We start from the raw sequence: 56451 nt of genomic DNA on the forward strand, positions 1-56451 counted from the left end.
TTGCTTGGTCGCGAACAGGCTGACCAGCGACTTCACCAGGCCTTTGAACAGGCTGGGCTCTGGCGCGGCGACCGGTGGGGCAACGGGGGCGGCAGCGACGACTTCGACAGGAACCGGAGCGTTGGCGCGGGCCGGTGCAGTCTTCACCGCGGCTTCCTGGCGGACCAGGGTGCGGGTCGCGGCGGCTGGCTGGACTTCTTCGACTTCGGCAGCGGCAGCAGCGATCTCGTAGCTGGACTGGCCGACCGCGGCTTCCGGGCTGTCATCGCGCAGACGCTGAACTTCGAAGTGCGGCGTTTCGAGGTGATCGTTCGGCAGAATGACGATGCGGGCACGGGTGCGCAGTTCGATCTTGGTGATCGAGTTGCGTTTCTCGTTGAGCAGGAACGCAGCGACCGGAATCGGCACCTGGGCGCGGACTTCGGCAGTGCGGTCTTTCAGGGCTTCTTCTTCGATCAGGCGCAGGATCGCCAGCGACAGCGATTCGACGTCACGGATGATGCCGGTGCCGTTGCAACGCGGGCAAACGATGCCGCTGCTTTCGCCCAGGGATGGACGCAGGCGCTGACGGGACATTTCCAGCAGGCCGAAGCGCGAGATACGGCCGACTTGTACACGAGCGCGGTCGGCTTCGAGGCATTCGCGGACTTTCTCTTCCACGGCGCGCTGATTCTTGGCCGGGGTCATGTCGATGAAGTCGATGACGATCAGGCCGCCGATGTCACGCAAGCGCAACTGACGGGCGATTTCTTCGGCGGCTTCAAGGTTGGTCTGCAGCGCGGTTTCTTCGATGTCGCTGCCTTTGGTGGCGCGCGCCGAGTTGATGTCGATGGACACCAGGGCTTCGGTCGGATCGATCACGATGGAGCCGCCGGAAGGCAGTTCGACGACGCGCTGGAAGGCGGTCTCGATCTGGCTTTCGATCTGGAAGCGGTTGAACAGCGGCACGCTGTCTTCGTACAGCTTGATCTTGCTGGCGTACTGCGGCATCACCTGGCGAATGAAGGTCAGGGCTTCGTCCTGGGCTTCAACGCTGTCGATCAGCACTTCGCCGATGTCCTGGCGCAGGTAATCGCGGATCGCGCGGATGATCACGTTGCTTTCCTGGTAGATCAGGAACGGCGCGGAGCGATCCAGCGAAGCTTCTTTGATAGCGGTCCACAGTTGCAGCAGGTAATCGAGGTCCCACTGCATTTCTTCGCTGCTGCGGCCCAGGCCGGCAGTGCGCACGATCAGACCCATGTCGGCCGGGGCAACCAGGCCGTTCAGGGCTTCACGCAGTTCGTTGCGCTCTTCACCTTCGATGCGACGGGAGATACCGCCCGCACGCGGGTTGTTCGGCATCAGCACCAGGTAACGACCGGCCAGGCTGATGAAGGTGGTCAGGGCGGCGCCCTTGTTGCCACGTTCTTCTTTTTCGACCTGAACGATGACTTCCTGGCCTTCGCTCAGGACGTCCTTGATGTTGACGCGGCCTTCGGGGGCTTTCTTGAAATATTCGCGGGAGATTTCTTTGAGGGGCAGGAAGCCATGGCGCTCAGAGCCGAAATCGACAAAGGCAGCCTCGAGGCTTGGTTCGATGCGAGTAATCCGGCCTTTATAGATGTTGGCCTTTTTCTGCTCGCGTGCACCGGATTCGATGTCCAGGTCGTAGAGGCGCTGGCCATCTACCAGTGCAACACGCAACTCTTCGGGTTGGGTTGCGTTAATCAGCATTCTTTTCATGTAGTACCGTCGGTTTCCGGGCTGCCGGAAACGGCGTTCGGCACACACGACTTCTCACGGTCGGTGTCAGGTGCGTCGGGAATGGTTGGCCATTCCCGTGTCCAGCGAAGTCCGGCCAATGTGGGCCTTCATCGCGACGTACGCGTCCTGCTTGCTGTGGCTACTTAAGCACTCAGTCAGGAGGAGGAATCAACCGGCGGCTGTGGACGAGATGAAGCGTCTTGATAAAGCCTAATGCTACACAGTCCAGCGGTTGTGCATCTCCACCCTACACGTATCCCTGATAATTCGGGTGCTGCCGCGCGCAGAATCCGCAGCGGGTTGGCATTTACCGTGAGCTCCGAAGGGGGAGGTCACGCATCATGGCTAATTTAGGCGTTGTTTCCGAAGCGTTCGCTCGGGGTTGTTCGTAGCTGACTGCACTTTGTGAACTGGCCGTGAATATTTGCTCGCAAGGCGAGTGAAAACTCTGCTTTGCGGCATGATTCAGGCCTCATGTCACCTGCGCTTGTTACAACTGCAAACTCTACCGTTACGTAGCGAAAGCCCCGTAGGACGGCCTCTCGTCCTCGTGAATTGCGATGGTCAGGGCCGGTTTTTGACCGTTGGTCCGCTGTCCAGGCCACTTTTGGCGGCGTTCGCGACTATAGCAGCAATGATTAAGTGCTTCAATTCCATAAAAAATTGTTATCATCGCGGGATGACGACTACTGCCCCTTCGACCCCAGCGGTACAACTGCTGGAGGTCTCGCCGGAATATGCCGGCCAACGTATTGACAATTTCCTTCTCGCTCGGCTCAAAGGCGTGCCCAAGACCTTGATTTACCGCATTTTGCGCAAGGGCGAAGTGCGGGTGAACAAGGGTCGGATCAAGCCCGAATACAAGCTGCAGGCGGGCGATATCGTGCGCGTGCCGCCCGTTCGCGTGCCTGAGCGCGACGAACCCGTGCCTCTGGCCCAGGGCCTGCTGCAGCGGCTCGAAGCGTCGATTGTCTTCGAGGACAAGGCGCTGATCGTGATCAACAAGCCTTGCGGCATTGCGGTTCACGGTGGCAGCGGCTTGACTTACGGAGTGATCGAAGCCTTCCGTCAGTTGCGTCCCGATTGCAAGGAGCTCGAGCTGGTTCACCGTCTCGACCGTGACACCTCCGGCCTGTTGATGATCGCCAAGAAGCGCAGCATGTTGCGCCACTTGCACGCGGCCTTGCGCGGCGATGGAGTCGACAAGCGCTACATGGCGCTGGTTCGCGGTAACTGGGCGGCCTCGATCAAGCAAGTCCGGGCGTCGCTGGGCAAGAGCAATCTGCGCTCCGGCGAGCGCATGGTCGAGGTCGACGAGGAGGAGGGCAAGGAGTCGGTGACCGTGTTCAAGGTCCTGCGCCGCTTCGGCGACTTTGCCACCCTGGTCGAAGCCAAGCCGATCACCGGCCGTACCCACCAGATTCGGGTTCACACCTTGCACGCCGGGCATTGCATCGCCGGCGATACCAAGTACGGCGACGAGGGCTTCAGCAAAGAGATTCGTGACCTGGGCGGCAAGCGCCTGTTCCTGCACGCCTACATGCTGACCGTGCCGCTGCCTGACGGTGGCGAACTGAAATTGCAGGCGCCCGTCGACGAGATGTGGGCCAAGACCGTGGAGCGCTTGAGTGCACCCATCTGATTACAAACTGCTGATTTTCGACTGGGATGGCACACTGGCCGATTCCATTGGTCGGATTGTCGAGGCAATGCACGTGGCATCCGAGCGATCCGGGTTTGAGTTGCGCGATGATTTTGCCGTCAAGGGCATCATCGGCCTGGGCTTGCCGGAGGCGATTCGTACGCTGTATCCAGACATTAGTGACGATGAGCTGGTCGCCTTCCGTCAGCACTATGCCGATCACTACATTGCCTCCGAAGCCGTGCCCTCGCCATTGTTCGAGGGTGTGGTCGAGTCGATGGCAGCGTTTCGCGCCGACGGGTATCGCCTGGCGGTTGCCACCGGCAAGGCCCGGCGCGGGCTGGATCGGGTGCTGAAGTCGCACGGCTGGGAAGATTATTTCGACATCACCCGGGCCGCCGATGAAACGGCGAGCAAGCCCCATCCTCTGATGCTGGAGCAGATCGTTGCGCATTGCGGGGTCCGTCCGGAGCAGGCGTTGATGGTCGGCGATTCGTCCTTCGACCTGCAGATGGCGCGCAACGCCGGGATGGACTCGGTGGCCGTCAGTTATGGCGCGCAATCGATCGAGGCGCTGAAACTGTTCGAACCGCGCCTGGCGATTGACCGTTTTTCAGAATTGCAGGCCTGGCTGAGCCAGGCTTAAACCGTTTTTGCTGGGGTACATGGCATGACCGACGAATGGAAGGCGCCCGCCAAGGCGAGCGCAGAGAGCGGTGACGAGAAAAGCTGGAAGCTGCTGGAAAAGACCCTGCTGGCCAGCGTGCAGGAACAGCGCCGGTCCCGTCGCTGGGGGATCTTCTTCAAGCTGCTGACCTTTGTGTACCTGATTGGCGCGCTGGTCCTGTTCACACCGCTGATGGACATGGAAAAAGCCGCGACCCGCAGTGGCACCTACACTGCGCTGATCGACGTGACCGGGGTGATTGCCGACAAGGAGCCCGCCAGCGCTGACAACATCGTCGGCAGCCTGCGTGCCGCCTTCGAGGATGAAAAGGTCAAGGGCGTCATCCTGCGCATCAACAGTCCGGGCGGCAGTCCGGTGCAGTCGGGTTACGTCTATGACGAGATCCGCCGCTTGCGCGGTCTGCACCCGGATACCAAAGTTTACGCGGTGATCTCCGACCTGGGCGCTTCCGGCGCCTACTACATCGCCAGCGCGGCCGATCAGATCTATGCCGACAAGGCGAGCCTGGTGGGTTCCATCGGTGTGACGGCGGCCGGTTACGGCTTTGTCGGGACCATGGAAAAGCTGGGCGTCGAACGGCGCACCTACACCTCGGGCGAGCACAAGTCGTTCCTCGATCCGTTCCAGCCGCAGAAGCCTGAAGAAACGCAGTTCTGGCAGGGCGTGCTCGACACCACTCATCAGCAGTTCATTGCCAGCGTCAAGAAAGGGCGTGGCGAGCGCCTCAAGGACAAGGAGCATCCGGAGCTGTTTTCCGGCCTGGTCTGGTCGGGCGAACAGGCACTGCCGCTGGGGCTGATCGATGGCCTGGGAAATGCCAGTTCCGTGGCGCGCGATGTGATTGGCGAGAAGGAGCTGGTGGACTTCACTGTCCAGGAATCGCCGTTCGATCGCTTCTCGAAGAAACTCGGCGCCAGTGTGGCTGAGCATCTGGCGATGTGGATGGGGTTTCAGGGGCCGACGCTGCGCTGATTTTTTGTTGTCTGGTTGGGGCCCTGTCATGAGGGTCTTGCACCGATTAACTGTTGGAGCTGGCTTGCCAGCGAAGGCGGTGGGTCAGTCGATGCATTTATCGCCTGAACGGACGCTTTCGCTGGCAAGCCAGCTCCTGCAGGGGGGTGTTTCAGGGGATCTGCACACCTTCGGCCAGCAGCATATCGATCAGGCGAATCAGCGGCAGGCCGATCAGGCTGGTGGCGTCAGGGCCTTCGGTGCTTTGAAACAGACTCACCCCCAGTCCTTCGGCCTTGAAGCTGCCAGCGCAGTCGTAGGGCTGCTCAGCATGCAGGTAGCGTTCGATGCGCGCGATGTCGAGTGTGCGCATATGGACGGTGAACGGCACGCAATCGACCTGGCAGGCGCCCGTCTGGCTGTTCAGCAATGCCAGGCCGGTCAGGAAGGTGACGCTGGCACCGCTTGCGGCTAAAAGCTGTTCCCGGGCCTTGTCGAACGTATGGGGTTTGCCGATGATCCGCTCGCCCAATACCGCGACCTGGTCGGAACCGATGATCAGATGAGCGGGGTGGCTATCGGCCAGTGCGCGCGCCTTGGCCTCGGCGAGGCGCTTGACCAGCTCGATGGCGGATTCCTGCAGGCGATGGCTCTCGTCGATATCCGGCGAGCTGCAGGTAAACGGCAGCTGCAGGCGGGCCAGCAACTCTCGGCGATAAACCGAGCTTGAAGCGAGTAATAAAGGCAGCATGCGCAACTCCAAAGGGGAGGTGCGAATTCTAGCGAGGTGACCAAGTGACGGACAGGGCTGAATTTCCTTTGACATGCCCGGGGGCATCCCTATAATGCTGCGCCTATGTTGAATGACCCGATTCCACCTCACGTTGACCCGCGCAAATTGGCTGACCGTGGCACCACCCTTCAAGGTGAACTGCTGCTGGCCGATTTGGAGAGACTCTGCGACCCGCTTTCCGACACTGTCGGTACGGTGCAGGCTAAATTCGTTTTTGAGCGAGATGAACGTAAGTCTGTGGTCATCCACAGCTTTATCGACACCGAAGTCAAAATGGTTTGCCAGCGTTGTCTTGAGCTGGTCACCCTGCCGATCCACAGCGAATGCAGTTATGTTGTGGTGAAAGAGGGTGCGAATACCCAGTCGTTGCCGAAAGGTTATGACGTGCTGGAACTGGGCGAAGATCCATTGGATCTGCAGTCACTGATCGAGGAGGAGCTTCTGCTCGCCTTGCCCATTGTGCCTGCTCATCATCCGGAAGAATGCCAGCAGCCGGCGGGTCTCGATGAGCCCGAACCGAGCGAGGACGAGGTAACGCGGTCCAACCCGTTCAGTGTATTGGCGCAGTTAAAGCGTGACCCAAACGTTTAGGAGTTAATCAATTATGGCTGTTCAGCAGAACAAAAAATCCCGCTCTGCCCGTGACATGCGTCGTTCGCACGACGCCCTGACGGCAAGCACTCTGTCTGTAGAAAAAACCACCGGTGAAATTCACCTGCGTCACCACGTATCGCCAGAAGGCGTATACCGTGGCCGTAAAGTGATCGACAAGGGCGCTGACGAGTAATCACTTGTCTGCTCAAGTCATCGCGATTGACGCAATGGGCGGGGACTTCGGTCCCCGCAGCATTGTTCAGGCCAGCCTTGCTTGTCTGAATGCCACGCCCTCGTTGCACCTGACCCTTGTCGGTCAACCCTCACTCCTTGAAGAATTGATCGCCAGCCAGTCGGCTGTGGATCGCGCGCGCCTGTCGATTGCACCCGCGAGCGAAGTCATCACCATGGACGAAAAGCCGGCCCAGGCCTTGCGCGGCAAGCCCGATTCGTCGATGCGCGTGGCGCTGGAGCTGTTGCGCGACGGCAAGGTCCAGGCCTGCGTCAGTGCCGGCAACACCGGCGCGCTGATGGCGTTGTCGCGATTTGTCCTCAAGACGCTGCCGGGTATCGACCGGCCGGCCATGGTCGCGGCGATTCCGACGCAGAAGGGTTACTGCCAATTGCTCGATCTCGGCGCCAACGTCGATTGCAGCGCCGAGCATCTGTTGCAGTTTGCGGTGATGGGGTCGGTCGCGGCAGAAACCCTGGGTATCGTTCGTCCTCGGGTGGCGCTGCTGAACATCGGCACCGAAGACATCAAGGGCAATCAGCAGGTCAAGCTGGCGGCGACCTTGTTGCAGAGGGCCCGTGGCATCAACTACATCGGTTTCGTCGAAGGTGACGGTCTGTACCGCGGCGAGGCGGATGTGGTGGTGTGTGACGGTTTTGTCGGCAATATCCTGCTCAAGTCCAGCGAAGGCCTGGCGACCATGATTGCCGGGCGCATCGAAGCCCTGTTCAGAAAAAACTTTGCATCAAAAATAATCGGCGCAATGGCGCTGCCGCTGATGAAGCGGCTGCAAGCCGACCTGGCGCCTGCGCGGCATAATGGCGCAAGCTTCCTCGGGCTGCAGGGGATCGTCGTGAAAAGCCACGGCTCGGCCGGGGTTCAGGGCTTTCAGAGTGCCATTGCCCGGGCGTTGATCGAGATCCAGGAAAACCTGCCGGAACGGATCCACGGTCGTCTGGAGGATTTGTTGCTTTAGGCATTTTTGGCGGACAATGCTTAAATGTGACCGCTCAGTTCAATTGGCCATCCAATTGGCAGTTTTCTTGCGTCCCGGGGTGGGACGTCAATTCTTCGGCGACAAGATCATTAGGGGCTTGTTACATGTCTGCTTCCCTCGCATTCGTCTTTCCGGGACAGGGTTCGCAGTCCCTCGGCATGCTGGCCGAGTTGGGCGCGCAACATCCGCTTGTCCTCGACACTTTCAAAGAAGCTTCCGATGCTCTGGGTTACGACCTGTGGGCACTGACCCAGCAGGGGCCGGAAGAACAACTCAATCAAACGGATAAAACCCAGCCGGCCATTCTGACCGCCTCGATCGCCTTGTGGCGTCTGTGGCTGGCAGAAGGCGGCGCACAGCCGGCTTATGTCGCCGGCCACAGCCTGGGCGAATACAGCGCCCTGGTGGCGGCAGGCAGCCTGAGCCTTGGCGATGCGGTGAAGCTCGTCGAGCGCCGCGGCCAACTGATGCAGGAAGCCGTTCCAGCGGGGCAGGGCGGCATGGCCGCGATCCTCGGCCTGGAAGACGCCGACGTGCTGGCGGCCTGTGCCGAAGCGGCGCAAGGCGAAGTGGTCAGCGCCGTCAACTTCAATTCCCCGGGCCAGGTGGTCATCGCCGGTGCCAAGGCGGCGGTCGAGCGCGCCATCGAAGGCTGCAAGGCCCGTGGCGCCAAGCGCGCCATGCCATTGCCGGTCAGCGTGCCGTCGCACTGCGAGCTGATGCGTCCGGCCGCCGAGCGTTTCGCCGAATCGATCGCGGCGATCGACTGGCAGGTCCCACAGATTCCAGTGGTACAAAACGTCAGCGCCAACGTGCCGGCGGATCTGGATACCCTCAAGCGCGATCTGCTTGAGCAGCTCTACAAGCCCGTACGCTGGGTCGAATCGGTCCAGGCGCTGGCTGCCAGGGGCGCGACCCAACTGGTCGAATGCGGTCCCGGCAAAGTGCTGGCCGGCCTGAACAAGCGCTGCGCCGAAGGCGTGTCGACATCCAACCTCAATACCCCAGATGCTTTCGCTGCCGCCCGTGCAGCGTTGGCCTGAATCAGGAGAAGCTTGCATGAGTCTGCAAGGTAAAGTTGCACTGGTCACCGGTGCGAGCCGCGGTATCGGCCAGGCTATCGCCCTGGAGCTGGGTCGTCAGGGCGCCATCGTTGTCGGCACCGCGACCTCCGCGTCGGGGGCCGAGCGCATTGCCGCTACCCTGAAGGAAAACGGTATCCAGGGTACTGGCCTGGAACTCAATGTCACCAGCGATGAATCCGTCGCTGCTGTCCTGGCAAGCATTCAGGAACAGTTCGGTGCGCCGGCGATCCTGGTCAACAATGCCGGTATCACCCGCGATAATCTGATGATGCGGATGAAAGATGACGAATGGCATGACGTCGTCGATACCAACCTGAACAGTCTGTTCCGCCTGTCCAAGGGCGTTTTGCGCGGCATGACCAAGGCCCGTTGGGGACGAATTATCAGTATTGGTTCGGTTGTGGGTGCCATGGGCAACGCAGGCCAAGTAAACTACGCTGCGGCCAAGGCCGGTCTGGAAGGTTTCAGCCGTGCACTGGCGCGTGAAGTCGGCTCGCGTTCGATTACGGTAAACTCGGTGGCCCCAGGGTTCATCGACACCGATATGACCCGCGAACTGCCCGAGGCGCAGCGTGAAGCCTTGCAGACGCAGATTCCGCTGGGCCGTCTGGGACAAGCTCAAGAGATCGCGTCTGTGGTCGCTTTTCTTGCATCCGACGGTGCGGCTTACGTGACTGGGGCTACAATCCCGGTGAACGGCGGGATGTACATGAGTTAAATGTGACGGATAGCTTCAAAAAAATGTCATACGAGCTGTCTAAAATCCGTTATAAAGCTGCAATCTATTTATAGGCAGAGGGCCACCGGGTTTGAGGAGTGAAGCTTTCAGTTGAAAAACTGAAAAGTCTTTCTATACACTTACCCACTGGCCAGCTGCCTGAATTTGTCCATTAGGAGTGAAAACAAGGTATGAGCACCATCGAAGAGCGCGTCAAGAAAATCGTTGCCGAGCAACTGGGCGTTAAAGAAGAAGAAGTGGTAAACACTGCTTCCTTCGTTGAAGACCTGGGTGCTGACTCCCTTGACACCGTTGAGCTGGTGATGGCTCTGGAAGAGGAATTCGAGACCGAAATCCCTGACGAAGAAGCCGAGAAGATCACTACTGTACAAGCTGCAATCGACTACGTTACCAGCCACCAGGCGTAACAGTTTGTAATCGTTGCTTGCTGTCATGGAAAAACCGCACTGCCATCACGGCGTGCGGTTTTTTCTTTAGGCCTGAGGCAAAGTCGTCATTTGAAAAAAGGAGAGTGCTGTGTCGCGTAGACGCGTCGTAGTCACCGGTATGGGTATGTTGTCGCCACTGGGCACGGATGTGCCGAGCAGTTGGCAGGGCATTCTGGCTGGCCGCAGTGGCATTGGTCTGATCGAACACACCGACCTTTCTGCCTATTCCACCCGTTTTGGCGGCTCGGTAAAGGGCTTCAATGTCGAGGAATACCTGTCGGTCAAGGAAGCTCGCAAGCTTGACCTGTTCATTCAGTACGGTCTGGCCGCAGGTTTTCAGGCTGTTCGCAACGCCGGTCTGGAAGTCACCGACGCCAACCGCGAGCGTATCGGCGTGGCCATGGGCTCGGGTATTGGCGGTCTGACCAATATCGAAGAAACCAGCCGCACCCTGCATGAATCCGGCCCGCGACGGATTTCTCCGTTTTTCGTGCCTGGCTCGATCATCAATATGATTTCCGGGTTCCTGTCGATCCACCTGGGTGCACAGGGGCCCAACTACGCCATCGCCACGGCGTGTACCACCGGTACACACTGCATCGGCATGGCGGCACGCAACATCATGTACGACGAAGCCGACGTGATGATTGCCGGCGGCGCCGAGATGGCGGCCTGCGGTCTGGGCATGGGCGGCTTCGGTGCCTCCCGTGCACTGTCGACCCGCAACGACGAGCCGACCCGCGCCAGCCGTCCATGGGACAAGGGCCGTGATGGCTTTGTGTTGTCCGATGGCGCCGGTGCGCTGGTGCTCGAAGAGCTGGAGCACGCCAAGGCCCGCGGCGCGACGATCTACGCCGAGCTGATCGGCTTTGGCACCAGTGGCGATGCCTACCACATGACTTCGCCTCCGGCCGATGGCGCGGGTGCTGCACGTTGCATCACCAATGCGCTGCGCGATGCCAGGATCAATGGCGATCAGGTCCAGTACATCAACGCCCATGGCACCTCGACGTCGGCGGGCGACCTTGCCGAAGCCTGTGCAATCAAGTCGGTGTTCGGTGATCACGCCTACAAGCTGGCGGTCAGTTCGACCAAGTCCATGACCGGTCACCTGCTGGGTGCGGCGGGCGCGGTTGAAGCGATCTTCAGCGTGCTGGCGATCAACAGCCAGGTAGCGCCGCCGACCATCAACCTCGATGAGCCGGACGAAGGCTGCGATCTCGATTTCGTGCCACACACCGCACGCAATATGGAGATCGATGTAGTGCTGTCCAACTCCTTCGGGTTTGGCGGCACCAACGGCTCGCTGGTGTTCCGCCGGTTTGCCGACTGATGGACAGCTGGGTCGACGGTCAGCCGGCTGACGCACTGTCGCTGAAGGATCGCGGCCTGGCTTACGGCGATGGTCTGTTCGAGACCATTGCCGTGCACCATGGCGCTCCGGTACTGCTGGACCGGCACCTGGTGCGATTGGTCAAGGGTTGCCAGCGCCTGGCGATCAACCTCGACCACAGTGCGCTGCGCACCGAGTTATCGAGCTATGCCCAAGCGCTGGGTGAAGGCGTGCTCAAGCTGATCGTCACACGTGGCGATGGCCTGCGCGGTTATGCACCGGATCCTTCGGCGCCGGCACGGCGCATTCTGCAAGGCAGTCCTCCCGCCGCGTATCCCGTGGCGAATGCGGAGCAGGGCGTGCGTCTGTTCCCCTGCTCGACACGCCTGTCCAGGCAGCCCCTGCTCGCCGGGCTCAAGCATCTCAATCGCCTGGAACAAGTCATTGCCCGCTCCGAATGGCAAGACTCCGAGCACGCGGAAGGTCTGATGCTCGATCAAGGCGGTCGCGTGATCGAAGGTGTGTTCAGCAACCTGTTCCTGGTGCGCGACGGGGTATTGATCACCGCTGATCTCAAGCGCTGTGGCGTGGCCGGCGTGATGCGGGCGGAATTATTGTTTCAAGCCGAGTCATTGGGCATCCCCACGCAAATCACCGACATCACCCTCGATCAGCTGCAATGGGCCGATGAAGTCTTTGTCTGCAACAGTGTGTATGGTATTTGGCCGGTGTGCGCCTACGCAGCACTGAGCTGGCCGGTTGGCCCGCTCACCCGTAAACTCCAAACCATTGCCCGCCTGCTACTGGATGCTTGATTCGTGAGACGTAAATTGTTGCTGCTGCTGGAAACCGGATTGGTTCTGGCGGGGCTGTGCCTGGGTGCTTCTGCCTGGAAAATCCATTCGGCGCTGCAACAACCGCTGAATATCACCCAGGAAGAACTGCTGGAGGTGCCCAAGGGCACCACGCCGACCCGCACCCTCTATCGGCTCGAAGCCGATGGCGTGATCAAGGATGCTTTCTGGCTGCGCGTTTACTGGCGCTTCAATCTCGCCCGGCAACCCTTGCACAAGGGCGAATACCGCATGCAGCCCGGCATGACAGTCGAAGGGCTGATCGACCTGTGGAAGCGCGGGGAAATCGTTCAGTACAGCCTGACCCTGGTCGAAGGCTGGAATTTCCACCAGGTCCGCGCGGCCTTGGCCAAAGAAGAAAAACTCGAACAGACCCTCGAGGGTCTGAGCGATAGCCAGGTCATGGAGAAACTGGGGCACGACGGGATTTTTCCGGAAGGCCGATTCTTCCCCGACACCTACCGCTACGTGCGTGGCATGACCGACGCCGAGCTGCTGAAGAAAGCTTACGACCGCCTCGACGAAGTCCTCGCCAAGGAATGGGGGCAGCGCTCAGCCGACGTGCCGTACACCGAACCCTACCAGGCGCTGATCATGGCTTCGCTGGTGGAAAAGGAAACCGGCGTGCCCCAGGAGCGCGGGCAGATCGCCGGCGTGTTTGTGCGGCGCATGGAAATGGGCATGCTGTTGCAGACCGATCCGACCGTGATCTACGGCCTCGGTGATCGTTACAACGGCAAATTGACCCGTGCCCACCTCAGGGAACCGACCCCTTACAACACCTATATGATTTCCGGCCTGCCGCCGACCCCGATCGCGATGGTCGGCCGCGAAGCGATCCATGCGGCGCTCAACCCGGTGGCGGGCAATAGCCTCTATTTCGTGGCCCGGGGTGACGGCAGTCACGTGTTCTCCGATGATCTGGACGCCCATAACAACGCGGTGCGCGAGTTCCAGATCAAGCGCCGCGCCGACTACCGCTCCAGCCCGGCACGTGCGAGCGCGCCGGAAGCGCTGGACGAGCAGATGCCGATTCCGGCCGCTTCGCCCGACATGGCCCCTGAGGCGTTGGAGCCAGTGTCGCCGCAAGCGCCTGCTCAGGTGACATCACCCGAATCACCTGCGCCTGTCGATGAACCGCCACAGGAGCCGTCATCAGCGCCGACGCAACAACCCGCTGAAGAACCCGCTGCCGCGCCCGATGCGAGCGCGCCGCACAGCCCGCAATGACTTTGACTAAGGACTGCCTGTGACTGGCTTGTTTATTACTCTGGAAGGGCCGGAAGGCGCCGGCAAGAGCACCAATCGCGACTACCTGGCCGAGCGCCTGCGCGCCGCCGGTATCGAGGTGGTGCTGACCCGCGAGCCGGGTGGTACGCCGTTGGCCGAACGGATCCGCGAGGTGCTGCTGGCGCCCGTCGACGAAGTCATGAACCCCGACACCGAATTGCTGTTGGTGTTCGCCGCGCGAGCCCAGCATCTGGCCGAGGTGATTCGCCCGGCGCTGGCCCGCGGCGCCGTGGTCCTGTGTGATCGCTTTACCGATTCGACCTACGCCTATCAGGGTGGCGGCCGCGGCTTGTCGCTGGAGCGCATCGCCGCCCTGGAAACCTTTGTCCAGGGCGACTTGCGCCCGGACCTGACGCTGATTTTCGACCTGCCCGTTGAAGTGGGCCTAGCCCGCGCCAGTGCCCGCGGTCGCCTGGACCGCTTCGAACTCGAAGGCCGGACATTTTTCGATGCGGTGCGCAGTGCCTTTCTCAAGCGAGCCGAAGCGGACCCGGCGCGGTATGTCCTGGTCGATGCCGCCCAGCCGCTGACGCAGGTCCAGCGGGCGCTGGATACCTTGCTCCCGCGTCTGCTGGAGTTGGCCCGTGGCTGAAGCCTACCCGTGGCAGGACAGCCTTTGGCAGCAGTTGGCCGGGCGCAAGCAGCATGCTCACGCCTATCTGCTGCATGGCCCGGCCGGGATCGGCAAGCGCGCGCTGGCCGAGCGCTTGATGGCCAGTTTGCTGTGCCAGCGGCCGACCGCGCAGGACGCTTGCGGCGAATGCAAATCCTGCCTGTTGCTCAAGGCCGGCAGCCACCCCGACAACTACATCCTGGAACCGGAAGAAGCCGACAAGGCGATCAAGGTCGATCAGGTTCGCGAACTGGTCAGCTTCGTGGTCCAGACCGCGCAGATGGGTGGGCGCAAGGTGGTGCTGATCGAGCCGGCCGAGTCGATGAACGTCAACGCCGCCAATGCCTTGCTCAAAAGTCTTGAAGAGCCGTCCGGTGATACCGTGTTGCTGCTGGTCAGCCACCAGTCCAGTCGATTGTTGCCGACCATCAAGAGTCGCTGCCAGCAGCAAGCGTGTCCGCTGCCCAGTGAGGCGATGAGCCAGGCGTGGCTGGCGAAGGCCCTGCCGGACTGTTCGCCAGAGGAACGCGTCGAGTTGCTGACACTCGCCGCCGGGTCGCCATTGGCCGCGGTCAAGTTGCAGGCCCGGGGCGTACGCGAACAGCGGGCGCTGGTGGTCGACGGGGTGAAAAAACTGCTCAAGCAGCAGCAGTCGCCGACCCAACTGGCCGAAGAATGGAAAACCATACCGCAGTTGCTGTTGTTCGACTGGTTCTGCGACTGGTCGAGCCTGATCCTGCGCTATCAGTTGACCCAGGATGAAGAAGGCCTCGGCCTGACGGACATGCGCAAGGTCATTCAATACCTGGCGCAGAAAACCGCGCAGGACAAAGTGCTCGCCATTCAGGACTGGATTCTCGCCCAGCGGCAGAAAGTGATGAACAAAGCCAACCTGAATCCGGCGCTGTTGCTGGAGGCGCTGTTGGTGCAATGGGCGTCCTTGCCTGGCCAGAAGTGACCGTTCGCGCATAGACTCTGAATATCAGCCGTGGAGATCAGCATGAATGAAGCCGTCAATCCGGGGCCACGCAACGGCATTTTGTCCCTGACGATCAAGGACAAGTCCGTGTTGTATGCGGCGTACATGCCGTTCATCAAGAACGGCGGCCTGTTTATCCCGACCAACAAAAGCTACAAGTTGGGCGATGAGGTTTTCATGCTGCTGAACCTGATGGACGAGCCGGAAAAAATCCCGGTCGCCGGCACGGTCACCTGGATCACCCCTAAAGGCGCCCAGGGCAACCGGGCCGCGGGGGTCGGCGTACAATTCAATGAAGGCGACGATACCGCGCGCAGTCGCATCGAAACCCATCTGGCCGGAGCCCTGAAGTCCGACCGTCCTACCCATACGATGTAAGTTGCAGCCCTTTTATGCTCGTAGATTCTCATTGTCACCTTGATCGCCTCGACCTTGCCGCGCACGACGGTTCTCTGGATGCTGCGCTCGATGCCGCCCGTCAGCGCGGGGTCGGTCACTTTTTGTGTATCGGCGTCAGCGTCGAAAACGCTGCCGACGTCAAAGCCCTGGCCGAACGCTACGCCGACGTCGACTGCTCGGTGGGTGTGCATCCGCTGGATGTGCAACCCGGTGCGGCGCCAGCGCTGGAGTGGTTGCTGCAGGAACTGAATCACCCGCGCGTGGTGGCGATCGGTGAAACCGGCCTGGACTATCACTACGAACCGGAAGCGGCCGAGTTGCAGCAGCAATCGTTTCGTCTGCACTTGCAGGCGGCGCAGCAGACGGGCAAGCCGGTGATCATTCACACCCGTGGCGCCCGTGCCGACACCTTGAGTCTGTTGCGTGAAGCGGCGCTGCCTCAGGCGGGCGTCCTGCATTGCTTCACTGAAGACTGGGACATGGCGAAAGCGGCGCTGGACATGGGTTATTACATTTCCCTGTCCGGGATTGTCACGTTCCGCAATGCCGATGCGTTGCGCGACGTGGCCAGCAAAGTGCCCGCTGACCGCTTGCTGGTGGAAACCGATTCGCCATATCTGGCGCCGATCCCTTATCGCGGCAAGCCGAACCTGCCGCAGTATGTGCGGGAAGTGGCAGAGTTTCTGGCGATGTTGCGCGGTGAGCCCTATGAGCGGTTTGCCGAGCAGACCACGCAGAACTTCAAGCGCTTATTCCCGTTGGCGCATGTGAAACCGGTTTAGAGTCAACGCCGCCTTCCTGAGCAGCCTCGGCCCACAAGGCTAAATCGCAGGCAAAAAAAACCCGGGTTCTGGGGGGTGAATCCGGGTTAAGACCATTAGGAGTAAAACAAAGGCACGCGGTCCGTTGGTACCTATATCGGCGCGACACTTGGGGGAGATGCCCCGCCGACATTTGAAGTATTGATCAGTATTGCGCCGAGTCCAGTTTAGCAGGGCGGGTTTTTAAACAATTTTGGAATACGCCCGCTTCGGAAGCGTTCTCATCAATTGCAAAGCTGCGTGAAATCATCATGAAACACAGATATGGTCGGATGATCCGTGCATTTTGGCGCAAGTTAGGCATAATACGCGGCTTCGAATTTTGACCCCTACAGACCTTTTCTTATGCATAAAGAACCTCGTAAGGTCCGTGAGTTTCGTCGCCGCGAGCAAGAAATTCTCGATACCGCGCTCAAGCTGTTCCTCGACCAGGGTGAAGACAGTGTCACCGTCGAGATGATCGCTGATGCCGTCGGTATCGGCAAAGGCACGATCTACAAGCACTTCAAGTCCAAGGCGGAGATCTATCTGCGCCTGATGCTCGATTACGAGCGCGATCTGAACGAGCTGTTGCATTCGGCCGATGTCGACAAGGACAAGGAGGCGCTGTCCCGGGCCTATTTCGAATTCCGCATGCGCGACCCGCAACGCTATCGGTTGTTCGACCGCCTGGAAGAAAAGGTGGTCAAGGGCAACCAGGTGCCGGAGATGGTCGAGGAACTGCACAAGATCCGCGCCTCGAACTTCGAACGCCTGACCCTGCTGATCAAAGGCCGGATCAGCGAAGGCAAACTCGAAGACGTGCCGCCTTACTTCCATTACTGCGCGTCCTGGGCGCTGGTGCACGGCGCCGTTGCGCTGTATCACTCGCCGTTCTGGAGCAATGTGCTGGAAGATCAGGAAGGCTTCTTCCAGTTCCTGATGGACATCGGCGTGCGCATGGGCAACAAACGCAAGCGCGATACCGACACCCCGAGCAGCTGAGCCATTCAGCTGCTTGATCGCGCCATGATTTAGCTACATGGCGCAGTACCTCAGGAATATACTCAGGCATAGGGCTTGCTAAAACTTGATTTCTGAGTCAAGTTTTACTCCGTCCGAATTTCCTTTTGCCGGAGTGATCCATGATCGTTGACCGTCAAGGCAGGCGTTTTCGCAATCTGCGGATCAGCCTGACTTCAGCCTGCAATTACGCGTGCACCTACTGCGTGCCTAACGGCAAGCGGCTGGTGGCTGCGCAGGATGAACTTTCGGCCGAGGCGATGGCCCGGGGCGTGGCCTATCTGATCGAAGCCGCTGGCATCGAGCGTTTGCGCATCACCGGCGGCGAGCCACTGGTCAGCCCCAAACTTGAAGCCTTCATGACAGCTGTCGGGCAGATGGGCCTTGAGGACATCAGCCTGACGACCAATGGTCAGTTGCTCGCGAAAAAACTGCCGCTGCTGGTGGATGCCGGCATCCGGCGCATCAACGTTTCCCTCGATACCCTGGACGCCAGTGCGTTTCGCAGCATTGCCCGCGGCGGCGATCTGGCGACTGTGCTCGACGGCATGGACCAGGCTTCGGCTGCCGGCATCAAGATCAAGGTCAACATGGTGCCGCTGCGCGGGCAGAACCTCGATCAGGTGATGCCGCTGCTCGAGTACTGCCTGGAGCGCGGCTATGAGTTGCGTTTCATCGAGCTGATGCGCATGGGCCACCTGGCCAGCGACTCCAATGCCTTCCTGCAGCAGTTCGTCAGTCTTGCGCAGTTGCTGAGCCTGATCGGCGAGCGCTACGAGTATTTGCAAGCTAACGCACCTGTAGACGCCACGGCAGTGCGTTATGAAGTTCCGGGGCAGGGTTACTTCGGCGTGATCGCCAACGAAAGCGTGCCGTTCTGCCGGACCTGTTCGCGGTTGCGGCTGTCCTCCACTGGCTGGTTGCATGGCTGTTTGTCGTCGAGCAATCGCCACTATGTCGGTGACCTGTTGGACAAACCGCGCCATCAGGCATTGCCGGCGCTGCAGCGCTTGCTGGTGAAAGCCCTGGGCGACAAGCAGGAAGTGGCGTTCTCCGGTGGCGCGACAATCATGAAAATTATCGGCGGCTGACAGGCCTCCTTCGCGAGCAAGCCCGCTTAAACACAAGGAGTACGCAAAACCCTGTAGGAGCCGGCTTGCTGGCGAACCAGGCGATGCGGTGTGTCAGGCATGCCCCCTTCGCTGGCAAGCCGGCTCCTACAGGGTTTTGCGTACACCTGAGCGAGGCTTGCCCGCTGAGGTATTCGAATAGGCAACCATGTACTTGAGCTGGCGCGGAAGCTGCATCCAACGCCCATTCGCCGGTTTTCCGTCACCGGCCTCTGGAGGGAAGGATGCGTAGCCTGGTTTTGCTGCTGGCCATTTTGGCGCTTGGTGGCTGCATGAAGGTCAGCGACATGGCCGAAGGCACTCGCTACCACATGAGCGACGCGGGTCTGCTCGACCATAGCGACAGCCGCCGAGCCAATAATCTGCGCATTCAGCCGGACTCCTTTGTCTACATCGCCCAAGGCGCCTTCGCTCCCCCGGGCAGTGCTTATCCACGGCCCAACGTGATCGCCGAAGTCGCCTTCGATGGCTTTATCGAATACTTCCCGATGGTGCGCCGGGCCCGCGTGCCGGAAGGTCTCGACCAGGCGATGGGCGAAGCCCGAGCCGCCGGTGCGCATTACCTGCTGTATACCCGCTTTGCCAAGTCCGATGACCGTATCGGCAACTCGGACGAATGGCTCGATCAGGAAGCCGTGGATCGACTCGGTATCGACAGTGGCGTCATTCAGATCATGTTGATCGAGACCAGCACCCAGTATTTGATTGATACTGCACGGATCAAGAGTCGTGGCGGTTTGCTGACGTTCCACGATACCAAGCCGGAAGACCTGATGGGCCCGCCGCTGGAGCAATATGCTCGTAGCTTGCTGGGGCTCAGCGACCACTAATTCAAGAAGGAGAACGCCATGAGTGGCCCGCAAAAAGCCAACGACCTGTTGGGGCAAATCCCCAAAACCAAAGGCTTGCCACCGGTCCACCTGTGGAATCCCGACTTCTGCGGCGACATCGACATGCGCATCGCCCGCGACGGCACCTGGTACTACCTGGGCACGCCGATCGGGCGCAAGCCGATGGTCAAGCTGTTCTCCACCATCATGCGTCGCGACGGCGATGACTACTTCCTCATCACCCCGGTCGAGAAAGTCGGCATCAAGGTCGACGATGCGCCTTTCGTGGCGATTGCCGTGGAGGTGGAAGGCGAGGGCGAGGCGCAGGTCTTGCGCTTTACCACCAATGTCGAGGAGACCGCCGAGGCCGGTGCCGAACACCCGATGCGGGTAGTGATCGACCCGGTGACGCAAGAGCCGGCGCCGTACGTGCATGTGCGCACCAACCTTGAAGCGCTGATCCACCGCAATGTGTTCTATCAGCTGGTGGAACTGGCCGTGACCCGAGAGATCGACGGGCAGCGCTGGCTAGGCGTCTGGAGTGGTGGCGAGTTCTTCCCCATCGGCCTCGAGCCGTAACACTATCCCTGTGGGAGCGAGCAAGCCCGCTCCCACAGGTTATATGTCGGCCGCATGATCCGGGCACGACACTTGACCTGTAGGAGCTGGCTTGTCGGATCGCCGCACCGCAGCGGAGGCTGCGTCACTGACGCAACCCATTATCACTGAGCGACGCCTACACCCTCCCGTCACCTGCCTGAAATATTCCTTGCCCGCCCCAGCCCGTTTCGGTTATCACGTTGTACATGATTAGACAGGTACGATTTGACAAGAAACAACGGGTGGTCGACGAACTCATCCGGCGCATCGAAAGCGGCCTCCTGGAGGACGGCTTTCTATTGCCGGGCGAGCATCAGTTGGCTCAGGAATTCAAGGTCAGCCGGGGCACGCTGCGCGAGGCCCTGGCCGAATTGAAACGGCGCCATTACATCGCGACGCAAAGCGGGGTCGGCTCCATCGTCACCTTCGACGGTGTGGTACTCGATCAACGCAACGGCTGGGCCCAGGCCCTGGCCGACAGCGGGGCGCTGATCAATACCGAAGTGCTGCGGCTGGAGGCGGTGACCCGTCCTGACCTGCTGCCGCGCTTCGGCACCGACCAATTCATCACCCTCGACCGACGCCGGCGTTCCACCGACGGCAAGCTGGTCTCCCTCGAACGCTCACTGATGCCCGCCACCGGAGGCCTGGAAAGCCTGCCGCGGGTCGGCCTGATCGATAACTCCCTGACCATCACCCTGGCCGCCTACGGCTACATCGGTGAGCGCGGCGATCAATGGATCGGCGCCGAACCCCTGAATGCCGAAGACGCCGAACTGCTGGGCCGCCCCCCAGGCACGGTATTCCTCAAAGCCTTGCGCACCACCTACGACCGGAAAAACCGCTTCATGGAGCAGGTCGAAAGCCTGCTCGACCCGGTGCATTTTCGCCTGCACCTGCAATTTGGCCGTTCACAATGACCGCACTCAACCGTGCCCTGGGCGCATTTTATGGCCTGGCCCTGGGCGATGCGCTGGGCATGCCGACGCAATCCCTGAGCCGCGCCGAGATCAAGGCGCGCTTCGGCGAAATCACCGATCTGCAGGACGCCGGCCCGGATCAGCCGATCGCCGCGAACATGCCCAAGGGCTCGATCACCGACGACACCGAACAGGCGATTCTGGTCGGCCAATTGCTGGTCGAGGGCGAGGGCTTGATCGACCCGTCAAGGCTTGCCCGGCGGCTGATCGAATGGGAAGCCGAGATGCAAGCCAAGGGCTCACAGGACTTGCTCGGCCCGTCGACCAAGCGGGCGATCGAGATGATCCTCGCCGGCCATTCACCGGAAGAAGCGGGGCGTTACGGCTCCACCAACGGCGCGGCCATGCGCATCACGCCAGTCGGGATCGCGGCGGATGTCGCCGCTCCTGAACCTTTCATCCAGGCCGTGGTGCAGGCCTGCCAGGTCACCCACAACACCACGCTGGGCATTTCCAGTGCGGCGGCGGTGGCGGCGGTGATCTCGGCCGGGATTAACGGCATGGACCTGGGCGAAGCCTTGAACCTTGGCCAGCAAATGGCATTGCAAGCGGAGGGGCATGGGCACTGGGTCGCGGGCGGACGCATCGCTTCGCGCATCAGTTGGGCACGGACCCTCAGTGTCGACAGCGATCGGGCGATGCTCGCCGATTTGCTGTATGACGTGATCGGCACCTCGGTGGCGTCTCAGGAATCGGTGGTGGTGTCGTTTGCCCTGGCCCAGCAAGTGGCCATTGGCGAAATGAACGCCTTCGAAGCGCTGTGCATGGCGGCGAGCCTGGGGGGTGACACCGATACCATCGCGGCGATTCTCGGGGCGATGCTCGGGGCCTGCCTGGGGCTGGAGAGCTGGCCGGCGGCGATGATCGAGCAGGTCAAGGCTGTTAATCATCTGGAGCTGGAGCCTTTGGTAAAAGGACTTTTAGCTTTGCGTTGACCGGACTGGCCTCTTCGCGAGCAAGCCCGCTCCCACATGGGTTATGCAGCGCACATAATCTTGTGCATGGCACAGATCTAATGTGGGAGCTCGCTTGCCCGCGATGGGCGCGCCGCGCACTCAAACTTTTCACCCGCAATGGAACGCACGAATACGGCCAGGACCGCCGGGATTTTGTTTTCGTCTTCCGAAATTGCCCACAACCACAACAAAGGCAACTGGAGTATTGTTTTCATGAGTTCATCGACCGCCGGGCCAAGCGCCGGGCAACTGGAAACCCGGGGCATCGAACCGGTACCGGAGGCGGAGTGCAACGGCCATCCGCTGCAACTGTTCTGGGTCTGGTTCGCCGCCAACATTTCCATCCTCGGCCTGCCGCTGGGTGCGACCCTCGTGGCGTTTCGCGGCCTGGCGATCTGGCAGGCGATCATCGTCGCGATCCTCGGCGCCGCCGGTTCGTTTGCGGTGGTCGGCATCATCTCCATCGCCGGCCGGCGGGGCCGGGCTCCGAGCCTGACCCTGTCGCGAGCGATCTTCGGCGTACGCGGCAATATCGGCCCGACCCTGGTCTCGCTGATGTCGCGTCTGGGTTGGGAAACGGTCAACACCACCACGGCGGCATTTGTGTTGCTGTCGTTGTGCTCGATCCTGTTCGGCTCGCCAGTGGAAGCCAAAAGCGCACCGCTGCTGACCCTGGTGTTCATCGCGATTTTCGTGCTGCTGACGTTGTCGGTCTCCGGCCTCGGCCATGCCACCTTGCTGGTGATCCAGAAGTGGGCGACCTATGTGTTCGGTGCGCTGAACATTCTGGTGGGCGGTTTCCTCTGCGCGACCATCGACTGGAGCGCCGTGTTCAACGCCGCGCCGGCACCGCTGAGCGCCATGATCATCGGTATCGGCACCATGGCCGCCGGCACCGGCATCGGTTGGGCGAACGCCGGTGCCGATATGTCGCGCTACCAGCACCGCAGCGTCAAGGCCGTGCGCCTGGTCGCGTCGGCGGCGTTCGGTGCGGGGATCCCGCTGGTACTGCTGATCACCCTCGGCGGGCTGCTGTCGGTGGGCAACAACGACCTGGCCTCGGCCACCGATCCGATCGTCGCGATCCGCGACATGCTGCCGACCTGGATGGCCGTGCCGTACCTGATGACCGCATTCGGCGGGCTGCTGCTGTCGAACAACCTGTCGGTGTACTCCGCCGGCCTGACCACCTTGACCCTCGGCCTGAAGGTCAAGCGCGTCTACGCCGTGGTGGTCGATATCGTTGCGATCTTCGCCGGTTCGATCTACTTCATGCTGATTGCGGACAGCTTCTACGGTCCGTTCATAACCTTCATTTCGCTGCTGGCCGTGCCCATCACGGCGTGGGTCGCGATCTTCGTGGTCGACCTGATTCATCGTCACTACTACAGCCCCAAGGATCTGCTGGACGTCAGCCCGAGCAGCGCCTACTGGTATCGCGGCGGCGTCGAGTGGCGTGCGTTCGGTGCGTGGGCCGTAGCGATCGTGCTGGGTTTCAGCTTTACCACCCTCGGCACCACCGAACAGAACGTCTGGTTCCGCGGCTTCCTGTCCGACTCCTGGCTGGGCCATAACGGCTTGGGCTGGATCGTGACCTTCCTGGTGGCCGGCGGGATTTACTGTGTACTCGGCGGGGCCAGGGATCGCCGCGCCGCGTTGCTAGAGAATGCTCATGCCTAGATTGCTGCATACCGGCCAGGTCATCATCGACCTGGTCATGGCCGTGGATAAACTGCCGCAGCCGGGCGGTGACGTGCTGGCGCAATCCGCCCGTTTCGAAGCTGGCGGTGGCTTCAATGTAATGGCTGCCGCCCAGCGTAACGGTTTGCCGGTGATTTACCTGGGGCGCCACGGCACCGGACGTTTCGGCGATCTGGCCCGTGAGGCGATGAACGCGCAAGGCATCCGCCTCGGCATCGCCGACTGCGCCGAGCGCGATACCGGGCTGTGCGTTGCGGTAACGGACGCGTCGGCCGAGCGCAGTTTCATTTCCTATATCGGCGCCGAGGGCGAGTTGACCGCCGAGGACCTGGCGAGTGTGCCGGCCGAGGCGGGCGACTATGTCTACGTCAGTGGCTACAGCCTGTTGCATCGCGGCAAGGCGCAGGCGCTGGTGGATTGGGTGCTGGCGTTGCCGGGCGGGATCAAGGTGGTGTTCGACCCGGGCCCGTTGGTGGAGTCGCCGGATGCGCCGTTGATGCAGGCCTTGCTGCCGCGCATTGATCTGTGGACCAGCAACAGTGTCGAGGCGCTGCGGTTTACCGGCGCGCCGGACATCGGCGAAGCCTTGAACCGGTTGGCTGATCATCTGCCGGCCGAGGTGCTGACAGTGGTGCGCGATGGGCCGCAAGGGTGCTGGATCAGCCGGCACGGCGAGCACCGGCATGTGCCGGGGTTCAAGGTCGAGGCGGTGGACAGCAATGGTGCCGGGGATGCGCATGCCGGGGTATTCGTGGCCGGGTTGGCACAGGGGTTGGCGGCAGGTGAGGCGGCGCGGCGGGCGAATGCGGCGGCGGCATTGGCGGTGACCCGGTGGGGGCCGGCGACTTCGCCCGGGACTGCCGAGGTGGATGAGTTGATCAGCAACATCTCCGGCGCCTGATCCACCGCTTTCGCGAGCAAGCCCGCTCCCAAAGGATTTTGTGTCGACCACCCATATTTGGTGAGATTCAGATCCCCCTGTGGAAGCAAGCTCACACCAAGGATTGTGTTGATCATCAATATTTGGTCGAACGCAGATCTACTGTGGGAGCGGGCTTGCTCGCGAAGGGGCCCTCAAAGTCAGCGCATCATTCAGCGTCAACCCGCCTTGCGCAACGCCTCGATCAACTCCTGCTTGCGCATGCTCGACCGCCCCGGAATTTTCTTCGCCGTGGCTTCCTTACGCAAACTGTCCACGGTCTGGGTATCGCGCGAAGCCTCGCTGTTGCGCGAATGCCCCTCACGGCTGGCCACTGCGCGTCGGGATGACTCCTGGCGATCTTCGGACTTGGCGCTCGCCGGTGTCTTGCGTCCAGAGCCCCCTTTGCGCTCACCGCCACCCGACTGCTTGTTGACCGTGGCCCAGGCGCGAGCTTCTGCTTCATCTTTGGCGACACCTTTTTTCTCGTAGCTGTCTTCGATGTGCTCGGCCTTGCGTTTCTGTTCGCCGGTGTACTTGTCTTTGCTTCCACGAGGCATGGGATTTCTCCTTGCTTCAGGATGTATATCCGCAGGTGCTGGCGGAGCCTGCGATCTTCCAGCATTCAAGGCAGAAGATCGCAGCCTGCGGCAGCTCCTACACGGTTAGATGTCCAGCTTGCGCGCTGCTTCAACCCCGGCAGCGCTGAGTTTGATCGGCAAGTTGAGCGCGTGTTCACCGGCCTCGTTGCAGGTCACATGACCGTGTTGAATCAACCCGCGTTCCTGCAGCGTGGCAAGGGTGCTGGCCACGACTTTCTCCCCCCGGTAATTGTCCAGGACCTCCTTGCCCAGCCCACTCGGGTGGGCGTGCAACAGGCGGGTCAGGACTTCTTTTTCAAGGTTTTGGTCGACGTTCATGCTTACCTCTTTATGCAGGTGAATAAGTCGCTCGCGTGGGCGAACTATTGACTGACACCGCCTTCGGAACCGGAACCACCGGTGGTGGTTTTCGAGCCGACGCCGGTGTCGGCGTTATCGGGTGTCCGGGTGTCCGGCTGGTTCATGCCACCTTGACGGCCCGCGTCATTGCCCTGAGTCCGTGGGTCGGTACCGGTGGAGGGCGGCAGGCTGCTGTCGACGCTCGTACCGTTAGTGTTCATGGCGGGTGCGCTTTGGATGGCGGGGGCTTCAGGGCTTTCGACCGGGTTGGTCGGGCCGGTGCCGGAGGCGGTGGTGGCGGCGGAAGCGGCGCAGGACATCAGGGTGGCAAGAGCGAAGGCGGACAACCTGGACGTGATCATGCTGGTGTCTCCATTTTCGAATGAGAGTCCTTACCTGTTATTGGTCCGGTGCCGATTTGGATTGGTGCCTGATGAACGACGAACGGTCCAAACCGGCAAGCTCTCTCGCCACAACATGCGCAGCGACTTAGTATGGCGTTTTCAATTTTGACGAAGGCACGTCCATGACCATCGAGATTCGCCCGGCGACCCCCAGCGATGCACCGCAAATCCTCGCGTTCATCACTGAACTGGCCGACTACGAACGTGCCCGCCACGAAGTCATCGCCAGTGTCGCCGACATCGAGCGCAGCCTGTTCAGCGAAGGCGCCACGGCCCACGGCCTGATCTGCCTGCGCGACGGCTCGCCGATCGGCTTTGCGGTGTTCTTTTTCAGCTATTCCACCTGGCTGGGCAGCAACTGCCTGTACCTCGAAGACCTCTACATCACCCCGCAACAGCGCGGTGGTGGCGCGGGCAAGACCTTGTTGCGCCATCTGGCAAAAATCGCCTGCGCCAATGATTGCGGGCGGTTCGAGTGGAGCGTGCTGGACTGGAACAAACAGGCGATCGAATTCTACGAATCCCTTGGTGCGCAGCCGCAGGAGGAGTGGGTGCGGTATCGGATGGATGGGGCGGTGTTGCGGGATTTTGCCCAAGGTATCTGATCGCACGCGACACGCTTTAAAGATCGCAGCCTTCGGCAGCTCCTACAGATTCGGTGTGCGCCGCAACATCGCGCCCGACCACGATCCCTGTAGGCGCTGCCGAAGGCTGCGATTTTTTTTGTCGATGCTCAATATATGGGATGCATATTTATATATTGAGATTTAGGCCCTTGCGGGTTTATAGTCCAGCTCACTCACTGCCAATAAACAGAACAGGTGAATCGATGCTGGCGCAATTGATCGCGCTCGATTGGGGGACAACCTCATTACGTGCTTACAAACTGGGCCAGGATGGCCAAGTGCTCGAACAGCGCTCGCTGTCGTCGGGCATCATGCAACTGCCCACAGCGCCACGAATCGTCGCCGGCCGGGCATGCACCGATGGTTTTGAGCTGGCCTTCGATGAGGCCTGCGGTGACTGGCTCGACGCGCAGCCCGCTTTGCCGGTGATTGCCTGCGGCATGGTCGGCAGCGCCCAGGGCTGGTGCGAAGCGGCCTACCGCGATACCCCGGCAAACGTCGCCAGTCTCGGCACCGCCCTGCACACCCTGCGCAGCACTCGCGGTGTCGATGTGCACATCGTGCCGGGCGTTATCCAGCGTTCGCCTTTACCTAATGTGATGCGCGGCGAAGAAACCCAAGTGCTGGGCGTGCTGCAAAACCTGCCAGTGGATTGCGGCAACGATCTGTTGATCGGCCTGCCGGGCAGTCATTCGAAATGGGTGCAAGTCGCCGACGGCTGCATCGAGCATTTCGATACCTTCATGACCGGCGAAATCTTCGCCGTGCTCAGCGAACACAGCATTCTCGGACGCACCCAGCTACGCGGTGCGTCTTTCGATGGCGCCGCCTTCGATCGCGGAGTGCAAGTGGCCTTGTCGGCGGACGGCGAGATCGGCCCGCTGTCGACCTTGTTCAGCGCCCGCAGCCTCGGGCTGACCGGCGAGCTGAGTGCCAGCGCGCAACCGGATTACCTGTCCGGCCTGCTGATCGGTCATGAGCTGTCGGCCTTGGCCAATGTCCAGCGCCGGCGCCGCAACAGCGTGCATCTGCCCTCGATCATCCTCATCGGTAATGCCCAACTGTGTGCCCGCTATACCCGGGCACTCGACGCCTGCGGTTTTGCCCGGGTGACCCTGGCCGAACAGGCCACCGAACGCGGGTTGTGGCAGCTGGCGATCGCCGCCGGACTGATGGCCGCAACCCCATCCCGTTAAACCTGACTGGAGGTCTGACATGCTCAAGCAAGCACTGGCGCAAAACGGTCTGATCGCGATCCTGCGGGGCCTGCGCCCGCAAGAGGCGGCGGCCATCGGAGAAGTCCTGTATGCCGCCGGATTTCGCGTCATCGAGGTACCGCTCAATTCCCCTGAACCCTACGACAGTATCCGCATCCTGAGCAGCACCTTGCCTGCCGACTGCCTGATCGGCGCGGGCACGGTGCTGACGCCGGAGCAGGTCGGGCAAGTGAAAGCCGCAGGCGGCCAGGTGATCGTCATGCCCCACAGCGATCCCAAGGTGTTGCGTGCGGCGAAGGCCGCGGGGTTGTTCCTGTCGCCGGGTGTGGCGACGCCGACGGAAGCCTTTGCCGCATTGGCCGAGGGCGCCGACGTACTGAAGATGTTCCCGGCCGAGCAGATGGGGCCGGCCGTCGTCAAAGCCTGGCTCGCCGTACTGCCTGCCGGAACGATTCTGGCGCCGGTCGGCGGTATCACTCCGGACAACATGCAGGTGTTTATCGACGCGGGCGTCAAAGGCTTCGGCCTCGGTTCCGGTTTGTTCAAACCGGGCATGACGCCTGAAGAGGTGGCCGTTAACGCCAAGGCCTATGTGGCGGCCTGGAAAGCCCTTCGCTGAGACTGTCTGGCGCTGCGAGCGCTGCATCCAATAAGAGAGACAACATGAAAATCACCAAACTGACCACCTTCATCGTTCCACCGCGCTGGTGCTTTCTCAAGGTCGAAACCGACGAGGGCGTCACCGGTTGGGGCGAGCCTGTGGTCGAAGGTCGCGCCCACACGGTCGCGGCTGCCGTCGAAGAATTGTCCGACTACCTGATCGGCAAAGACCCACGCAACATCGAAGACATCTGGACCGTGCTCTACCGCGGCGGCTTTTACCGTGGCGGCGCGATTCACATGAGCGCGCTGGCCGGTATCGACCAGGCGCTGTGGGACATCAAAGGCAAGGCCCTGGGGGTGTCGGTCAGTGATTTGCTCGGCGGCCAGGTGCGCGACAAGATCCGCGTCTACTCCTGGATCGGCGGCGACCGGCCGGCGGACACCGCTCGCGCGGCGAAAGAAGCGGTCGAACGTGGTTTCACCGCGGTGAAAATGAACGGCACCGAAGAGCTGCAATTCCTCGATTCCTTCGAGAAGGTCGACCTGGCCCTGGCCAACGTCGCCGCCGTGCGCGACGCGGTGGGCCCGAACGTCGGGATCGGCGTCGACTTCCATGGCCGGGTGCACAAACCCATGGCCAAGGTGCTGATGAAGGAGCTCGATCCGTACAAACTGATGTTCATCGAAGAACCGGTGCTCAGCGAAAACTACGAAGCACTGAAGGAACTGGCGCCGCTGACCAGTACGCCGATTGCCCTGGGTGAGCGGCTGTTCTCGCGCTGGGATTTCAAGCGCGTGCTCAGCGAAGGCTACGTCGACATCATCCAGCCCGATGCTTCCCACGCCGGCGGCATCACCGAAACCCGCAAGATCGCCAACATGGCCGAAGCCTACGACGTGGCGCTGGCGCTGCATTGCCCGCTGGGCCCGATTGCGCTGGCGGCGTGCCTGCAGCTGGATGCGGTTTGCTACAACGCGTTCATCCAGGAGCAGAGCCTGGGCATCCACTACAACGAGAGCAACGACCTGCTGGATTACGTCAAGGATCCACGGGTGTTCGACTACGACAAAGGCTTCGTCAAGATCCCCAACGGCCCGGGCCTGGGGATCGAGATCAACGAGGAATACGTGATCGAACGCGCGGCGGTCGGCCACCGCTGGCGCAACCCGATCTGGCGCCATGCCGATGGCAGTTTTGCCGAGTGGTGAAATCTCACTGACCCACCGCAATCCCCCTGTAGGAGCTGGCTTGCCAGCGAAAGCGTCCTTTCAGTCACATCAATGCCGGATGTGCCGCCGTCTTCGCTGGCAAGCCAGCTCCTACAGGGGGGGCAGCGCAAATCTTCAGCACGATCTCAATAAATATAAAAAGAGGCACCCCCCCCATGCAACCGCAAACCCTCACCGGGCAGGCGTCGTTGGTGACGCCCAGTCGCAAGCGTTTTTTCATCATGGTCCTGCTGTTCATCACCGTGGTGATCAACTACCTGGACCGCAGCAACCTGTCGATTGCCGCCCCGGCGCTGACCAGCGAACTGGGGATCGATCCGATCCATGTCGGGCTGATCTTCTCTGCGTTCGGCTGGACCTACGCCGCCATGCAGATCCCCGGCGGCTGGCTGGTGGATCGCGTCCCGCCACGGATTCTCTACAGCGTCGCGCTGCTGCTGTGGTCGATCGCCACGGTGATGCTCGGCTTTGCTGCCAGCTTCATCGCGCTGTTCGTCCTGCGCATGGCGGTCGGTGCGCTGGAAGCGCCGGCCTATCCGATCAACAGCCGTGTGGTCACCACGTGGTTCCCTGAACGCGAGCGTGCCACCGCCATCGGTTTTTATACCTCCGGGCAATTTGTCGGCCTGGCATTCCTCACCCCGGTACTGGCCTGGTTGCAGCATCGATACGGCTGGCACATGGTCTTCGTCAGCACCGGTGCGGTGGGCATTCTCTGGGCGGTGATCTGGTACGCGGTGTATCGCGAGCCGCGGGATTTCAAGGGCGCCAACGCGGCTGAAATCGAGCTGATCCGCGAGGGCGGCGGGCTGGTGGATATTCAGGTCGAAACCGCCAAGGCCAAGGCGAAATTCAGTTGGACCGACCTCGGCGTCGTCCTCAGCAAACGCAAACTCTGGGGCATCTACCTCGGCCAGTTCTGCCTCAACTCGACACTGTGGTTTTTCCTCACGTGGTTCCCGACCTACCTGGTGAAATATCGCGGCATGGACTTCATCAAGTCCGGCCTGCTGGCATCGCTGCCGTTCCTCGCCGCCTTCGTCGGCGTGCTGTGTTCGGGGTTCTTCTCTGACTGGTTGATCCGGCGCGGCTACACGGTGGGTTTTGCCCGCAAGTTGCCGATCATCGGCGGCCTGTTGATTTCCACCTCGATCATCGGCGCCAACTTCGTCGAGTCGACCCCGCTGGTGATTGCCTTCCTCGCGCTGGCATTTTTCGGTAACGGGCTGGCCTCGATCACCTTGTCGCTGGTGTCGACCCTGGCCCCGGCCCGGTTGCTGGGACTGACCGGCGGGGTGTTCAACTTTATCGGCAACCTGTCGGCCATCACCACGCCCATCGTCATCGGTTTCCTCGCCACCGGTAATTCGTTCGCTCCGGCGATCACCTATATCTCGGCGCTGGCGTTGATTGGCGCGCTTTCCTACATCCTGCTGGTGGGCAAGGTCGAGCGTATCAAGTTGTAGTTGCAGGCGTCGGGCGACCATAATGCCGCCCGTTCACTCGCTCAACGGTAAAGGCTGGATATGCAGGAAGACGCCCCGAAAATCGCCAAGGACGCCGCGCCGACCGGCACCCAGACACTGCTGCGTGGCCTGGGTGTGGTGCAGGCGGTGGCCAGTGGTGCCCGTGATCTCAAGGAAATCGCCCGGCTGATCGGCACCACGCGCAGCACCACCCATCGTCTGGCCAGTTGTCTGGTGGATGAGCGTTACCTGCGGGTGGTGCCGCAAATCGGCTATCTGTTGGGGCCCAAGCTGATCGAACTGGGTTTCCAGGCGCGCGAAGAACTGCCCCTGGTGACCCTGGCCGGGCCGTACCTGGATGAGTTGTCGGCATTGACCGGCGACACCATCCACCTGGCGATTCGTGAAGGCGACGAGGTGCTCTATCTGCACAAGAATCCGGGGCGCAACGGCCCGGAAATGCGTTCGCGGGTCGGCCACCGCATGCCGTTGGCGCGTACCGGGATCGGCAAGGCGCTGATGCTGGATGACACGCAGGAAGAATGGCAGCGGCTGTACGAAGTCAGCCTGCCGGCAGGTGGGAAAAATCTATTCTGGCCGCAGCACCCGGAGCAGTCCTGGGAGCAGTTTCAGCAGCGCATGCTCGAGTATGTGACGGGCGGCTACGCCTTCGATCTGGAAGACAACGAACCGTCGATCCGCTGTGTGGCGGCGCCGATCCGTGATGCCTCCAGGCGCATTGTCGCTGGCATCAGCATCGCCAGCACCGTGCCCTACATGCCGCTGGAAAAAATGGCCGAGCTGATCCCTCTGATCAAGGGGGTCACAGCCCGGCTGTCTGCGGAGTTAGGCCTGAAGGTTTAGACCTTCAGCGTCGCCATGTCGATCACGAAGCGGTACTTCACATCACCGGCGATCATGCGGGTGTAAGCCTCGTTGATCTGGCGGATGTCGAGCATCTCGATGTCGCAAGTGATGTCGTGCTCGGCGCAGAAATCCAGCACTTCCTGGGTCTCGGCAATGCCACCGATCAGCGAGCCGGCCAATACGCGACGGCTCATCACCAGCTTGCCCGCATGCACCGGCGGCTCGACCGGTTCGATCAAGCCCACCAGAATGTGCACGCCGTCGAAACGCAGGGTGTCGAGGTAGGGGTTGAGGTCGTGCTGCACCGGGATGGTGTCCAGCAGGAAGTCGAAATGACCGGCCGCCGCCTTCATCTGTTCGGCATCGGTGGACACGATCACGTGGTCCGCGCCCTGACGGCGAGCTTCTTCGGCCTTGCTCGCCGAGCGGGTGAACAGCGTCACTTCGGCGCCCATGGCCTTGGCGAACTTGATGCCCATGTGGCCGAGGCCACCCATGCCGAGAATCCCGACTTTGTCTCCGGCCTTCACCCCGTAGTGCTTGAGCGGAGAGTAGGTGGTGATGCCGGCGCAGAGGATCGGCGCGGCGCTGGCCAGGTCGAGTGTTTCCGGGATGCGCACGACGAAGTGTTCGCTGACCACGATGCTGTCGGAATAGCCGCCCATGGTGTTGCTGCCATCGATCCGGTCCGGGGTGGCGTAGGTCATGGTCGGACCTTCGAGGCAGTATTGCTCGAGATTCGACTGGCAGGCTTCGCAGCTGCGGCAGGAATCGACCATGCAGCCGACACCGACCAGGTCGCCGACCTTGTGTCGGGTGACATTCGCACCGATGGCGGTCACTTTGCCGACGATCTCGTGGCCGGGCATCAGTGGGTAAACTGCAATGCCCCACTCGTTGCGTGCCTGGTGGATGTCGGAATGGCAAACGCCGCAGTACAGAATATCGATGGCAACGTCGTCGGCCCGAGGGCTGCGGCGCTCGAATTTCACGGGGGCGAGGGGCGTGGTGGCCGATTGGGCGGCATATCCGATGGCGGTGTACATGAGGAACCTCGCAGAGCAGTGACAGGTGAGGGGGTGAATTCTGGGCGCCGGACCCACGCCCGGCCATGGCGATTCCTCCGGGTGTCATGCCTATTCCTCCGGCATGCGCCTCGAAGGAGACGCATTGGCCAGCAGACCTGCGATGATGCTTTCATCCCGATTTCCGCGACTTTTTCCGTGAAGAGCTGCCCATGCTGTTGACCCGTCATCTCGATGCCAATGCCACCCTGGTTTCATTGATCCAGCCGCTGACCACTCGTGATGGTTTCGCGCCCACCGCATTGCCGGGTGTGCAGGTGCTGCGCGCCAGTTGTGATGTGGCCCGTGGCCCGCAGATCTACGAGCCGAGCCTGGTGATCATTGCCCAGGGCAGCAAACTGGCGTATCTGGGGCCCCGTACGCTGGAGTACGGCGCCGGGCATTATCTGATCCAGGCACTGCCGGTGCCGTTCGAGTGCGAGACGTTTTCGGCACCGGATGGGCCCATGCTCGGGGTGTCCATCGCCATCGACCGGGTGCTGCTCGGTGAGTTGGTGTTGGCCATGGGGCTGGTGTCGGGACGCACGATTGCGGCGCAGACGCCGGAGTCCATGACCTCTGCGGTGCTCGACGACGCGATGCGTGGCTGTGTGGAACGGCTGCTGCGTTGCCTGCACGATCCGCTGGAATGCCAGGTGATGGGGCAGGCCCGATTGCGCGAGTTGTTGTTCGTCGCCTTGCGCGGACCGCAAGCCGATGTGTTGCGGGCACTGGTCGAGCAGCAGGGACAGTTCGCCCGGATCGCGGCATCGCTCAGTCATCTGCATGCGCATTACACCGAGCCGTTGAACGTCGAAACCCTGGCCGGTTGCGCGAACATGAGCGCGTCGACCTTTCACGAGCATTTCAAGCGCAGCACCTTGTTGTCGCCGGTGCAGTACTTGAAGCGCCTGCGCCTGCTCAAGGCGCAGACCTTGCTGGTGGCCGAGGGGCTGGGCGTGGCGCAGGTGGCGCATCGGGTGGGGTATCAAAGCACGTCGCAGTTCAGTCGCGAGTACAAGCGCTACTTCGAGCGCAATCCCGGCGACGAACGCGCCGCCTGATGCACCGCAGATCCCCCCTGTAGGAGCCGGCTTGCTGGCGAAGGCGGTGGGCCAGCCAGCATCTATATGACTGACACACCGCCTTCGCTGGCAAGCCAGCTCCTACAGGGGTTTTGTGGTGTGGCATGAATCCTGGGCAACAAAAAGGCCCCCATTCCGGGAGCCTCGATGTTCAGGCGTGCGACTTACATGTTCGGATAAGTCGGGCCGCCGGAGCCTTCCGGCGCCACCCAGGTGATGTTCTGTGCAGGGTCCTTGATGTCGCAGGTCTTGCAGTGAACGCAGTTCTGGGCGTTGATCTGGAAGCGCTTCTCGCCGTCTTCTTTGGTCACCACTTCGTACACGCCGGCCGGGCAGTAACGCTGGGCAGGTTCATCGTACAGCGGCAGGTTCTTGGCGATCGGGATGCTCGGATCGGTCAGCTTCAGGTGGCACGGCTGTTCTTCTTCATGGTTGGTACCGGAGATGAATACCGAGCTCAACTTGTCGAAGCTGAGCTTGCCGTCCGGTTTCGGGTAGTCGATCTTCTTGCAGTCGGCCGCCAGTTTCAGGCACGCGTAGTCCGGCTTGGTGTCGTGCAGGGTGAACGGCAGTTTGCCGCCGAAGATGTTCTGATCGAGCCAGTTGAAACCACCGCCGACGATGGCGCCGAACTTGTGGATCGCCGGGCCGAAGTTGCGGCTGGCGAACAGTTCGTCGTAGAGCCAGCTCTTCTTGAACGCGTCGACGTAGGTGGTCAGCTCTTCGGTGCCGTCCTTTTCCGCGAACAACGCGTCGGCCACGGATTCGGCGGCGAGCATGCCCGACTTCATGGCGGTGTGGCTGCCCTTGATCTTGGCGAAGTTCAGGGTGCCGAGGTCGCAACCGATCAATGCGCCGCCCTTGAACACCATTTTCGGCAGCGAATTCAGGCCGCCTTTGCAGATGGCGCGAGCGCCGTAGCTGATGCGCTTGCCGCCTTCCAGGTACTGCTTGAGCACCGGGTGATGCTTGAGGCGCTGGAACTCGTCGAAGGGCGAGAGGAAGGTGTTGCTGTAGGACAGGTCGACGATCAGACCCACCACCACCTGGTTGTTTTCCAGGTGATAGAGGAAGGAGCCGCCGGTGTTCTCGGTGCCCATGATGTCCAGCGGCCAGCCGGCGGTGTGGACCACCAGGCCTGGCTGATGCTTGGCCGGGTCGACTTCCCAGATTTCTTTCAGGCCGATGCCGTAGTGCTGGGCGTCGGCCTCGCTGTCGAGGTTGAAGCGCTTGATCAGTTGCTTGCCGATGTGGCCACGGCAACCTTCGGCGAACAGCGTGTATTTGCCACGCAGTTCCATGCCCGGGGTGTACAGGCCTTCTTTCGGCTGACCTTCGCGGTCAACGCCCAGATCGCCGGTGATGATCCCGCGCACTACACCGTTTTCGTCGAACAGCGCTTCCTGGGCGGCGAAGCCCGGGTAGATTTCCACGCCCAGGTTTTCCGCCTGCTGGGCCAGCCAGCGGCACAGGTTGCCCAGGGAGATGATGTAGTTGCCTTCGTTGTGCATGGTCTTGGGCACAAAGAAGTCAGGGATTTTCTGCGCGCTGTCGGCGTTCTTGAGCACGAAGATGTCATCGCGGGCCACCGGTGTGTTCAGCGGCGCACCCAGTGCTTTCCAGTCCGGGAACAGTTCGTTCAGGGCGCGGGGTTCAAAGATCGCGCCGGAGAGAATGTGTGCACCGACTTCGGAGCCTTTTTCGACCACGCAGACGCTGATTTCCTTACCGGCTTCGGCGGCCTTCTGCTTCAAGCGGCAAGCGGCGGAAAGACCCGCGGGGCCGGCACCGACGATGACCACGTCGAATTCCATGTATTCGCGTTCCACAGGTTATCTCCTACTCAAGGCTCAACAGTTTTTTTTCTAATTGGAGGTTGGGTGTCGCATCCATGAATGCCTGCTCGTTGCAGGAAAAGGACAAACGATAAACCACCTTTCTCTCTAAGGTGGCGCATTATATCTACACCACTCTCAGCGTCCAATACAAACGTTTGTTTGAATTGGCCCGAAGCCAGAGAAATCATAGACGCGCGGCTTATGAATGGCCCATTTGGCGTATTGACCGGAATTAGTGTTCCGGTCAATATACGGGCGGTTTTGCGCTCGCCGTAGGCTGACTGTTGGTTTCAAGAGCACCTCTAAAGACAGGGCGGTGGCAGTAGAAGGTGATGCGTTGCGACCCCAGGGGCGCAGTTTACACGCTGCGATAACGAATGACTCGTCGGTCACCATGACGAACGGTCATAAACCTCGTGAGCAAGGTTCACCCGATACACCTGCCAGCGTTTTTAGAGGTGCCCTTGCGCCGATGAGCATCAAACCGCCAGGTTCGCCTAGGCGACTTCTTTTCACCGGAGAGTAACGAGGAATCCATGAAGGTTCTTGTAGCTGTCAAACGCGTTGTGGATTACAACGTGAAAGTTCGCGTCAAGGCGGACAATTCCGGCGTCGACCTCGCCAACGTCAAGATGTCGATGAACCCGTTCTGCGAAATCGCAGTGGAAGAAGCCGTACGCCTGAAAGAAAAAGGTGTTGCGACTGAAATCGTCGTCGTCTCCATCGGCCCGTCCACCGCTCAAGAGCAACTGCGCACCGCGCTGGCTCTGGGTGCCGACCGCGCCATCCTCGTCGAATCCGCCGAAGACCTGACGTCGCTGGCCGTTGCCAAGCTGCTCAAGGCGGTTGTCGACAAGGAACAGCCTCAGCTGGTGATCCTTGGCAAACAAGCCATCGACAGCGACAACAACCAGACTGGCCAGATGCTAGCAGCATTGAGCGGTTATGGTCAGGGCACGTTCGCTTCAAAAGTCGAGATCAGCGGCGACACGGTTGCCGTGACTCGCGAAGTCGACGGCGGCGCGCAGACGGTTTCCCTGAAACTGCCGGCCATCGTCACCACTGACCTGCGTTTGAACGAGCCGCGTTACGCGTCGCTGCCAAACATCATGAAAGCCAAGAAGAAGCCTCTCGAAGTGCTGACTCCGGACGCTTTGGGCGTTTCCACCGCCTCCACCAACAAGACCGTGAAAGTCGAAGCGCCGGCTGCACGCAGCGCGGGTATCAAGGTCAAGTCGGTGGCTGAACTGGTCGAGAAACTGAAAAACGAAGCGAAGGTAATCTAATCATGACTATCTTGGTAATCGCTGAACACGACAACAAAGTGCTGGCCCCGGCCACGCTGAACACCGTGGCGGCTGCCGTCAAAATCGGCGGCGACATCCATGTACTGGTTGCAGGTCAGGGCGCTGGCGCCGCGGCTGAAGCCGCTGCGAAAATCGCTGGCGTAGCTAAAGTGCTGGTGGCCGACAACGCCGCCTACGCTCACCAACTGCCGGAAAACGTTGCGCCGCTGGTAGCCGAGCTGGGCAAGGGCTACAGCCACATCCTGGCTGCCGCCACTTCCAACGGCAAAAACATCCTGCCGCGCGTTGCCGCGCAGCTGGACGTTGACCAGATCTCCGAGATTATCTCGGTAGAAAGCGCCGACACCTTCAAGCGTCCGATCTACGCCGGTAACGCCATCGCTACCGTTCAGTCCAACGCTGCGGTGAAAGTCATCACCGTGCGTGCTACCGGTTTCGACCCGGTCGCCGCTGAAGGTGGTTCGGCATCGGTTGAAGCCGTTGCGGCTGCCCACGACGCTGGCATCTCCAGCTTCGTTGGCGAAGAACTGGCCAAGTCCGATCGTCCGGAACTGACCGCTGCCAAGATCGTCGTTTCCGGCGGCCGTGGAATGCAGAACGGCGACAACTTCAAACACCTGTACGCCCTGGCCGACAAGCTGGGCGCTGCCGTCGGTGCTTCCCGCGCCGCGGTCGACGCAGGTTTTGTTCCCAACGACATGCAGGTCGGTCAGACCGGCAAGATCGTTGCTCCACAGCTGTACATCGCGGTCGGTATCTCCGGCGCGATCCAGCACCTGGCCGGCATGAAAGACTCCAAGGTGATCGTTGCGATCAACAAGGACGAAGAAGCGCCGATCTTCCAGGTGGCCGATTATGGCCTGGTGGCGGATCTGTTCGAAGCGATCCCTGAGCTGGAGAAGCTGGTCTAATCCAGCGGCTTCACTTATAAAGAGCCCGACCTGTTGGTCGGGCTTTTTTTTTTGTTTTTTCTGTGTAGGAGCAAGCTTGCTCGCGATGGTCGCAAAGGCACCGCGTTTATTCAGAAAGAACGCGTTATCGTTAACGTCCATCGCGAGCAAGCTTGCTCCTACAGCAGATATAACCGGGTTTAGGAGGAGTGTATTGCCATGGATCTGCGCCGAGTGTTCGGTTGGTCAATGCTGTTGGGGCTGACGGTGTTGCCGGTGCTGTCTGTTGCTGCGGGCAAATGTGAACGCCTGATAGTCACCGGCAGCCCGGACGCACCCCCTTACCTGTGGCAAGACCCGCAGCACCCCAAACACCTGATCGGCGCCAGTGCCGATCTGTTGCAGCAGGTGGCGGGGGAGTTGGGGATCAAGGTCGAACTGCTGTATGCCGGCAAACGCGCCCAGGCTCTGGACGAGGTGCGCAGCGGGCGCATGGACATGCTGGCCGATGCGCCGTTGACCGTCAGTGGACTCGAATCCCTGGATTACATTCATCCGCCGTTGCTGGAAAACGATTACCTGGTCTGGACCCGAAAAGACTCGGCACTGGTCTACAACGAAGCGCAGGACCTGCACGGTCATCCCGGCGCTTTATCGGAAAAGGCTCGTCTGACCCCGGCATTCGGCACCTTCGCCGAGCAGCAATTGACCCTCGCGCACACGCCTAACCTGACCCAGGCTTTTCAGAAGTTGCTGTTGGGCGAGGTCGAGTTTGTCCTCGCCGGCCGCTACTCGGGCATGGCCGCCGTACAGGCACTGAGCATGGTCAACGACCTGGTCGCGCGACCCCGGCCGGTCGACAAACCCGGCCTATTCCTCGCGGTCTCCCATAACTCCGCCTGCAACGATCCGTGGTTACGCGGACAGCTGGCTAAAAAGATGACAGAATTGCTCGCGTCCGGACTGGCGGAAGCCGCATTGCAGCGCAATGTCGAGCGCTGGAAGTTGCAGCAGCAACGACCCGCCAGTACCCCAAAACAGTAGGGATTTTTAGTGAGTATTCGACCTCTTTCCGCTGCCCTGGCCGTTCTGGCTCTGGCGGGTTGTGCAGCCGATCCGGCGCCGAATGAACAGATACGCCTGACCGAGCAGGCGCTGGTACAAGCAAAAGCTGTGGGTGCCACCGCCGACGACGTGCCGGAATTGAAACTGGCCGAAGAAAAATTCACCCGTGCCCAGGGCGACATGGCCGATCAGTCCTATAAACATGCGCGCATGCGGGCCGAACAGGCCGAGCTGGACGCGCGTCTGGCCGAAGCCCGGGTCCTGACCCGCAAGAGTGAAGAAAAGTTGAACGTGCTCAATACCCGCATCACCCGCTTGCGCAAGCAACTGGGAGATGCCCAATGAGCCTCAAGCGCAAAGTACTCGGCGGTTTGCTCCTGGCAGGCTGCGCCAGCCTCTATGGCTGTGCCGGCCAGCACAGCGAGGCCGCGTTGCAGCAGGCCGGCGTTGATTTCCAGAAGGTCAAGGAAGACGCCAACGTGCTGCGGATCGCGCCCAAGGATGTGATTCGCGCCGGTGAATCCCTGGCCCGCGCCGATCGTCTGTCCAGCTACTGGGGCAGCGGATCCGACGTGCAGCATTACGCTTATCTGAGCCAGCGCTACAGCGAAATCGCCCGTGAACACTCCAACCAGGTGCTCAACGAAGAGCGCGCGGCGAAGCTCGAACTGGAGCGTCAGCGCCTGCAACTGGCCCTGCGCGAATCCAAATTGCTCAGCGTGCAACAGCAGGGCAAATGGCTTGAAGAACAGATTCTCGCGCTGGCCACCACCCAGACCGACCGTGGCCTGGTGATGACGCTGGGCGATGTGCTGTTCGATACCGGCGAAGCGGAGTTGAAAAATTCGGCCAACCGCGTGGTGTTGAAAATCGTGCAGTTCCTGCAGCTCAACCCCAAGCGTGTCGTGCGTATCGAAGGCTACGCCGACAGTACCGGCGGCAAGCAGGAAAACCTCAAACTGTCCCGCGACCGTGCGCAATCGGTGGCGAACGTGCTGATGGACCTGGGTATTGACGACAAACGCATCCAGGTCGAAGGCTACGGCGATGAATACCCGGTGGACGCCAATGCCTCGGAACGGGGTCGTGCGCAGAACCGTCGGGTGGAAATTGTGTTCTCCGATGAAAAAGGCCAGCTTGGCGCTGCTCGCTGATCAGCAATCCTAACCCTGCATCCCCAACCCGGCCTGCCCAGCAGCGCCGGGTTTTTTTGCGCCTGACAATGTTCGCGCCATGCCAATAGAGCAGTACAGATTTTGCTGACACTGCACTGTACTGTCGACTATTGTGGCAACTGTCCCCGTACACTTCTAAACTGTTCCGGTATTGTTTCACACAAGAATAAAATGCCCGTGAAATCGAGTGCTGCGTCATGACCAATCTCTTGCTTTACCAACGTATTGCTCAACAACTGGCCGAAGACATCCGCCGGGGTGTCTATCAACCGGGGGAGCGCGTGCCTTCGGTACGCAAGATGAGCTCGCAGCTCAACGTCAGCCATGCGACGGTGTTGCAGGCCTACGCCAATCTCGAGGATCAGGGGCTGATCCGTGCCCGGCCGCAGTCGGGCTACTACGTGCACCAGACCCCCGCGCTGACCGCGCCGACGCCGGACATCGCCAGGGTCGAGCGTCCCGGCCTGGTCACCCGCAGCAGCATCATTCAGCAAGTGCTGGTCGAATCCCGCCGCGAGGGGGTGTTTCCCTTGGGCGCGGCCGTACCGAGTGTCGATTATCTACCGGTCAGGGCGCTGCATCAGCAATTGGCCAAAGTCACCCGTTTCCATAGTCCGCGGGCATTCAGCTACATGTTCAGTCCCGGTTTCGAACCGTTGCGACGCCAAGTGGCGATTCGCATGCGCGATGCCGGCGTGGTGGTCGATCCCTCGGAAGTGGTCATCACCCACGGCTGCGTCGATGCCTTGCAGATGTCCCTGCGTGTCCTGACCCGGCCGGGCGACTTGATCGCCGCCGAGTCGCCGACCTACTACGGTTTGCTCCAGCTGGCTGACCTGCTGGGCCTCAAGGTCATCGAGATTCCCAGCGATCCGGCGACCGGCATGAGCCTCGAAGCCCTGCAACTGGCGGCCAACCAGTGGTCGATCAAGGCGCTGGTGCTGACCACTCGTCTGAGCAATCCGCTGGGCGGCACCATGCCCGAAGAGCGACAGAAGCAACTGCTGCGCCTGGCCTCGGATTTCGATATCCAGGTTGTCGAAGACGATATCTACGGCGAACTGATGTTCGAGCAGGGCCGCACCAAATCGCTCAAGGCCTACGACCGGCTGGATCGGGTGATCTATTGCTCGAGCTTCTCCAAGACCCTGTCGCCGGGCGTGCGGATCGGCTGGATGATTGCCGGCAAGTACCAGCAGGAAATCCAGCGTTTGCAGACGTTCAGCACCCATTCGGCCTGCAGCGTCACGCAGATGGGCATTGCCGCGTATCTGGAAAACGGTGGCTACGACCGGCATTTGCGCTACATCCGCCAGGAGTACCGCAAGAACCTCAGCGCGTTCCAGCTGGCGGTGCAACAGCATTTTCCGGAAGGCACACAGATGACCCGGCCGACCGGCGGCTTCATTCTGTGGGTCAGTCTGCCGGGAAGGGTCAACACGCAGGAACTGCATGTGCGCGCCTTGCAGCAGGGCATCAGCATCGCGCCGGGGCTGATTTTCAGTAACACAGAACAGTTCAATCACTGCATTCGACTGAACTGCGGCATCCCCTGGAACCGGGAAGCCGAGCGTGCATTGATGACCCTGGGCATGCTTGCCACCCAGCTCTGTCAGGAAATGGCCGGCGGTTTTTGACCGGGCAGGCAGGCCGTGCTTGTCTTGTTGCGTGCAACAGGCGAGCATATGGCTCCTGCCGTTTGCGTCGTTGGTTCCATGAAAGCGATTTTCCCCGCTGTATGGCTTTCGATATGCCTGCTGATGTCCTTTCAGGCAGAAGGCCTCATGGCAGCTCCCGTCCAGGAAAAACCGGCAGCCAACGCCACCTCGAAACAACCGGCACCGACCAGGAAAGCCGCAGCGGTCAAGGTCAAAAAGAAAGCGGCCAAGGTGAAAAAACGCGCGCCAATTGCGTCCAAGTCCAAACCGGCCAGTGAAGTGGTGAAGACCAAGCTGCCTTCGGCCCATCTGGATTTGAGCCTGCCCGAGGACATGGCCGAGGAACTGAAACCCATCGGTTCGGTACCCTTGCCACGGCGCGACCCGGTATTGCCGCAAATGTTCGGTGACAAGGCCGACAGCACGCCGTTCCAGCTCAACGGAAGGCTGATCAGTAACGAAATGCAGTTGCAACTGCGTAACGAAGAGCGCCGGGAAGTCGAAGGCGCTGCGCTGGAATTCGAATTCAAGCGGTAATTGCCATCCATCTGTGACCTGTCGGCCAGACACTTTGTCGGAGACTGGTCAGTCACGTTCGTTTGAGCAAAAAACCTGGGCCCAGGCAATTTAAAACGACTGTTTTAACGGTTACCCTGTGTCTCGTCTTTAACCCATCGCCCATCGCGAGGAGCTCGTCGTCATGAAATGCCGTGAAGGCTGTGGCGCCTGTTGCATTGCCCCTTCCATCAGTTCACCGATTCCCGGCATGCCCAATGGCAAGGCCGCCGGAGAACGTTGCGTACAACTCTCTACAGAGAACCTGTGCAGTATTTTCGGTGATCCGCAACGTCCTGCCGTGTGTTCAGCATTTGAAGCCGATGTCGAAGTCTGCGGAAGCAGCAGTGATGAAGCGATCAAATTGTTGGGTTGGTGGGAGCAAATGACGGCGGCGTGATGGGTTCAACGAACGGAACTTCAACAATAAGGAATAAGATTATGGGTTCGCTGCATCGTATGGCTGTGCTCTGTGGTTTGACGGCAGTTCTGGGCACTTCGCTCGCCCAGGCCGAAGACTGGAAAGTCGCCAAGAACGAAGACGGTATCAAGGTCTCCCTGAGAGAAGTGCCTGGCTCCGACTACAAGGCCTACCAGGGTGTCACCCTGATGAAGACCACCCTGGCCAAACTGCGCGCATTGCAGGAAGACGTGCCAGGCGCCTGCGCCTGGATTCACGAATGCAAGACCCAGAAGTTGCTCAAGCACGAAGGCGATCAGAGCTGGACCTACACCCAGTTCAATACGCCCTGGCCGGTCACCGCGCGTGACTCGGTGCTGCATGTCACCACCGTCGAGGGCGCCGATGGCAGCCTGACCCGCAAGCTCGAAGGCGTACCGAAGTACCTGCCCGAAGAAAAAGGCTTTGTTCGGGTCACCAAGGTCGACGGTTTCTGGAAGTTCGTGCCCAAGGGCGACCAGATCGAAGTGACTTATCAGGTGCACACAGAGCCGGGCGGCAGCATCCCGTCGATGGTGGCCAACAAGTTTGTAGTCGATGCGCCGTTCAATACCTTGAAAGCCCTGAAAGAACGCGCCGAGAAGTAAGCGCAGGCTCGTCGGATCGCCGCACCGCAGAGAAAACGGCCGCCAGCGCCGACCTGTTCTTGCGGATGTACCTCGATCCCCTGTAGGCGTTGGCTTGCCAGCGAAGAGGCCCTTCCAGTCGACATCATTGTTGTCTGAAAGAACGCCTTCGCTGGCAAGCCAGCTCCTACAGGGGGATAGACGCAGGGGCCACTATTTTGTATCCGGATATCGCGTTGCACGAAATTTTCACAAACCCTCCAAGACAATGCCCGCGCCGTGCATGCCGGGCACTAATCAATGGCAATGCCGCCAGTGATCGTGCAACATTTGCGCTCCGCGCAAGCCCCGGGGCCGAGAACTGGCCAACAGAGGGCAAGGCGCCGCTGTATTTTTGCAACTTCAACTTCCAATGGGTCCTAAAACGACATGGCAAACCCGGACGCCCTGAGTCAGCAGCGAGCTTCTAGTCGCCTGCTGCAACCGACCGTCAAATCGCATCTGGCCTACACGCTACTGTGTGCCCTGGTCATGATGGTCATGTTCACCCTGCTGCGCGTCGCGCTGCTGGTCTACAACCGCGAGATGATGCTCGACACGCCGGCCTCGACCTTTTTCGAAGCGTTCACCAACGGTCTGCGTTTCGACCTGCGACTGGTGGTCTACTTCAGCGTTCCGCTGGTGCTGGCACTGTTCAGCGCCCGGGCCATGGCCGCCCGCGGGTTCTTCCGTCTCTGGCTGACCGTCGTCTCGAGCATTGCCTTGTTCCTCGGCCTGATGGAGATGGACTTCTACCGCGAGTTCCACCAGCGCCTCAACGGGCTGGTCTTCCAGTACATCAAGGAAGACCCGAAAACCGTGACCAGCATGCTCTGGTACGGTTTCCCCGTGGTTCGCTACCTGCTGGCCTGGGTCGTGGGCACCGTGATCCTGACCCTGGCGTTCAAGGGCGCCGACCGCGCCACCCGTCCCCGCGGTCCCTTCAGCGGCGGCAGCGTCTCCACGCGCCAGATCGCCCCGTGGTATTCGCGCATCGCGGTGTTCGTGGTCTGCCTGCTGGTCTGCGTCGTCGCAGCCCGTGGCACCCTGCGTCAGGGCCCGCCGATGCGTTGGGGTGACGTCTACACCACCGACTCCAATTTCGCCAACCAGCTGGGCCTCAACGGCACATTGTCGCTGATCGCCGCGGCCAAGAGCCGGATGTCCGAAGACCGCGACAACATCTGGAAAGCCACGCTGCCGCAGCCGCAAGCCCAGCAAATCGTGCGTGACATGCTGGTGATGCCGGATGACAAACTGGTGGATGGCGAGACGGCCGCCGTGCGTCGCGATTACACGCCGCCGTCCGACAAGACCCTGCCGATCAAGAACGTCGTCGTGATCCTGATGGAAAGCATGGCGGGCCACTCGGTGGGCGCCCTGGGTGCACCGGGCAATATCACGCCCTACCTCGACAACCTGTCGAAGGAAGGCTTGCTGTTCGACCGTTTCTTCTCCAACGGCACCCATACCCACCAGGGTATGTTCGCCACCATGGCCTGCTTCCCGAACCTGCCGGGTTTCGAATACCTGATGCAAACGCCTGAGGGCAGCCACAAGCTGTCCGGCTTGCCGCAATTGCTCAGCGCCCGTCACTACGACGACGTGTACGTCTACAATGGTGACTTCGCCTGGGATAACCAGTCGGGTTTCTTCAGCAACCAGGGCATGACCAACTTCATTGGTCGTAACGACTTCGTCAATCCGGTGTTCTCCGATCCGACCTGGGGCGTGTCCGACCAGGACATGTTCGACCGTGGTCTGGTCGAGCTCAAGGCGCGGGAAAACGGCAAGCCGTTCTATGCACTGCTGCAAACCTTGTCCAACCACACGCCATACGCCTTGCCGACCCCTTTGCCGGTCGAGCGCGTCACCGATCGCGGTAGCCTGAACGAGCATTTGACCGCCATGCGCTACTCGGACTGGGCGCTGGGCCAGTTCTTTGAAAAGGCCCGCAAGGAGCCGTACTTCAAGGAGACCCTGTTTGTCGTCGTGGGTGACCACGGGTTTGGCAACGAGCGCCAGATCACCGAAATGGACCTGGGCCGCTTCAACGTGCCGATGCTGTTCATCGCACCCGGTATCCAGGAAAAGTTCGGTCAGCGTGACCATACCGTGGGCACACAGATCGACATCGTGCCGACCATCATGGGCCGGATCGGTGGCGAAGTGCGCCATCAGTGCTGGGGGCGTGACCTGCTCAACCTTCCCGAAGGCGATACCGGTTTCGGTGTGATCAAGCCGTCGGGCAGCGAACAGACCACGGCCATCATCACGGCCGACCAGATTCTGGTGCTGCCGAAGGATAAGGACATGGCGCCGAAGATGTACCGGTATGAATTCGGTGCTACGCCGCGCGCCGAGGTCATTGCGGATGCGCCGCGAACGGCAGAGCTGAAACTCAAGCTCGAAGCGTTCCTGCAAACCGCCACCAAGAGCCTGATCGACAACACCGCCGGCGTGGTGGACGGCAAGCCTGACTAAGTGTTCAGGCGATAAAGCAGAGCCCGGGATGGGCTAGTGCCTGTGGTCAAGGTTTTCTGCTTGCTCTTTCGGCAGTAAAAAAAGAATCCGGTGTCAGTAATGACAGCGGATTTTTTTTGCTCCTCGTTCGGGGTGCCTACCGCTTTGAAGTACTGGATCAAAGAGCAGTTGAAGGGGAGTACCTGTCAACTCTGACAGTAGACAGCCTAGTGGTTTGAGGATTTCATCAAGGCGCTTGGTATGGGGTCCAACGATTGAAAAAAGGACTGTATTTCAAGGATGAATGTCTCTCTGTTCCTGTCTCTTTGGCGTCATTGCCATGTCGTGATCATGCAGTTGGAACCTGTGGGAAGGCATTCCAATAGAAACGCCGGGGTCGGCTTTGGCTTTGGGTTGCCTGCCGCCCCGGTTCAGGTGGTTCACCGCAGGACACTGAATCAGCAGATTTGTCCGAAAGGTTGAAACGCTTGGCTGACGAGTGAGGCTTGCTTCATGAATAAGTCTGTCGGTGTGCTTCGTTTGCTGTGGTTCGCATGTCTGGTGGCGCTGGGCGTGATCATTGCCGTGGTGGTTTTCACCCGAACATCAGAGTCATCCCCCTCACCTCGGTCATGTACCGCGCCCGATTATGAAAAGGGCAAGAGTTATGAGCAGGGGGACCAGGTCAAGCATGCCGACCGGCTATTCGAATGCTGGAAAGATGACGAGGCACCACTGGGTGTCGGCAGTTGGCAGTGGTGCCGGCAAGTGAGTTACGAGCCACTTCTTTTGAATGGGCCTTGGAAAGATGCATGGAAGGAACTCGGCGAATGCGGCGGATTCGCGGGCAATCGCCTGACGCTGGATTTTTCCACGCTCAGTGGCAAAGCGCCCTTGAAACCGGCGGTGCCCGGCGTCGCTCGCGCCGACCAAATGGTCACCGGAGTCTTGCGTTGCAAGGCCGAAGAGATTGCGATCAGCGCGAAGGCCAACGAAACGATCCACCTCGATAATCTGAAAGCTTGCGACTATCAACTGGTGATGAATACCGCTGATGGGTTCAGCCCGCTGAACACTCCACGCATTATCTCGTTCAAGGAGCCGCAGGGGGAGGAGCAAGCCGTGACGGTCAAGTATCGACCGCCGGTCGATGTGAGCAAGCTCAGTGGTTTGCCGGGGATAAAAATCGAGCTGTTTGCCCAGGGGCTTATTCAGCCTCGGCAGATGGCGATGGGCAAGAACGTGTTGTATGTCGGCTCCAGCGCTATTCCTTCATACGTCTATGACGGAAAAATCGGCGACATGATCTACGCACTGCCTCTGGATGAGACAGGTAAACCGATAGGCATCCATGTGATTGCCAGTGGTCTGGAGGAGCCTCACGGCGTGGCGTATCGCGACGGTGATCTGTATTACTCGACCACGGGTGGTCTGTATCGCTTGCGTAACGCCGACGAAAACTACAAAGCTCCAGAGCCCGAACTGGTGTTCAACTTTCCGGCGGACGACAAGCAGTTTCCCTTGCCTTCGCAAGCGTCGGGGTCGAGCACTCGCATCTGGCACATGAAACACCCTTTGCGTTTCAATCCGCTCGATCCGTCAGACAAGTGGATTTATACGGCAGTCGGCATTCCCTGCAACCTGTGCATGATTCCTCCCGACAAGCGTTATGGCACGATCTTGCGTTATTCCCTGGAAACAGGAGCGTCCGAGATTGTAGCCACGGGGGTGCGTAACTCCGTTGGTTTCGACTGGAATCCCCAGGACGGCCAAATATGGTTCAGTGACAACAATCGCCAAGGCTTCCCCAACCCGGACGAAGTCAACTTGATCAGCAAGCCCGGGCTGCATTTCGGCGTGCCTTACAGGTTTGGTAAAGACACGCCCGGATTCACCGAGGAGGAGTACCTGGACCCAACGGTGATCCAGCCGCCGCTGGTGCCAGGTGCCATTGTGTCTGACAAGTCGCTTGAACAGATCAATCCCGCCGATTATGTGTCAGCAGCTTTTGCCTCGGGAACCAACACCGCGCCGCTGGGCGTCAAGTTCTGGTCTGGCTACCCAAGCGCCGGGCCGGGTACCCAGCGTTTGCTTGTCGCGATGCATGGTGCGGGCTCCACCGCGCGCCCCGGCATGGATATACAAATGCTGACCATTCAGGGCGGTACGCAAGTAGTCAATCAGATCCCGTTGATCAACGGATTTGTGCAGGACCCGGATCGATTCGATGTCTACTGCCTGGATAACTCGTGCATCGGACGCCCCGTCGAGTTTCTTGAACTGGCGGATGGCAGCCTGTTGATCAGCGACGACGTCGCGGGGGTCATATATCGCGTGCGCCATGACGCAAGCGGTTTGCCACAGACTCGGTTGGAGTTGCGCCCCATGCTGCCGCCAGGCGGACTGGAAAACGAGATGATCAGCGGTTACCTGATTGATCCCGATGGGAATACCCGGCTGGTGCAATTGTCATGGCGCGACGCAGACAGTGCGGCAAGAATTATTCTCGAGGGGCTTGAGTATGGTCAGTATCAGTTGCGGCTCAACGACGTAAAAAACTGGATTCCTCAGGTACGAAATACATCCTTTACCCTCTCGGAAGCTACCAAGAGTCAGACCATCACCCTGAATTACCGCGAGCGGCCGATCAAGCTCGAGGTCAAGGTCAAGATTCAGGCGCCGGCCAAACCTGCTTCGGTCACCGATGCTCAATGGCGCATCAGCCTGGTCACCGAGGCCAGGAACAATGCTGAACCACGGGTCATTGAAGTTCCATGGGGTGCAAGTACGACCCAAACCCTCGACTATGGCAGTTACAAGGTTATCTACCCGTTCTACTCGAAGGAAAAACCGCAGCCGGAACTGGAATCGGTAGTGATCGATGAGGCGAGTGAGGACCAGCAGCTAACCCCCATTACCTATCGGCACGTCGAAAACCTGGGCGAGGCGGTCTTGGCTGAATCCTGCACCAAATGCCACGCCGTCGAGTATTTCGACAGTTTGCGCATGGCTTTGGCGTGGAGCGTGGCGGGCCAGGATGCGCTGGTCAAACACATCAAGACCATGCCGGTGTCAGGGCACTGTGACACCACCTGTGCGACCGAAATCAGCAAGCAATTGATCAACGTCATCTGGAAACCTTACCTGGATCAGGCCGATTCCTACGGCACACGTCAGATGCGATTGTTGACGCCCGACGAGTATGCCGCCAGCGTCAGGGACATCCTGGGGGTAGAGATCAATGCCGAGAAGTTGCCAGCAGACAAATCGGAGAAAGACTTCAAGTATCCCGGGGAGGCGGACAAGGGCATTTTGCAGGCAGAGGACGTCAGACTGTTCTACGACATGGCATTGTCGGTGGCAGACAGCGTTCCGTCGGCACGCTTGAGTGCGTTGGCAACCTCCCGCGCGGGAACTGACCTGGTTACCTCGTTGGGCTATCAGTTGTTCCGTCGTCCTGTGTCCGACGCCGAGCGTGTGCGTTATCAGAAACTGTTCGATGAGCAGGGGGCGCCTGCTTTGATCGCCGCTCTTTTGCTATCGCCGCATTTTCTCTATCGCTCGGAGTTGGGGGTGCAGACACCGGCTGGAGGCAAAGTGTATCAATTGACGCCGTTCGAAGTGGCCACTGCGCTCTCCTTCGGTTTCCTGGGCACTACTCCGGATGTTGAGCTGTTGGCCAAGGCGCAGCGAAACGAGCTGCAGACTACGCAACAGATCTCCGCGGAGATTGAGCGAATGATGAAAACGGATCGCGGCATCGAGCAATTCAACCGCTTCGTCAGCTACTACGTCAGGACAGTGCGCGGTGTTCAGGAAAAGCCGGGGTTGAGTAAGGACCTGGTTGAACTGATGGCTCGAGAGCAGTATCTGCTGAGCAAAAACCTGCTGCTGGGTGCCGGTACCCTGAGTCAGCTGTTCAACCCCGGTTACACCTATCTGAACCAGGACCTGGCCGCGCACTACGCAATCAGCGGAGTCACGGGCAGCACGATGCAAAAGGTAGCGGTAGACGAGAGACGGGGAGGCTTGTTGCATCTGGGGCTGACCCAGGCTGCCACCTCGGACTACGTGAGCACTTCATTGGTCAAGCGTGGAATCATGATTCGCGAGCAAATGTTCTGCCGCGAGTTTGGTGCCCCCGTGGAAGCCGATCCTACGACCCCTGTCTATCCTCCTCGCGCAGTGACCACCCGTGAGCACTGGGACCTGGTAAACGGCGAGCAGGCTTCAGAGGGGCGCTGCTGGCAATGCCATCAATACATGAATGACACCGGGTCATCGATGGAACATTACGACGCGGCCGGTCGCTATCGCACGGAGGAGAAAGCCTACAACTTTGACCAGTACCCGCAGATGCTACCGATCAAGGCCTCCGGTCCGTTCATCAGTACGACCGGAACCGAGCAGATCAATGACGTCCGGGATATCGCAAAGATTGTTCCACGCAATCCAGCGTCACAATTCTGCATGGCCGACAGCTACTTCCGATTTGTGTTTGGCAACAAATCGGATGTATCGACCTCGGGGACCGTGAAGGCGATTGCCGATGGTTTGAACGCCTCAGGCTCCCTGGCAGAGATGCTGCAAAACCTGGGTACTTCCAAAGCATTCATCTACAAGACCGAAAGGAATTGATCATGGGCATTTTGAAAAGTCGTCGGCGTTTTCTGGCGGGCCTGGCTGCGGCTGGTGTCTATGGTCCCCTGACCCAATTCGGATTGGCGCGCATGGCATTGGCGGGGCAAGCTCAGGAAGCCCGGCTAAAGGTAGTGTTTGTTGTAGTACCCGACGGCCTTGCGGTGGACTCCTACACCGGTGGTGGTTTTGGTGACGGGCGTGGATTGTGGCACCCCACTGCGTCGCAAATGGATACCACGGCATTTACTTTGAACGAGATCAGCTCGGAATTGGCCGCCTACCGTAACCAGTCGTTGTACTTGCGCGGAATTATTCTGGGGCCGGGAAATGTGGGCCATGACGGCTGGAACTGGGTATTGCGTGACACTGCAAAGACTCAGTCGTCAATCGACATCGTGCTGGGGCAAGCGATTCCGGGTGCTGAACCGTCGCACCGCAGCCTTTTTTCCGGTCCCCATGCCGGGATCGACGGGACGCCCTGGTTTGTATCGTTTCAGGGCGCTGCGATTCGCACGCCCTATCGCGACCCCAGGCTGATGGCGGAATCGTTGTTCAAGGCACCCGCTCAAAGGTCAAGCCCGCCGCAGCCTGGCGCTGGTAGTTTGCTGGAGGCAGCCGTGGTGGATATTCAGGAAGTCAAAAGCAAGCTATCCGCCGGCGAGCGACAAAAGCTTGATACCCATCTTGACTCGGTGGAGCAGGTCATCAAGGACCTTGAGGAGGCGCGGCCGCCCGTGGGTGAGTGCAAGCCGGTGGAGCTGGAACCACTGGATTATCGGTCCGCGCTGCACCGTAACCGCATTCAGGCTGATCATCATCAAGTGGTGGCAACCGCCTTGGGTTGTGGGATTACCCGTGTCGCCACGCTACAGATCGGGCGCTCGGCGGAGTCGCTCAATATTATTGATGTCAGTCCCGACAGTAACCCTCATGAGTGTGCTCATCGTCGCTCAGGGGAAGCATTTTGGAAGGGGACGCGGCAATGGTACGTTCGGCAGGTCAAGTTATTTATGGACGAATTGGCTCGATATCAGGATCCGCACGTGCCCGGTGACAATCTGCTTCAACATACCCTTGTCGTCCTTACCAGCGAAATGGCCGATGGCGCCCCTGAGCACATGATCGATATGCCCATGGTGTTGATGGGGGGGGCTGGTGGCTTGCTTAAAAGCGGGGAGGGTGCAGGACGGTATTTCAATATCACGCAGCAGGCGGATCGTCAGCACCACACCGGGAACCCGGAGATTGGCAAGAGCTTCGTTGACATGCAGCGCATATGGGCGACCATTGCCAAAGCCGCCGGAACGAGCGTGCCTTACGCAGGTAACATCGAGCCGGTGACAGGAATTTTCAGCAACGTGTGAGGGCGGTTTGCAGCGCTGTGGGTGCGTGAAATGCTGATAATAACAATGCCAGTCAGTATCACTGACTGGCATTGGGTTTTCAGCAGGTTATCTTCCTGGTACAGCCTTTATATCTTGCCCAGCAACAGCAGGATCAACAGCACTACCAACACCACGCCGATGATGCCCGATGGCCCATAACCCCAACTTCTGGAGTGCGGGAAGACCGGTAAGCCACCTACCAGCAGGAGGATCAGGATAATGATCAGAATTGTGCCCATGTTTATTTCCTTGTTGGAAGTGTTCTGGAACTACCTGGTGTTTAACGGTCAGCCGTGATGCTATAAAACCAGGATGCTTACAAAATCCGACTGTTGCCCATGAAAGAAAATTCCATGTTTTTTTAATGTTTTTCGAAGAAAGGCTTATTTCGTTTTTACTGCATTAGTTGGTTGGGGCACTTCCAGGGTTTGCTCGGGCCATTCAGCAATCTGATGGTGCGTGGGTCGGGCAATGTCCTTCGCTACACTCGACAGATCTTCCCCGGAACAACAAGGCTGTTTGCTATGCAAAATCGCATGATGATCACTGGTGCGGGCTCAGGCCTGGGTCGCGAAATCGCGCTGCGCTGGGCGCGTGAAGGCTGGCAACTGGCCTTGTCGGATGTCAGCGAGCCCGGTCTGCAAGAAACCCTGAAACAGGTTCGCGAAGCCGGCGGCGACGGCTTCATCCAGCGTTGCGATGTACGCGATTACAGCCAGTTGACCGCCTTCGCCCAAGCCTGCGAAGAGAAACTGGGGGGCATCGATGTCATCGTCAACAACGCCGGCGTTGCTTCCGGCGGGTTCTTCAGCGAGCTGTCCCTGGAGGACTGGGAATGGCAGATCGCGATCAACCTGATGGGGGTGGTCAAGGGCTGCAAGGCCTTCCTGCCGCTGCTGGAAAAAAGCCAAGGCAAGATTATCAACATTGCGTCGATGGCCGCACTGATGCAAGGCCCGGCCATGAGCAACTACAACGTCGCCAAGGCGGGCGTGGTGGCCTTGTCCGAAAGCCTGCTGATCGAGCTGGCGCAGCAGGAAATCGGCGTGCACGTGGTCTGCCCGTCATTCTTCCAGACCAACCTGCTCAATTCCTTCCGCGGCCCGACGCCGGCCATGAAGGCCCAGGTCGGTAAATTGCTGGAAAGCTCGCCGATCAGCGCTGCCGACATTGCCGACTACATCTATCAACAGGTCGACGCCGGCGAATTCATGATTCTGCCCCATGAACAGGGCCGTCTGGCCTGGGCGCTCAAGCAGAAGAACCCCCAACTGCTCTACGACGAAATGACCGTCATGGCCGACAAGATGCGCGCCAAGGCCAGGCAAACCGCAGGCTGAACTTGCCCCGGGGCATCACCGTCGCTAGGGTGGCCGCAACCGGCCATCCTCACGAGACGTTTGCATGCTTAATTACCTGTGGTTTTTCCTCGCGGCGCTGTTTGAAATCGCTGGCTGCTTCGCCTTCTGGATGTGGCTACGTCAGGGCAAGAGTGCCTGGTGGGTACTGCCGGCGTTGCTCAGCCTGACGCTGTTTGCGCTGCTGCTGACCCGTATCGAAGCGACCTATGCCGGTCGTGCCTATGCCGCTTACGGGGGTATCTACATCATTGCGTCGATTGGCTGGCTGGCGGTGGTCGAGCGGATTCGTCCGTTGGGTTCGGACTGGGTCGGCGTTGCGCTGTGCGTGGTCGGGGCGAGTGTCATCCTGTTCGGGCCGCGTTTTTATGCATCCTGACAGATCGGTCCTACAACGCCGGTGATTTGTCAGTTCTTTCCTACGCCGGCTTGCTTCTTGCTCTGTAGGGAAGGACTGATTTGCCGCCGTCGCATTGAACACCCGCCATGGGCCGGGCATCTTCAGGGTCAACTCATCCTGAAGGACCAATACCATGCTTGTACTCAGTCGCGAAGTGGGCGAATTGATTTCTATCGGAGACGACATTTCCGTGCGCATTGTGGCCATCAACGGCGGCACGGTGCGCTTCGGCGTCGAAGCGCCACGCAACGTCAATGTGCACCGGTCCGAGATCTACGAACGCATCCAGCGCAATCTGCCGAAAAAAGACAAAGCGCGCTGAAGGTTTCAGTCAAACAGATGCTTGGGCACGTCGTGCTTGAGCATCAACTGGCATTGCTCGCTTTCCGGGTCGAAGACAATCAGCGCCTGACCCTTGGTCAAGGCCTGGCGAACACGCAGTACGCGGGTTTCGAGCGGCGTGTCATCACCGTTGTCGGTGCCGTCACGGGTGACGAAATCCTCGATCAGGCGGGTCAGGGTATCGACTTCAAGTTGGTCATGGGGGATCAGCATGGGCACCTCGGCTAAACAATGGCGCGATGCTACGGCGAATGGATGGTTGCGGCTAGCCTGCGGCTTCATGTGTTGCCATGTAGATCGCCATCGCGGGCAAACCCTAATGCCGGTCAGTTAAGCGAATGCGGCCCCTGTAGGAGCGAGCTTGCTCGCGATGGTCGTTAACGATAACGCGTGTTCGCTGGTTAAACGCGGCGCTATTGAGTCCATCGCGAGCAAGCTCGCTCCTACATCTATGGTTACCCCCTTTTCTGCAATACTGTTGTTGATGTCGTGTTTGGCTTGCTTTCATCTATCCGGCGTCTGAGTGGGGTGATGGCCCCGCGCCTCGATGAGAATCGATGCCCAACGATCCTAATTAATTTGACGGCCTTTCAGCCGTGTAGGAGCTCAGGGTTGTCGTCAGGCCGGTTGGCCGTTCACGTCATCAGTTATCCAGCATCGCAAAACCAGGTAGGTGGTGCTCGGGTGACAGCGGGGTCAGGCGTTCATCGCGGCTGGCCCCGCATCGAATTCAGAGTGGTGGGCCGCAATCGCCCAAGCGATTCGTGCCAGCTTGTTGGCCAATGCACAGACCACAAGATTGGAGTGATGGCGGGACGCCAAGAGCTGACGGACCCAATCCGCCAAAGCGCCTTTCTGATGCTCCAGATTTATCAAATAAACCCGCGCGCACTGAATGAGCAGGCGCCGCTGGTTTCGATCGCCGCGTTTGCTGATGCCCAAAAGCACGGTTTTGTCACCTGTGGAATGTTGTTTGGGCACCAATCCGATGGAGGCTGCATAACCTCGTCCGCATTTGAACTGCTTGCCATCACCGAGCTCGGCAGCCAGGGCGCTGGAGGTGATCGGGCCGACACAGGGCATGGTCATCAAACGAGCCGCCAGATCATCTTCAGCGGCCTGGCACTCCACGTCCTTGTCCAGGTTTTTGATTCGCCCGTTCAGATAGTCGAAGTGCTCATAAAGCGTCGTCAGAATCTTTTTGATGCATTCTGAAAATGAACTCGCTTCAAGCAGCGCCGGGAGATCTTTGATGGATTTGAAGCCTGGGGCCAGGCTGACGCCGACCTCCAGCAGGGCGGCATGAATCCGGTTGACGGTGGCGGTGCGGTCTTTGATGAACGCATCACGGGTCGAGTTGAGCATAGCCAGCGCCTGCTGGGCCTGGGTTTTGGGGGGCACGAAGCGCATCGTCGGGCGAGTTGCTGCTTCGCAGATTGCCTCGGCGTCAGCGAAGTCGTTTTTGTTGCTTTTCACATAAGGGCGTACCAGATGAGGGGCAATTAACTTGGGTGTATGCCCCAGCCTAGCGACCTCTTGCGCCATGAAGTGGGCGCCGCCACAGGCTTCCATCACGACGGTGCAGGGGGCGAGATTGCTCAGATGCTGCGTGAGCGCCGCCCGTGTAAATTTTTTGCGGCAAACCTCGTGCCCACGATCATCTTGCGCATGCAGGTGAAAGGTATGTTTTCCCAGGTCGATGGCGGCGATAGCTACGTTGTTCATGGCAATGATCTCCGATGAGCCCCCTGTGAAAGCTTAGTGGGCGATCACAGGGGGCGGCGGGGGTAGCCATTTCATTAATTTCCTTAACTGACCGGCATTAGGGCTTGCCCGCGATGGCGGTGGATCAGGCGACCGAAAAACCGGATCAGCTCTCCGACCGCTGCCCCACCAGGCTATCCACCGACGGCACCCGGGTATCGCTTTCCATCTGCGTGTCATGTTCGATCTGATGACTGAACCTGTCCAGCGACCCTTTCGCAGGCTGGGCATCGCTGGCGAATACCGGCGGGCTGAGGATATAGGCCCCGAGCAACCGACTGAGCGCGGCGAGGCTGTCGATGTGGGTGCGTTCGTAGCCGTGGGTGGCGTCGCAGCCGAAGGCGAGCAGGGCGGTGCGAATGTCATGGCCGGCAGTTACCGCCGAGTGCGCATCGCTGAAGTAATAACGGAACAGGTCGCGGCGCACCGGCAGCTCATTGTCACTGGCCAGCCGCAGCAGGTGGCGCGACAGGTGATAGTCATAAGGCCCGCCGGAATCCTGCATCGCCACGCTCACGGCGTGTTCGCTGGAATGCTGGCCCGGCGCGACCGGCGCGATGTCGATGCCGACGAATTCGCTGACATCCCAAGGTAACGCTGCCGCCGCGCCGCTGCCGGTTTCCTCGGTGATGGTGAACAGCGGATGACAGTCGATCATCAACTCTTCGCCGCTGTCGACGATGGCTTTCATTGCCGCCAGCAAGGCGGCAACACCGGCCTTGTCGTCGAGGTGACGGGCG

General features: G+C 60.2%; 57 protein-coding genes (2 of these 57 running past the window's edge). 46 read left to right on the forward strand and 11 right to left on the reverse strand.

The annotated features are described in order from the left end of the window. Positions 1–1725: the 5' portion of a ribonuclease E gene (gene rne / locus ELQ88_RS09425; RefSeq protein ID WP_138964728.1), read on the reverse strand. 1548 nt of this gene lie to the left of the window's left edge; the window shows 1725 of its 3273 coding nt (coding positions 1–1725); the start codon lies at positions 1723–1725; its stop codon lies off the left edge, out of view. 700 nt (positions 1726–2425) lie between these two features. Between rne and rluC the strand changes: the two genes are divergently transcribed. Genes rluC through sppA form a run of 3 tightly spaced genes read left to right on the forward strand, consistent with a single transcriptional unit; the run spans position 2426 to position 5048 of the window. Further along, on the forward strand, positions 2426–3388 hold the full coding sequence (gene rluC / locus ELQ88_RS09435; RefSeq protein WP_128872161.1) for a 23S rRNA pseudouridine(955/2504/2580) synthase RluC: 963 nt from the start codon (positions 2426–2428) through the stop codon (positions 3386–3388). Next, complete coding sequence (locus ELQ88_RS09440) at positions 3375–4034, forward strand: HAD-IA family hydrolase (RefSeq protein ID WP_138964730.1); 660 nt, start codon at positions 3375–3377, stop codon at positions 4032–4034. The genes rluC and ELQ88_RS09440 overlap by 14 nt, the downstream gene beginning before the upstream one ends. Before the next feature lie 24 nt (positions 4035–4058). Next, the gene (gene sppA, locus ELQ88_RS09445) at positions 4059–5048 is read left to right on the forward strand and encodes a signal peptide peptidase SppA (RefSeq protein WP_138964732.1); all 990 of its coding nucleotides are present in this window, start codon (positions 4059–4061) and stop codon (positions 5046–5048) included. A 151-nt stretch (positions 5049–5199) separates the two neighbouring features. On the opposite strand, the gene ELQ88_RS09450 is transcribed toward sppA, so the two are convergent. Next, positions 5200–5778: a nucleoside triphosphate pyrophosphatase gene (locus ELQ88_RS09450; RefSeq protein ID WP_128872164.1), complete on the reverse strand. Its 579-nt coding sequence runs from the start codon at positions 5776–5778 to the stop codon at positions 5200–5202. 105 nt (positions 5779–5883) lie between these two features. On the opposite strand from ELQ88_RS09450, the gene ELQ88_RS09455 reads away from it, so the two are divergent. The 21 genes from ELQ88_RS09455 to ELQ88_RS09555 all read left to right on the forward strand — a co-directional run bounded on the left by ELQ88_RS09455 (position 5884) and on the right by ELQ88_RS09555 (position 24284). Beyond that, positions 5884–6411: a YceD family protein gene (locus tag ELQ88_RS09455; RefSeq protein WP_138964734.1), complete on the forward strand. Its 528-nt coding sequence runs from the start codon at positions 5884–5886 to the stop codon at positions 6409–6411. A 13-nt stretch (positions 6412–6424) separates the two neighbouring features. Further along, entirely contained in the window at positions 6425–6607 is a 183-nt protein-coding gene (gene rpmF, locus ELQ88_RS09460; RefSeq protein WP_008152339.1) for a 50S ribosomal protein L32, read from the forward strand. A gap of 4 nt (positions 6608–6611) precedes the next feature. Next, positions 6612–7622: a phosphate acyltransferase PlsX gene (gene plsX / locus ELQ88_RS09465; RefSeq protein ID WP_128872166.1), complete on the forward strand. Its 1011-nt coding sequence runs from the start codon at positions 6612–6614 to the stop codon at positions 7620–7622. Between the two features lie 125 nt (positions 7623–7747). After that, positions 7748–8686: an ACP S-malonyltransferase gene (gene fabD / locus ELQ88_RS09470; RefSeq protein ID WP_128872167.1), complete on the forward strand. Its 939-nt coding sequence runs from the start codon at positions 7748–7750 to the stop codon at positions 8684–8686. Between the two features lie 16 nt (positions 8687–8702). Then, on the forward strand, positions 8703–9446 hold the full coding sequence (gene fabG / locus ELQ88_RS09475; protein WP_007942004.1) for a 3-oxoacyl-ACP reductase FabG: 744 nt from the start codon (positions 8703–8705) through the stop codon (positions 9444–9446). Positions 9447–9637: 191 nt separating this feature from the next. Continuing rightward, on the forward strand, positions 9638–9874 hold the full coding sequence (gene acpP / locus ELQ88_RS09480; RefSeq protein ID WP_003175607.1) for an acyl carrier protein: 237 nt from the start codon (positions 9638–9640) through the stop codon (positions 9872–9874). Positions 9875–9983: 109 nt separating this feature from the next. Next, entirely contained in the window at positions 9984–11228 is a 1245-nt protein-coding gene (gene fabF / locus ELQ88_RS09485; RefSeq protein ID WP_128872168.1) for a beta-ketoacyl-ACP synthase II, read from the forward strand. Next, positions 11228–12043, forward strand: a complete 816-nt coding sequence (pabC, locus tag ELQ88_RS09490; protein WP_138964736.1) for an aminodeoxychorismate lyase — start codon at positions 11228–11230, stop codon at positions 12041–12043. The genes fabF and pabC overlap by 1 nt, the downstream gene beginning before the upstream one ends. Positions 12044–12046: 3 nt before the next feature. Continuing rightward, positions 12047–13312 (forward strand): endolytic transglycosylase MltG, encoded by a 1266-nt coding sequence (mltG, locus tag ELQ88_RS09495; protein ID WP_138964738.1) that lies wholly within the window; start codon positions 12047–12049, stop codon positions 13310–13312. Between the two features lie 19 nt (positions 13313–13331). Then, positions 13332–13964 carry a dTMP kinase gene (gene tmk / locus ELQ88_RS09500; RefSeq protein ID WP_128872171.1) on the forward strand — a complete coding sequence of 211 codons (633 nt, stop codon included), beginning with the start codon at positions 13332–13334 and terminating at the stop codon, positions 13962–13964. Further along, positions 13957–14943 (forward strand): DNA polymerase III subunit delta', encoded by a 987-nt coding sequence (locus ELQ88_RS09505; protein ID WP_128872172.1) that lies wholly within the window; start codon positions 13957–13959, stop codon positions 14941–14943. Before tmk ends, ELQ88_RS09505 begins: the two co-directional genes overlap by 8 nt. Before the next feature lie 42 nt (positions 14944–14985). Continuing rightward, positions 14986–15342 (forward strand): PilZ domain-containing protein, encoded by a 357-nt coding sequence (locus ELQ88_RS09510; protein ID WP_128872173.1) that lies wholly within the window; start codon positions 14986–14988, stop codon positions 15340–15342. A gap of 14 nt (positions 15343–15356) precedes the next feature. Next, positions 15357–16145: a TatD family hydrolase gene (locus ELQ88_RS09515; protein WP_128872174.1), complete on the forward strand. Its 789-nt coding sequence runs from the start codon at positions 15357–15359 to the stop codon at positions 16143–16145. A 384-nt stretch (positions 16146–16529) separates the two neighbouring features. Continuing rightward, positions 16530–17168, forward strand: a complete 639-nt coding sequence (locus tag ELQ88_RS09520) for a TetR/AcrR family transcriptional regulator (RefSeq protein ID WP_008152317.1) — start codon at positions 16530–16532, stop codon at positions 17166–17168. A gap of 140 nt (positions 17169–17308) precedes the next feature. Further along, on the forward strand, positions 17309–18277 hold the full coding sequence (locus ELQ88_RS09525; protein WP_138964740.1) for a radical SAM protein: 969 nt from the start codon (positions 17309–17311) through the stop codon (positions 18275–18277). 263 nt (positions 18278–18540) lie between these two features. Next, positions 18541–19146, forward strand: a complete 606-nt coding sequence (locus tag ELQ88_RS09530; RefSeq protein WP_128872176.1) for a DUF4823 domain-containing protein — start codon at positions 18541–18543, stop codon at positions 19144–19146. Between the two features lie 18 nt (positions 19147–19164). Then, positions 19165–19725, forward strand: a complete 561-nt coding sequence (locus ELQ88_RS09535; protein WP_128872177.1) for a DUF1285 domain-containing protein — start codon at positions 19165–19167, stop codon at positions 19723–19725. A 227-nt stretch (positions 19726–19952) separates the two neighbouring features. Beyond that, positions 19953–20666: a GntR family transcriptional regulator gene (locus ELQ88_RS09540; RefSeq protein ID WP_138964742.1), complete on the forward strand. Its 714-nt coding sequence runs from the start codon at positions 19953–19955 to the stop codon at positions 20664–20666. Beyond that, complete coding sequence (locus ELQ88_RS09545; protein ID WP_128872179.1) at positions 20663–21661, forward strand: ADP-ribosylglycohydrolase family protein; 999 nt, start codon at positions 20663–20665, stop codon at positions 21659–21661. Before ELQ88_RS09540 ends, ELQ88_RS09545 begins: the two co-directional genes overlap by 4 nt. 234 nt (positions 21662–21895) lie before the next feature. Further along, positions 21896–23362: a cytosine permease gene (locus tag ELQ88_RS09550; protein ID WP_138964744.1), complete on the forward strand. Its 1467-nt coding sequence runs from the start codon at positions 21896–21898 to the stop codon at positions 23360–23362. Next, positions 23355–24284, forward strand: a complete 930-nt coding sequence (locus tag ELQ88_RS09555; protein ID WP_138964746.1) for a PfkB family carbohydrate kinase — start codon at positions 23355–23357, stop codon at positions 24282–24284. Before ELQ88_RS09550 ends, ELQ88_RS09555 begins: the two co-directional genes overlap by 8 nt. Positions 24285–24481: 197 nt before the next feature. Here ELQ88_RS09555 and ELQ88_RS09560 read toward each other — a convergent pair whose 3' ends face one another. The 3 genes from ELQ88_RS09560 to ELQ88_RS09570 all read right to left on the reverse strand — a co-directional run bounded on the left by ELQ88_RS09560 (position 24482) and on the right by ELQ88_RS09570 (position 25605). Further along, a complete protein-coding gene (locus ELQ88_RS09560; protein ID WP_138964748.1) occupies positions 24482–24862 on the reverse strand; it encodes a Rho termination factor N-terminal domain-containing protein in 381 nt (126 codons plus the stop codon). Positions 24863–24967: 105 nt separating this feature from the next. After that, positions 24968–25222 carry a hypothetical protein gene (locus ELQ88_RS09565; protein WP_128872183.1) on the reverse strand — a complete coding sequence of 85 codons (255 nt, stop codon included), beginning with the start codon at positions 25220–25222 and terminating at the stop codon, positions 24968–24970. Between the two features lie 44 nt (positions 25223–25266). Continuing rightward, complete coding sequence (locus ELQ88_RS09570; protein ID WP_138964750.1) at positions 25267–25605, reverse strand: hypothetical protein; 339 nt, start codon at positions 25603–25605, stop codon at positions 25267–25269. 164 nt (positions 25606–25769) lie between these two features. Between ELQ88_RS09570 and ELQ88_RS09575 the strand changes: the two genes are divergently transcribed. The 6 genes from ELQ88_RS09575 (at position 25770) to ELQ88_RS09600 (ending at position 31653) form a co-directional block, all read left to right on the forward strand. Further along, entirely contained in the window at positions 25770–26252 is a 483-nt protein-coding gene (locus tag ELQ88_RS09575) for a GNAT family N-acetyltransferase (RefSeq protein ID WP_128872185.1), read from the forward strand. A 224-nt stretch (positions 26253–26476) separates the two neighbouring features. Next, a complete protein-coding gene (locus ELQ88_RS09580; RefSeq protein ID WP_138964752.1) occupies positions 26477–27469 on the forward strand; it encodes a 2-dehydro-3-deoxygalactonokinase in 993 nt (330 codons plus the stop codon). A gap of 19 nt (positions 27470–27488) precedes the next feature. Next, positions 27489–28109, forward strand: coding sequence for a 2-dehydro-3-deoxy-6-phosphogalactonate aldolase (locus tag ELQ88_RS09585; RefSeq protein WP_138964754.1), 621 nt, complete (start codon positions 27489–27491; stop codon positions 28107–28109). 44 nt (positions 28110–28153) lie between these two features. Then, positions 28154–29302, forward strand: a complete 1149-nt coding sequence (dgoD, locus tag ELQ88_RS09590) for a galactonate dehydratase (RefSeq protein WP_008152275.1) — start codon at positions 28154–28156, stop codon at positions 29300–29302. 176 nt (positions 29303–29478) lie between these two features. Next, complete coding sequence (locus ELQ88_RS09595) at positions 29479–30789, forward strand: MFS transporter (RefSeq protein ID WP_138964756.1); 1311 nt, start codon at positions 29479–29481, stop codon at positions 30787–30789. Between the two features lie 60 nt (positions 30790–30849). After that, positions 30850–31653, forward strand: coding sequence for an IclR family transcriptional regulator (locus ELQ88_RS09600; RefSeq protein ID WP_128872189.1), 804 nt, complete (start codon positions 30850–30852; stop codon positions 31651–31653). Here ELQ88_RS09600 and ELQ88_RS09605 read toward each other — a convergent pair. After that, positions 31650–32702, reverse strand: a complete 1053-nt coding sequence (locus ELQ88_RS09605; protein WP_138964758.1) for an NAD(P)-dependent alcohol dehydrogenase — start codon at positions 32700–32702, stop codon at positions 31650–31652. The two genes, ELQ88_RS09600 and ELQ88_RS09605, sit on opposite strands and share 4 nt — an antisense overlap. A gap of 191 nt (positions 32703–32893) precedes the next feature. On the opposite strand from ELQ88_RS09605, the gene ELQ88_RS09610 reads away from it, so the two are divergent. Continuing rightward, on the forward strand, positions 32894–33784 hold the full coding sequence (locus ELQ88_RS09610) for an AraC family transcriptional regulator (RefSeq protein ID WP_128872191.1): 891 nt from the start codon (positions 32894–32896) through the stop codon (positions 33782–33784). Positions 33785–33969: 185 nt separating this feature from the next. Here the strand turns inward: ELQ88_RS09610 and ELQ88_RS09615 are convergent, their stop codons facing one another. Next, positions 33970–35634: an electron transfer flavoprotein-ubiquinone oxidoreductase gene (locus ELQ88_RS09615; RefSeq protein WP_128869838.1), complete on the reverse strand. Its 1665-nt coding sequence runs from the start codon at positions 35632–35634 to the stop codon at positions 33970–33972. A 545-nt stretch (positions 35635–36179) separates the two neighbouring features. On the opposite strand from ELQ88_RS09615, the gene ELQ88_RS09620 reads away from it, so the two are divergent. From ELQ88_RS09620 to ELQ88_RS09675, 12 genes are all read left to right on the forward strand, one after another. Continuing rightward, positions 36180–36929 (forward strand): electron transfer flavoprotein subunit beta/FixA family protein, encoded by a 750-nt coding sequence (locus ELQ88_RS09620; RefSeq protein WP_056745417.1) that lies wholly within the window; start codon positions 36180–36182, stop codon positions 36927–36929. 2 nt (positions 36930–36931) lie between these two features. Continuing rightward, on the forward strand, positions 36932–37861 hold the full coding sequence (locus ELQ88_RS09625; protein ID WP_138964760.1) for an FAD-binding protein: 930 nt from the start codon (positions 36932–36934) through the stop codon (positions 37859–37861). 198 nt (positions 37862–38059) lie between these two features. After that, positions 38060–38884 carry a transporter substrate-binding domain-containing protein gene (locus tag ELQ88_RS09630; protein ID WP_128869836.1) on the forward strand — a complete coding sequence of 275 codons (825 nt, stop codon included), beginning with the start codon at positions 38060–38062 and terminating at the stop codon, positions 38882–38884. A gap of 9 nt (positions 38885–38893) precedes the next feature. Beyond that, positions 38894–39250 (forward strand): DUF4398 domain-containing protein, encoded by a 357-nt coding sequence (locus ELQ88_RS09635; RefSeq protein ID WP_138964762.1) that lies wholly within the window; start codon positions 38894–38896, stop codon positions 39248–39250. Then, positions 39247–40059 (forward strand): OmpA family protein, encoded by an 813-nt coding sequence (locus ELQ88_RS09640; protein ID WP_128869834.1) that lies wholly within the window; start codon positions 39247–39249, stop codon positions 40057–40059. The genes ELQ88_RS09635 and ELQ88_RS09640 overlap by 4 nt, the downstream gene beginning before the upstream one ends. 218 nt (positions 40060–40277) lie before the next feature. Then, positions 40278–41717, forward strand: a complete 1440-nt coding sequence (locus ELQ88_RS09645) for a PLP-dependent aminotransferase family protein (RefSeq protein WP_138964764.1) — start codon at positions 40278–40280, stop codon at positions 41715–41717. Between the two features lie 78 nt (positions 41718–41795). Then, positions 41796–42275 (forward strand): translation initiation factor 2, encoded by a 480-nt coding sequence (locus ELQ88_RS09650; protein WP_128869833.1) that lies wholly within the window; start codon positions 41796–41798, stop codon positions 42273–42275. Positions 42276–42438: 163 nt separating this feature from the next. Further along, the gene (locus ELQ88_RS09655) at positions 42439–42693 is read left to right on the forward strand and encodes a YkgJ family cysteine cluster protein (RefSeq protein ID WP_128869832.1); all 255 of its coding nucleotides are present in this window, start codon (positions 42439–42441) and stop codon (positions 42691–42693) included. Between the two features lie 41 nt (positions 42694–42734). Further along, a complete protein-coding gene (locus ELQ88_RS09660; protein ID WP_138964766.1) occupies positions 42735–43340 on the forward strand; it encodes an START domain-containing protein in 606 nt (201 codons plus the stop codon). 408 nt (positions 43341–43748) lie between these two features. Further along, positions 43749–45842 (forward strand): LTA synthase family protein, encoded by a 2094-nt coding sequence (locus ELQ88_RS09665; RefSeq protein ID WP_138964768.1) that lies wholly within the window; start codon positions 43749–43751, stop codon positions 45840–45842. Positions 45843–46334: 492 nt separating this feature from the next. Beyond that, positions 46335–50459: a DUF1592 domain-containing protein gene (locus ELQ88_RS09670; protein ID WP_138964770.1), complete on the forward strand. Its 4125-nt coding sequence runs from the start codon at positions 46335–46337 to the stop codon at positions 50457–50459. 2 nt (positions 50460–50461) lie between these two features. Continuing rightward, positions 50462–51826 (forward strand): DUF1552 domain-containing protein, encoded by a 1365-nt coding sequence (locus ELQ88_RS09675; RefSeq protein WP_138964772.1) that lies wholly within the window; start codon positions 50462–50464, stop codon positions 51824–51826. A 107-nt stretch (positions 51827–51933) separates the two neighbouring features. Here the strand turns inward: ELQ88_RS09675 and ELQ88_RS09680 are convergent, their stop codons facing one another. Further along, positions 51934–52092, reverse strand: a complete 159-nt coding sequence (locus ELQ88_RS09680; protein ID WP_178084746.1) for a DUF3309 family protein — start codon at positions 52090–52092, stop codon at positions 51934–51936. Between the two features lie 279 nt (positions 52093–52371). On the opposite strand from ELQ88_RS09680, the gene ELQ88_RS09685 reads away from it, so the two are divergent. The 3 genes from ELQ88_RS09685 to csrA all read left to right on the forward strand — a co-directional run bounded on the left by ELQ88_RS09685 (position 52372) and on the right by csrA (position 53927). Continuing rightward, positions 52372–53187, forward strand: a complete 816-nt coding sequence (locus ELQ88_RS09685) for an SDR family oxidoreductase (RefSeq protein WP_138964774.1) — start codon at positions 52372–52374, stop codon at positions 53185–53187. Positions 53188–53251: 64 nt separating this feature from the next. Beyond that, positions 53252–53584, forward strand: coding sequence for a YnfA family protein (locus ELQ88_RS09690; RefSeq protein WP_128869826.1), 333 nt, complete (start codon positions 53252–53254; stop codon positions 53582–53584). A gap of 154 nt (positions 53585–53738) precedes the next feature. After that, a complete protein-coding gene (csrA, locus tag ELQ88_RS09695) occupies positions 53739–53927 on the forward strand; it encodes a carbon storage regulator CsrA (RefSeq protein WP_128869825.1) in 189 nt (62 codons plus the stop codon). Positions 53928–53932: 5 nt separating this feature from the next. On the opposite strand, the gene ELQ88_RS09700 is transcribed toward csrA, so the two are convergent. The 3 genes from ELQ88_RS09700 to ELQ88_RS09710 all read right to left on the reverse strand — a co-directional run. Further along, entirely contained in the window at positions 53933–54160 is a 228-nt protein-coding gene (locus ELQ88_RS09700; RefSeq protein ID WP_003199186.1) for a YheU family protein, read from the reverse strand. A gap of 483 nt (positions 54161–54643) precedes the next feature. Then, a complete protein-coding gene (locus ELQ88_RS09705) occupies positions 54644–55672 on the reverse strand; it encodes an IS110 family transposase (RefSeq protein WP_138964776.1) in 1029 nt (342 codons plus the stop codon). Positions 55673–55817: 145 nt separating this feature from the next. Beyond that, on the reverse strand, positions 55818–56451 hold the 3' portion of the coding sequence (locus ELQ88_RS09710) for an osmoprotectant NAGGN system M42 family peptidase (protein WP_064676452.1). Its footprint extends 557 nt past the window's final position; only the last 634 of its 1191 coding nucleotides appear in the window; its start codon lies off the right edge, out of view; the stop codon is at positions 55818–55820.

The sequence above is a fragment of the Pseudomonas sp. MPC6 genome, from assembly GCF_006094435.1.
GTDB lineage: Bacteria > Pseudomonadota > Gammaproteobacteria > Pseudomonadales > Pseudomonadaceae > Aquipseudomonas.

Excerpts from the sequence above, each read along its gene's own strand:
- csrA (WP_128869825.1), top strand. The coding sequence starts at position 53,739 with ATGCTTGTACTCAGTCGCGAAGTGGGCGAATTGATTTCTATCGGAGAC.
- rluC (WP_128872161.1), top strand. The coding sequence starts at position 2,426 with ATGACGACTACTGCCCCTTCGACCCCAGCGGTACAACTGCTGGAGGTC.
- ELQ88_RS09660 (WP_138964766.1), top strand. The coding sequence starts at position 42,735 with ATGGGTTCGCTGCATCGTATGGCTGTGCTCTGTGGTTTGACGGCAGTT.
- rpmF (WP_008152339.1), top strand. The coding sequence starts at position 6,425 with ATGGCTGTTCAGCAGAACAAAAAATCCCGCTCTGCCCGTGACATGCGT.
- ELQ88_RS09650 (WP_128869833.1), top strand. The coding sequence starts at position 41,796 with ATGAAAGCGATTTTCCCCGCTGTATGGCTTTCGATATGCCTGCTGATG.
- ELQ88_RS09560 (WP_138964748.1), bottom strand. The coding sequence starts at position 24,862 with ATGCCTCGTGGAAGCAAAGACAAGTACACCGGCGAACAGAAACGCAAG.
- ELQ88_RS09580 (WP_138964752.1), top strand. The coding sequence starts at position 26,477 with ATGCTGGCGCAATTGATCGCGCTCGATTGGGGGACAACCTCATTACGT.
- ELQ88_RS09610 (WP_128872191.1), top strand. The coding sequence starts at position 32,894 with ATGCTGTTGACCCGTCATCTCGATGCCAATGCCACCCTGGTTTCATTG.
- fabG (WP_007942004.1), top strand. The coding sequence starts at position 8,703 with ATGAGTCTGCAAGGTAAAGTTGCACTGGTCACCGGTGCGAGCCGCGGT.
- ELQ88_RS09705 (WP_138964776.1), bottom strand. The coding sequence starts at position 55,672 with ATGAACAACGTAGCTATCGCCGCCATCGACCTGGGAAAACATACCTTT.
- pabC (WP_138964736.1), top strand. The coding sequence starts at position 11,228 with ATGGACAGCTGGGTCGACGGTCAGCCGGCTGACGCACTGTCGCTGAAG.
- ELQ88_RS09640 (WP_128869834.1), top strand. The coding sequence starts at position 39,247 with ATGAGCCTCAAGCGCAAAGTACTCGGCGGTTTGCTCCTGGCAGGCTGC.
- ELQ88_RS09620 (WP_056745417.1), top strand. The coding sequence starts at position 36,180 with ATGAAGGTTCTTGTAGCTGTCAAACGCGTTGTGGATTACAACGTGAAA.
- ELQ88_RS09600 (WP_128872189.1), top strand. The coding sequence starts at position 30,850 with ATGCAGGAAGACGCCCCGAAAATCGCCAAGGACGCCGCGCCGACCGGC.
- ELQ88_RS09645 (WP_138964764.1), top strand. The coding sequence starts at position 40,278 with ATGACCAATCTCTTGCTTTACCAACGTATTGCTCAACAACTGGCCGAA.
- ELQ88_RS09520 (WP_008152317.1), top strand. The coding sequence starts at position 16,530 with ATGCATAAAGAACCTCGTAAGGTCCGTGAGTTTCGTCGCCGCGAGCAA.
- ELQ88_RS09525 (WP_138964740.1), top strand. The coding sequence starts at position 17,309 with ATGATCGTTGACCGTCAAGGCAGGCGTTTTCGCAATCTGCGGATCAGC.
- ELQ88_RS09595 (WP_138964756.1), top strand. The coding sequence starts at position 29,479 with ATGCAACCGCAAACCCTCACCGGGCAGGCGTCGTTGGTGACGCCCAGT.
- ELQ88_RS09655 (WP_128869832.1), top strand. The coding sequence starts at position 42,439 with ATGAAATGCCGTGAAGGCTGTGGCGCCTGTTGCATTGCCCCTTCCATC.
- ELQ88_RS09555 (WP_138964746.1), top strand. The coding sequence starts at position 23,355 with ATGCCTAGATTGCTGCATACCGGCCAGGTCATCATCGACCTGGTCATG.
- ELQ88_RS09670 (WP_138964770.1), top strand. The coding sequence starts at position 46,335 with ATGAATAAGTCTGTCGGTGTGCTTCGTTTGCTGTGGTTCGCATGTCTG.
- ELQ88_RS09510 (WP_128872173.1), top strand. The coding sequence starts at position 14,986 with ATGAATGAAGCCGTCAATCCGGGGCCACGCAACGGCATTTTGTCCCTG.
- sppA (WP_138964732.1), top strand. The coding sequence starts at position 4,059 with ATGACCGACGAATGGAAGGCGCCCGCCAAGGCGAGCGCAGAGAGCGGT.
- ELQ88_RS09630 (WP_128869836.1), top strand. The coding sequence starts at position 38,060 with ATGGATCTGCGCCGAGTGTTCGGTTGGTCAATGCTGTTGGGGCTGACG.
- ELQ88_RS09530 (WP_128872176.1), top strand. The coding sequence starts at position 18,541 with ATGCGTAGCCTGGTTTTGCTGCTGGCCATTTTGGCGCTTGGTGGCTGC.
- ELQ88_RS09585 (WP_138964754.1), top strand. The coding sequence starts at position 27,489 with ATGCTCAAGCAAGCACTGGCGCAAAACGGTCTGATCGCGATCCTGCGG.
- ELQ88_RS09685 (WP_138964774.1), top strand. The coding sequence starts at position 52,372 with ATGCAAAATCGCATGATGATCACTGGTGCGGGCTCAGGCCTGGGTCGC.
- ELQ88_RS09570 (WP_138964750.1), bottom strand. The coding sequence starts at position 25,605 with ATGATCACGTCCAGGTTGTCCGCCTTCGCTCTTGCCACCCTGATGTCC.
- ELQ88_RS09690 (WP_128869826.1), top strand. The coding sequence starts at position 53,252 with ATGCTTAATTACCTGTGGTTTTTCCTCGCGGCGCTGTTTGAAATCGCT.
- ELQ88_RS09665 (WP_138964768.1), top strand. The coding sequence starts at position 43,749 with ATGGCAAACCCGGACGCCCTGAGTCAGCAGCGAGCTTCTAGTCGCCTG.
- ELQ88_RS09700 (WP_003199186.1), bottom strand. The coding sequence starts at position 54,160 with ATGCTGATCCCCCATGACCAACTTGAAGTCGATACCCTGACCCGCCTG.
- ELQ88_RS09550 (WP_138964744.1), top strand. The coding sequence starts at position 21,896 with ATGAGTTCATCGACCGCCGGGCCAAGCGCCGGGCAACTGGAAACCCGG.
- ELQ88_RS09625 (WP_138964760.1), top strand. The coding sequence starts at position 36,932 with ATGACTATCTTGGTAATCGCTGAACACGACAACAAAGTGCTGGCCCCG.
- ELQ88_RS09535 (WP_128872177.1), top strand. The coding sequence starts at position 19,165 with ATGAGTGGCCCGCAAAAAGCCAACGACCTGTTGGGGCAAATCCCCAAA.
- ELQ88_RS09515 (WP_128872174.1), top strand. The coding sequence starts at position 15,357 with ATGCTCGTAGATTCTCATTGTCACCTTGATCGCCTCGACCTTGCCGCG.
- ELQ88_RS09540 (WP_138964742.1), top strand. The coding sequence starts at position 19,953 with ATGATTAGACAGGTACGATTTGACAAGAAACAACGGGTGGTCGACGAA.
- ELQ88_RS09575 (WP_128872185.1), top strand. The coding sequence starts at position 25,770 with ATGACCATCGAGATTCGCCCGGCGACCCCCAGCGATGCACCGCAAATC.
- ELQ88_RS09545 (WP_128872179.1), top strand. The coding sequence starts at position 20,663 with ATGACCGCACTCAACCGTGCCCTGGGCGCATTTTATGGCCTGGCCCTG.
- acpP (WP_003175607.1), top strand. The coding sequence starts at position 9,638 with ATGAGCACCATCGAAGAGCGCGTCAAGAAAATCGTTGCCGAGCAACTG.
- ELQ88_RS09455 (WP_138964734.1), top strand. The coding sequence starts at position 5,884 with ATGTTGAATGACCCGATTCCACCTCACGTTGACCCGCGCAAATTGGCT.
- ELQ88_RS09605 (WP_138964758.1), bottom strand. The coding sequence starts at position 32,702 with ATGTACACCGCCATCGGATATGCCGCCCAATCGGCCACCACGCCCCTC.
- dgoD (WP_008152275.1), top strand. The coding sequence starts at position 28,154 with ATGAAAATCACCAAACTGACCACCTTCATCGTTCCACCGCGCTGGTGC.
- fabD (WP_128872167.1), top strand. The coding sequence starts at position 7,748 with ATGTCTGCTTCCCTCGCATTCGTCTTTCCGGGACAGGGTTCGCAGTCC.
- ELQ88_RS09565 (WP_128872183.1), bottom strand. The coding sequence starts at position 25,222 with ATGAACGTCGACCAAAACCTTGAAAAAGAAGTCCTGACCCGCCTGTTG.
- ELQ88_RS09450 (WP_128872164.1), bottom strand. The coding sequence starts at position 5,778 with ATGCTGCCTTTATTACTCGCTTCAAGCTCGGTTTATCGCCGAGAGTTG.
- ELQ88_RS09675 (WP_138964772.1), top strand. The coding sequence starts at position 50,462 with ATGGGCATTTTGAAAAGTCGTCGGCGTTTTCTGGCGGGCCTGGCTGCG.